At 71.1% G+C, this 54,861-nt stretch carries 66 protein-coding genes, 1 tRNA gene and 1 riboswitch (1 of these 68 only partly in view); of the genes, 63 read left to right on the top strand and 4 right to left on the bottom strand.

Translation table 11 applies throughout. From position 1 onward, the window contains the following. The first annotated feature begins 80 nt into the window (after window positions 1-80). The 53 genes from rpmG (at window position 81) to truA (ending at window position 40,888) form a co-directional block, all read left to right on the top strand. On the top strand, window positions 81-248 hold the full coding sequence (gene rpmG, locus ABT023_RS05605) for a 50S ribosomal protein L33 (RefSeq protein WP_092378713.1): 168 nt from the start codon (window positions 81-83) through the stop codon (window positions 246-248). Between the two features lie 118 nt (window positions 249-366). Further along, window positions 367-813, top strand: a complete 447-nt coding sequence (locus ABT023_RS05600) for an FAS1-like dehydratase domain-containing protein (protein WP_350882006.1) — start codon at window positions 367-369, stop codon at window positions 811-813. A 1-nt stretch (window position 814) separates the two neighbouring features. Continuing rightward, the gene (locus tag ABT023_RS05595) at window positions 815-1,207 is read left to right on the top strand and encodes a MaoC family dehydratase (protein WP_350882004.1); all 393 of its coding nucleotides are present in this window, start codon (window positions 815-817) and stop codon (window positions 1,205-1,207) included. Between the two features lie 127 nt (window positions 1,208-1,334). After that, window positions 1,335-1,407 (top strand) — tRNA-Trp (locus tag ABT023_RS05590). A gap of 211 nt (window positions 1,408-1,618) precedes the next feature. Beyond that, complete coding sequence (gene secE, locus ABT023_RS05585) at window positions 1,619-2,011, top strand: preprotein translocase subunit SecE (protein WP_350882002.1); 393 nt, start codon at window positions 1,619-1,621, stop codon at window positions 2,009-2,011. Between the two features lie 39 nt (window positions 2,012-2,050). Beyond that, window positions 2,051-2,773, top strand: a complete 723-nt coding sequence (gene nusG, locus ABT023_RS05580) for a transcription termination/antitermination protein NusG (protein WP_350882000.1) — start codon at window positions 2,051-2,053, stop codon at window positions 2,771-2,773. 183 nt (window positions 2,774-2,956) lie between these two features. Beyond that, window positions 2,957-3,391: a 50S ribosomal protein L11 gene (rplK, locus tag ABT023_RS05575; RefSeq protein WP_350881998.1), complete on the top strand. Its 435-nt coding sequence runs from the start codon at window positions 2,957-2,959 to the stop codon at window positions 3,389-3,391. Between the two features lie 81 nt (window positions 3,392-3,472). Continuing rightward, window positions 3,473-4,189, top strand: a complete 717-nt coding sequence (gene rplA / locus ABT023_RS05570; protein WP_350881996.1) for a 50S ribosomal protein L1 — start codon at window positions 3,473-3,475, stop codon at window positions 4,187-4,189. 78 nt (window positions 4,190-4,267) lie between these two features. After that, window positions 4,268-5,320: an ATP-binding cassette domain-containing protein gene (locus tag ABT023_RS05565; RefSeq protein WP_350881994.1), complete on the top strand. Its 1,053-nt coding sequence runs from the start codon at window positions 4,268-4,270 to the stop codon at window positions 5,318-5,320. Then, on the top strand, window positions 5,317-6,006 hold the full coding sequence (locus tag ABT023_RS05560) for a hypothetical protein (protein WP_350881992.1): 690 nt from the start codon (window positions 5,317-5,319) through the stop codon (window positions 6,004-6,006). The genes ABT023_RS05565 and ABT023_RS05560 overlap by 4 nt, the downstream gene beginning before the upstream one ends. 401 nt (window positions 6,007-6,407) lie before the next feature. Beyond that, window positions 6,408-6,953: a 50S ribosomal protein L10 gene (gene rplJ / locus ABT023_RS05555; RefSeq protein WP_350881990.1), complete on the top strand. Its 546-nt coding sequence runs from the start codon at window positions 6,408-6,410 to the stop codon at window positions 6,951-6,953. Window positions 6,954-7,006: 53 nt separating this feature from the next. Continuing rightward, on the top strand, window positions 7,007-7,390 hold the full coding sequence (gene rplL / locus ABT023_RS05550) for a 50S ribosomal protein L7/L12 (RefSeq protein ID WP_350881989.1): 384 nt from the start codon (window positions 7,007-7,009) through the stop codon (window positions 7,388-7,390). Window positions 7,391-7,970: 580 nt separating this feature from the next. Then, on the top strand, window positions 7,971-11,402 hold the full coding sequence (gene rpoB, locus ABT023_RS05545) for a DNA-directed RNA polymerase subunit beta (RefSeq protein ID WP_350881987.1): 3,432 nt from the start codon (window positions 7,971-7,973) through the stop codon (window positions 11,400-11,402). 81 nt (window positions 11,403-11,483) lie between these two features. Continuing rightward, complete coding sequence (locus ABT023_RS05540; protein ID WP_350881985.1) at window positions 11,484-15,371, top strand: DNA-directed RNA polymerase subunit beta'; 3,888 nt, start codon at window positions 11,484-11,486, stop codon at window positions 15,369-15,371. Between the two features lie 192 nt (window positions 15,372-15,563). Beyond that, complete coding sequence (locus ABT023_RS05535; RefSeq protein WP_350881983.1) at window positions 15,564-15,932, top strand: hypothetical protein; 369 nt, start codon at window positions 15,564-15,566, stop codon at window positions 15,930-15,932. A gap of 647 nt (window positions 15,933-16,579) precedes the next feature. Further along, the gene (locus tag ABT023_RS05530) at window positions 16,580-16,948 is read left to right on the top strand and encodes a hypothetical protein (protein ID WP_350882116.1); all 369 of its coding nucleotides are present in this window, start codon (window positions 16,580-16,582) and stop codon (window positions 16,946-16,948) included. Between the two features lie 579 nt (window positions 16,949-17,527). Then, complete coding sequence (gene rpsL, locus ABT023_RS05525; RefSeq protein ID WP_320066535.1) at window positions 17,528-17,902, top strand: 30S ribosomal protein S12; 375 nt, start codon at window positions 17,528-17,530, stop codon at window positions 17,900-17,902. A 1-nt stretch (window position 17,903) separates the two neighbouring features. Further along, a complete protein-coding gene (gene rpsG, locus ABT023_RS05520) occupies window positions 17,904-18,374 on the top strand; it encodes a 30S ribosomal protein S7 (RefSeq protein ID WP_161685923.1) in 471 nt (156 codons plus the stop codon). Between the two features lie 77 nt (window positions 18,375-18,451). Further along, window positions 18,452-20,548 (top strand): elongation factor G, encoded by a 2,097-nt coding sequence (fusA, locus tag ABT023_RS05515; protein WP_350881980.1) that lies wholly within the window; start codon window positions 18,452-18,454, stop codon window positions 20,546-20,548. Window positions 20,549-20,770: 222 nt separating this feature from the next. Continuing rightward, window positions 20,771-21,964, top strand: a complete 1,194-nt coding sequence (gene tuf, locus ABT023_RS05510) for an elongation factor Tu (protein ID WP_350881978.1) — start codon at window positions 20,771-20,773, stop codon at window positions 21,962-21,964. A 354-nt stretch (window positions 21,965-22,318) separates the two neighbouring features. Then, complete coding sequence (rpsJ, locus tag ABT023_RS05505; RefSeq protein ID WP_007073037.1) at window positions 22,319-22,627, top strand: 30S ribosomal protein S10; 309 nt, start codon at window positions 22,319-22,321, stop codon at window positions 22,625-22,627. Between the two features lie 11 nt (window positions 22,628-22,638). After that, on the top strand, window positions 22,639-23,304 hold the full coding sequence (rplC, locus tag ABT023_RS05500) for a 50S ribosomal protein L3 (RefSeq protein ID WP_350881976.1): 666 nt from the start codon (window positions 22,639-22,641) through the stop codon (window positions 23,302-23,304). Then, window positions 23,301-23,951, top strand: a complete 651-nt coding sequence (gene rplD, locus ABT023_RS05495; protein WP_350881974.1) for a 50S ribosomal protein L4 — start codon at window positions 23,301-23,303, stop codon at window positions 23,949-23,951. Before rplC ends, rplD begins: the two co-directional genes overlap by 4 nt. Further along, window positions 23,948-24,250 carry a 50S ribosomal protein L23 gene (rplW, locus tag ABT023_RS05490; protein WP_161685913.1) on the top strand — a complete coding sequence of 101 codons (303 nt, stop codon included), beginning with the start codon at window positions 23,948-23,950 and terminating at the stop codon, window positions 24,248-24,250. Before rplD ends, rplW begins: the two co-directional genes overlap by 4 nt. 12 nt (window positions 24,251-24,262) lie before the next feature. Next, window positions 24,263-25,102, top strand: coding sequence for a 50S ribosomal protein L2 (gene rplB, locus ABT023_RS05485; RefSeq protein WP_350881972.1), 840 nt, complete (start codon window positions 24,263-24,265; stop codon window positions 25,100-25,102). A 12-nt stretch (window positions 25,103-25,114) separates the two neighbouring features. After that, window positions 25,115-25,396 carry a 30S ribosomal protein S19 gene (rpsS, locus tag ABT023_RS05480; protein WP_007073032.1) on the top strand — a complete coding sequence of 94 codons (282 nt, stop codon included), beginning with the start codon at window positions 25,115-25,117 and terminating at the stop codon, window positions 25,394-25,396. Window positions 25,397-25,436: 40 nt separating this feature from the next. Further along, window positions 25,437-25,895, top strand: coding sequence for a 50S ribosomal protein L22 (gene rplV / locus ABT023_RS05475; protein ID WP_161685907.1), 459 nt, complete (start codon window positions 25,437-25,439; stop codon window positions 25,893-25,895). Continuing rightward, a complete protein-coding gene (rpsC, locus tag ABT023_RS05470) occupies window positions 25,895-26,761 on the top strand; it encodes a 30S ribosomal protein S3 (RefSeq protein ID WP_350881970.1) in 867 nt (288 codons plus the stop codon). Before rplV ends, rpsC begins: the two co-directional genes overlap by 1 nt. Window positions 26,762-26,764: 3 nt before the next feature. Continuing rightward, window positions 26,765-27,190, top strand: a complete 426-nt coding sequence (rplP, locus tag ABT023_RS05465) for a 50S ribosomal protein L16 (RefSeq protein WP_229400536.1) — start codon at window positions 26,765-26,767, stop codon at window positions 27,188-27,190. Then, entirely contained in the window at window positions 27,190-27,426 is a 237-nt protein-coding gene (gene rpmC, locus ABT023_RS05460) for a 50S ribosomal protein L29 (RefSeq protein ID WP_320066523.1), read from the top strand. Before rplP ends, rpmC begins: the two co-directional genes overlap by 1 nt. Next, the gene (rpsQ, locus tag ABT023_RS05455) at window positions 27,423-27,701 is read left to right on the top strand and encodes a 30S ribosomal protein S17 (RefSeq protein WP_350881967.1); all 279 of its coding nucleotides are present in this window, start codon (window positions 27,423-27,425) and stop codon (window positions 27,699-27,701) included. The genes rpmC and rpsQ overlap by 4 nt, the downstream gene beginning before the upstream one ends. 97 nt (window positions 27,702-27,798) lie before the next feature. Beyond that, on the top strand, window positions 27,799-28,167 hold the full coding sequence (gene rplN, locus ABT023_RS05450; RefSeq protein WP_007465279.1) for a 50S ribosomal protein L14: 369 nt from the start codon (window positions 27,799-27,801) through the stop codon (window positions 28,165-28,167). Next, a complete protein-coding gene (rplX, locus tag ABT023_RS05445; protein WP_207892590.1) occupies window positions 28,164-28,484 on the top strand; it encodes a 50S ribosomal protein L24 in 321 nt (106 codons plus the stop codon). The genes rplN and rplX overlap by 4 nt, the downstream gene beginning before the upstream one ends. Further along, entirely contained in the window at window positions 28,484-29,053 is a 570-nt protein-coding gene (rplE, locus tag ABT023_RS05440; RefSeq protein WP_350881964.1) for a 50S ribosomal protein L5, read from the top strand. Before rplX ends, rplE begins: the two co-directional genes overlap by 1 nt. A 1-nt stretch (window position 29,054) precedes the next feature. Beyond that, complete coding sequence (locus tag ABT023_RS05435) at window positions 29,055-29,240, top strand: type Z 30S ribosomal protein S14 (protein WP_161685895.1); 186 nt, start codon at window positions 29,055-29,057, stop codon at window positions 29,238-29,240. Between the two features lie 117 nt (window positions 29,241-29,357). Further along, on the top strand, window positions 29,358-29,765 hold the full coding sequence (gene rpsH, locus ABT023_RS05430; RefSeq protein ID WP_091242005.1) for a 30S ribosomal protein S8: 408 nt from the start codon (window positions 29,358-29,360) through the stop codon (window positions 29,763-29,765). A gap of 16 nt (window positions 29,766-29,781) precedes the next feature. Next, window positions 29,782-30,324 (top strand): 50S ribosomal protein L6, encoded by a 543-nt coding sequence (rplF, locus tag ABT023_RS05425; RefSeq protein ID WP_350881962.1) that lies wholly within the window; start codon window positions 29,782-29,784, stop codon window positions 30,322-30,324. Then, on the top strand, window positions 30,321-30,710 hold the full coding sequence (gene rplR / locus ABT023_RS05420) for a 50S ribosomal protein L18 (protein WP_161685888.1): 390 nt from the start codon (window positions 30,321-30,323) through the stop codon (window positions 30,708-30,710). Before rplF ends, rplR begins: the two co-directional genes overlap by 4 nt. A gap of 33 nt (window positions 30,711-30,743) precedes the next feature. Beyond that, window positions 30,744-31,358 carry a 30S ribosomal protein S5 gene (gene rpsE / locus ABT023_RS05415; RefSeq protein WP_161685886.1) on the top strand — a complete coding sequence of 205 codons (615 nt, stop codon included), beginning with the start codon at window positions 30,744-30,746 and terminating at the stop codon, window positions 31,356-31,358. Beyond that, window positions 31,358-31,540, top strand: a complete 183-nt coding sequence (rpmD, locus tag ABT023_RS05410; RefSeq protein WP_088982062.1) for a 50S ribosomal protein L30 — start codon at window positions 31,358-31,360, stop codon at window positions 31,538-31,540. Before rpsE ends, rpmD begins: the two co-directional genes overlap by 1 nt. Next, a complete protein-coding gene (gene rplO, locus ABT023_RS05405) occupies window positions 31,540-31,983 on the top strand; it encodes a 50S ribosomal protein L15 (RefSeq protein WP_350881959.1) in 444 nt (147 codons plus the stop codon). Before rpmD ends, rplO begins: the two co-directional genes overlap by 1 nt. A gap of 236 nt (window positions 31,984-32,219) precedes the next feature. Continuing rightward, a complete protein-coding gene (gene secY, locus ABT023_RS05400) occupies window positions 32,220-33,548 on the top strand; it encodes a preprotein translocase subunit SecY (protein ID WP_350881957.1) in 1,329 nt (442 codons plus the stop codon). Beyond that, entirely contained in the window at window positions 33,549-34,202 is a 654-nt protein-coding gene (locus ABT023_RS05395; protein ID WP_350881955.1) for an adenylate kinase, read from the top strand. A gap of 89 nt (window positions 34,203-34,291) precedes the next feature. Further along, the gene (map, locus tag ABT023_RS05390) at window positions 34,292-35,143 is read left to right on the top strand and encodes a type I methionyl aminopeptidase (protein ID WP_350881953.1); all 852 of its coding nucleotides are present in this window, start codon (window positions 34,292-34,294) and stop codon (window positions 35,141-35,143) included. Window positions 35,144-35,336: 193 nt separating this feature from the next. Then, entirely contained in the window at window positions 35,337-35,912 is a 576-nt protein-coding gene (locus ABT023_RS05385) for a DUF1707 SHOCT-like domain-containing protein (protein ID WP_350881951.1), read from the top strand. A 228-nt stretch (window positions 35,913-36,140) separates the two neighbouring features. After that, a complete protein-coding gene (gene infA, locus ABT023_RS05380; protein WP_007073013.1) occupies window positions 36,141-36,362 on the top strand; it encodes a translation initiation factor IF-1 in 222 nt (73 codons plus the stop codon). Window positions 36,363-36,457: 95 nt separating this feature from the next. Next, on the top strand, window positions 36,458-36,571 hold the full coding sequence (rpmJ, locus tag ABT023_RS05375) for a 50S ribosomal protein L36 (RefSeq protein WP_043965539.1): 114 nt from the start codon (window positions 36,458-36,460) through the stop codon (window positions 36,569-36,571). 258 nt (window positions 36,572-36,829) lie between these two features. Then, window positions 36,830-37,210, top strand: a complete 381-nt coding sequence (gene rpsM / locus ABT023_RS05370; protein WP_089012515.1) for a 30S ribosomal protein S13 — start codon at window positions 36,830-36,832, stop codon at window positions 37,208-37,210. Between the two features lie 18 nt (window positions 37,211-37,228). Continuing rightward, a complete protein-coding gene (rpsK, locus tag ABT023_RS05365) occupies window positions 37,229-37,636 on the top strand; it encodes a 30S ribosomal protein S11 (RefSeq protein ID WP_161685873.1) in 408 nt (135 codons plus the stop codon). A gap of 13 nt (window positions 37,637-37,649) precedes the next feature. After that, complete coding sequence (gene rpsD / locus ABT023_RS05360) at window positions 37,650-38,276, top strand: 30S ribosomal protein S4 (protein ID WP_350881949.1); 627 nt, start codon at window positions 37,650-37,652, stop codon at window positions 38,274-38,276. Between the two features lie 98 nt (window positions 38,277-38,374). Continuing rightward, window positions 38,375-39,397: a DNA-directed RNA polymerase subunit alpha gene (locus tag ABT023_RS05355; RefSeq protein WP_161685869.1), complete on the top strand. Its 1,023-nt coding sequence runs from the start codon at window positions 38,375-38,377 to the stop codon at window positions 39,395-39,397. Between the two features lie 34 nt (window positions 39,398-39,431). After that, a complete protein-coding gene (gene rplQ / locus ABT023_RS05350) occupies window positions 39,432-39,989 on the top strand; it encodes a 50S ribosomal protein L17 (protein ID WP_350881947.1) in 558 nt (185 codons plus the stop codon). A 68-nt stretch (window positions 39,990-40,057) separates the two neighbouring features. Next, entirely contained in the window at window positions 40,058-40,888 is an 831-nt protein-coding gene (gene truA / locus ABT023_RS05345; RefSeq protein ID WP_350881946.1) for a tRNA pseudouridine(38-40) synthase TruA, read from the top strand. A 25-nt stretch (window positions 40,889-40,913) separates the two neighbouring features. On the opposite strand, the gene ABT023_RS05340 is transcribed toward truA, so the two are convergent. Continuing rightward, complete coding sequence (locus ABT023_RS05340) at window positions 40,914-41,957, bottom strand: hypothetical protein (protein ID WP_350881944.1); 1,044 nt, start codon at window positions 41,955-41,957, stop codon at window positions 40,914-40,916. A gap of 121 nt (window positions 41,958-42,078) precedes the next feature. On the opposite strand from ABT023_RS05340, the gene ABT023_RS05335 reads away from it, so the two are divergent. The 10 genes from ABT023_RS05335 (at window position 42,079) to thiD (ending at window position 50,831) form a co-directional block, all read left to right on the top strand. Beyond that, complete coding sequence (locus ABT023_RS05335) at window positions 42,079-42,684, top strand: class I SAM-dependent methyltransferase (RefSeq protein WP_350882114.1); 606 nt, start codon at window positions 42,079-42,081, stop codon at window positions 42,682-42,684. A gap of 41 nt (window positions 42,685-42,725) precedes the next feature. Further along, window positions 42,726-44,405: an ABC-F family ATP-binding cassette domain-containing protein gene (locus ABT023_RS05330; RefSeq protein ID WP_350881942.1), complete on the top strand. Its 1,680-nt coding sequence runs from the start codon at window positions 42,726-42,728 to the stop codon at window positions 44,403-44,405. After that, a complete protein-coding gene (locus tag ABT023_RS05325; protein ID WP_350881940.1) occupies window positions 44,402-45,199 on the top strand; it encodes a nucleotidyltransferase domain-containing protein in 798 nt (265 codons plus the stop codon). The genes ABT023_RS05330 and ABT023_RS05325 overlap by 4 nt, the downstream gene beginning before the upstream one ends. A 142-nt stretch (window positions 45,200-45,341) precedes the next feature. Next, entirely contained in the window at window positions 45,342-46,304 is a 963-nt protein-coding gene (locus ABT023_RS05320; protein WP_350881938.1) for an aldo/keto reductase, read from the top strand. 73 nt (window positions 46,305-46,377) lie between these two features. Beyond that, window positions 46,378-46,489: riboswitch (TPP riboswitch) on the top strand. Beyond that, window positions 46,484-47,110: a thiamine phosphate synthase gene (locus ABT023_RS05315; RefSeq protein ID WP_350881936.1), complete on the top strand. Its 627-nt coding sequence runs from the start codon at window positions 46,484-46,486 to the stop codon at window positions 47,108-47,110. Its footprint overlaps the riboswitch before it by 6 nt. Beyond that, window positions 47,104-48,207: a glycine oxidase ThiO gene (gene thiO / locus ABT023_RS05310; RefSeq protein WP_350881934.1), complete on the top strand. Its 1,104-nt coding sequence runs from the start codon at window positions 47,104-47,106 to the stop codon at window positions 48,205-48,207. The genes ABT023_RS05315 and thiO overlap by 7 nt, the downstream gene beginning before the upstream one ends. Window positions 48,208-48,317: 110 nt before the next feature. Then, window positions 48,318-48,518 (top strand): sulfur carrier protein ThiS, encoded by a 201-nt coding sequence (thiS, locus tag ABT023_RS05305; protein ID WP_350881932.1) that lies wholly within the window; start codon window positions 48,318-48,320, stop codon window positions 48,516-48,518. A 5-nt stretch (window positions 48,519-48,523) separates the two neighbouring features. Continuing rightward, window positions 48,524-49,339 carry a thiazole synthase gene (locus tag ABT023_RS05300; RefSeq protein WP_350881930.1) on the top strand — a complete coding sequence of 272 codons (816 nt, stop codon included), beginning with the start codon at window positions 48,524-48,526 and terminating at the stop codon, window positions 49,337-49,339. A gap of 83 nt (window positions 49,340-49,422) precedes the next feature. After that, window positions 49,423-50,037 (top strand): thiamine phosphate synthase, encoded by a 615-nt coding sequence (locus tag ABT023_RS05295; protein WP_502890598.1) that lies wholly within the window; start codon window positions 49,423-49,425, stop codon window positions 50,035-50,037. Between the two features lie 5 nt (window positions 50,038-50,042). Continuing rightward, the gene (gene thiD, locus ABT023_RS05290) at window positions 50,043-50,831 is read left to right on the top strand and encodes a bifunctional hydroxymethylpyrimidine kinase/phosphomethylpyrimidine kinase (RefSeq protein ID WP_350881926.1); all 789 of its coding nucleotides are present in this window, start codon (window positions 50,043-50,045) and stop codon (window positions 50,829-50,831) included. Between the two features lie 138 nt (window positions 50,832-50,969). On the opposite strand, the gene ABT023_RS05285 is transcribed toward thiD, so the two are convergent. From ABT023_RS05285 to ABT023_RS05275, 3 genes are all read right to left on the bottom strand, one after another. Then, window positions 50,970-53,297, bottom strand: coding sequence for a hypothetical protein (locus tag ABT023_RS05285; protein WP_350881924.1), 2,328 nt, complete (start codon window positions 53,295-53,297; stop codon window positions 50,970-50,972). Between the two features lie 233 nt (window positions 53,298-53,530). Further along, entirely contained in the window at window positions 53,531-54,208 is a 678-nt protein-coding gene (locus ABT023_RS05280) for an LLM class flavin-dependent oxidoreductase (RefSeq protein ID WP_350881922.1), read from the bottom strand. 2 nt (window positions 54,209-54,210) lie between these two features. Further along, window positions 54,211-54,861, bottom strand: the 3' portion of a protein-coding gene (locus ABT023_RS05275; protein WP_350881920.1) for an ABC transporter ATP-binding protein. It continues 186 nt past the right edge of the window; only the last 651 of its 837 coding nucleotides appear in the window; its start codon lies off the right edge, out of view; its stop codon occupies window positions 54,211-54,213.

The raw sequence follows: 54,861 nt of genomic DNA, 5'->3' as shown, positions 1-54,861 counted from the left end.
CCCACTTTGCATGTCCGCGCCCCCAGCACATAGGCTGAGGCGTTGTAGTTGTTGACCGTTAGCGAGGAAGGCACTCCGCCGTGGCGAAGGCTACCGATGTCCGGCCGAAGATCACTTTGGCGTGTGTGGAGTGCAAGGAGCGCAACTACATCACGCGCAAGAACCGCCGCAACGACCCGGACCGCATCGAGCTGAAGAAGTTCTGCCCCCGGGACGGCCGGCACACGGCCCACCGCGAGACCCGCTGACCCACCGCCGGCGCGAGCCGGCCGCACGACACCCGATCGCCGATCCGGAACGGATGCGCGGCTTCTGCCGCACGTCCGTCCCGGGTCGGCTTTCGTGCTTTCCGTGTAGGTTCTCGGCATGCCCTTGGACCAGTCCTTCGTCGGCCGGACCTATCCGCCGACCGCCCCCTACCAGGTGGGCCGAGAGAAGATCCGCGAGTTCGCCACGGCGATCGGCGCCACCGACCCCGCGTACCACGATCCCGAGGCCGCCCGGGCGCTCGGTCACCCGGACGTGGTCGCCCCGCCGACCTTCCCCGTGGTCCTGACGATGGCCGCCAGCCGGCAGATCATCGACGACCCGGCGATCGGCGTCGACTACAGCCGGGTGGTCCACGGCGACCAGCGGTTCGCCTACACCCGCCCGGTGGTGGCAGGTGACGAACTGGTCTGTGCGAACACGATCGAGGACATCAGCAGCCGGGGCGGGCACGACTTCCTGACCACCCGCACCGACGTCAGCACGGCCGCCGGCGAGCCGGTGGTCGCCGTCTGGTCCAAGCTCGTCGTACGCGGGGAGGCCTGACGTGGAACTGCCCACCAAGACCTTCCGGGTCACCCGGGCCGACCTGGTCCGCTACGCGGGCGCCTCCGGCGACTTCAACCCGATTCACTGGAGCGACCGGTTCGCCACCGGCGTCGGCCTGCCCGGGGTGATCGCGCACGGGATGTTCACCATGGCGCTGGTCGGCCGGGCGGTGACCGAGTGGGCCGGCGCGCCCGACGCGGTGATCGACTACGGGGTCCGGTTTACCCGTCCGGTGGTCGTTCCCGACGATGACGACGGCACCGAGGTCGAGGTGACCGCCAAGGTCAAGGACACCCCAGAAGAGGGCCTGACCAGGCTCGACATCATCGCGACGTGCCGCGGCGAGAAGGTGCTCTCGCAGGCCCGGGCGGTGATCCGGACACCCCGCTGAGGGGGTTCCGCCACGCGAGGAGGTGGACCAGTTGGGAAAGTGGCCTCGCTACCCGTACACTGGTCCGCCGTGGGGTAAGTGACCTCGCCCGGTGCTGCACGACCGGGTCGGGGGAGCGTTGCCGCACAGGGGTGTAGCTCAATTGGCAGAGCAGCGGTCTCCAAAACCGCAGGCTGCAGGTTCAAGTCCTGTCACCCCTGCGCCTCAGGCCTGACCGTTCCCGTGGGTCGCGCCGCCAACCGGCGGCGTCCGGCCCGTGGTGGTGGCATCGGCGGGGTGGTTCCGAGGCATCGGGCCCATCCGTCGATCCGCCGGCCGCGGCCCGTCGCGGGACGGTTGGTCCGGCCGGCGTGACCAGCGCCGCGTACGCCGCACCGGCGTGCGACCCCGATTCCCGCGACGGAGGGCGAAGTGGCCGAGAACAAGCGGCGCAGCGAGGACGCCGGCGACGACGACCGTCTGAACGACGACGTCGTCGACGACGTGGCCGCCGACGACGCCACCGACGCGGACGAGCCGGTCTCCCGTGGCGGCACGGCGACCCGGGCGCGGGCCAAGGCTGAGTCGGCCGACGAGAGGAAGACCCGCAAGGACACCGAGCGGGTGGGGCTGTTCGCCCGCATCGCGCGGTTCTTCCGCGAGGTCGTGGCCGAGCTGCGTAAGGTCATCTGGCCTACCCGCAAGGAGCTGCTGACCTACACCGCCGTGGTCGTCACCTTCGTTGCGGTGATGCTGACGATCGTGGCCGGCTTGGACTACGCCTTCGCGAAGGGCGTGCTGTGGGTCTTCGGCAACCCCAGCTGACCGGCTGACTCAAGCCGATAGTGACGGAAGTGAGCGAGCGTGCCTGAGTACGACGAGACCGCCGAGACCACGGACGAGCAGTCCGCGGTGGCGACGGCGGCCAACGATGAGTCGGTCGAGGCCGCCAGCGAGCCGGACTTTCCGACCACCGAGCCCGCACCGGAAGAGGACTTCGACCCGGTCGCGGAGCTGCGTCAGAAGCTGCGCTACGCGCCGGGCGACTGGTACGTGGTGCACTCGTACGCCGGCTACGAGAACAAGGTCAAGACCAACCTCGAGACCCGGATCACCTCCCTCGACATGGAGGACTACATCTACCAGGTCGAGGTGCCGACCCGGGAAGAGATCGAGGTCAAGAACGGCAAGCGGTCCCAGATCCAGGCCAAGGTGTTCCCCGGCTACATCCTGGTCCGGATGGAGCTGACCGCGGAGTCCTACTCCTGCGTGCGTAACACCCCCGGGGTCACCGGGTTCGTGGGGGCGACCGACCGGGCCGACCGGCCGGCGCCGCTGAGCCTCGATGAGGTGCTCAAGTGGCTCGCCCCGGCGGTCGAGACCGGGCAGAAGAAGGCCAAGACCGAGATCAAGGTGCTGGACTTCGAGGTGGGCGACTCCGTCACCGTCACCGACGGCGCGTTCGCCTCGCTGCCGGCGACGATCAGCGAGATCAACGCCGACCAGCAGAAGCTCAAGGTGCTGGTGTCGATCTTCGGCCGGGAGACCCCGGTCGAGCTGAACTTCAACCAGGTCACCAAGATCTGACGTTCCGGTCGCCGGCGGTGGGGCAGCAGCCCGCCGCCGGCGTATCCGTTCCGCCCCCTCGCCGGACCTCGGCGTAGGGGGCGGCGGAGCGTTGCGCTACTCTAGAACGTCGGCCGTCGCATCGCGCTGACCGTGCGCGCCCCCGGCCGGCACCTTTCCCAGTTCCAAGCCCCAGGAAGAGACATGCCTCCGAAGAAGAAGAAGCTCGTCAAGACGTTCACGCTTCAGCTGAAGGCGGGCCAGGCCACGCCGGCGCCGCCGGTCGGCCCCGCGCTCGGCCAGCACGGCGTGAACATCATGGAGTTCTGCAAGACCTACAACGCGCAGACCGAGTCCCAGCGGGGCGACATCGTCCCCGCCGAGATCAGCGTGTACGAGGACCGCACCTTCACTTTCGTGCTGAAGACCCCGCCCGCCGCCCGGCTGCTGATCAAGGCTGCCGGCGTCGAGAAGGGTTCCGGCGTGCCGCAGAGCCAGAAGGTCGGCTCCGTCACCCGGGCGCAGCTGCGCGAGATCGCCGAGAAGAAGATGGCCGACCTCAACGCCAACGACGTCGACCAGGCTCAGAAGATCATCGCCGGCACCGCCCGGTCGATGGGCATCACCGTCTCCGACTGACCTCGGTCACCGCTTCCCCGTCATTTCGTGGGAGGGTGCGCGATCACCGCGGCCCGCCATAGACCACAGGAGTAGCAAGAAATGCAGCGCAGCAAGACCTACCGCAAGGCCGCCGAGGTCATCGACCGGTCGAAGCTCTACACCCCGGCCGAGGCTGTCAAGATCGCCAAGGACACCACCAACGCCAAGTTCGACGCCACGGTCGAGGTCGCCATGCGCCTCGGCGTCGACCCCCGCAAGGCGGACCAGATGGTCCGTGGCGTGGTCAACCTGCCGCACGGCACCGGCAAGACCGCCCGCGTGATCGTCTTCGCCTCCGGCGCGAAGGCCGAGGAGGCCGCCGCCGCCGGTGCGGACGAGGTGGGCACCGACGAGCTGGTCGCCCGGATCCAGGGTGGTTGGCTCGACTTCGACGCGGCGATCGCCACCCCGGACCAGATGGCCAAGATCGGCCGGATCGCGCGGATCCTGGGCCCGCGCGGCCTCATGCCGAACCCGAAGACCGGCACGGTGACTATGGACGTCACCAAGGCCGTCTCGGACATCAAGGGCGGCAAGATCACCTTCCGGGTGGACAAGCACTCCAACCTCCACCTGATCATCGGCAAGGCCTCGTTCTCCGAGTCCCAGCTGGTCGACAACTACGCCGCCGTCCTCGACGAGGTGCTGCGGGCCAAGCCGTCGGCGTCGAAGGGCAAGTACCTCAAGAAGGTCACCCTCACCACCACGATGGGCCCGGGCGTCCCGGTCGACCCGAACCTGGTCAAGAACCTCCAGGAGGGCGTGACCGAGGCCTGAGCACCGCTGCCTCGACGGGGCCCCGCCACGACTCGTGGCGGGGCCCTTTCCGTCTCTCCGGTGTGGCAGGCTCGCGGCATGCGGTGGGAGGGTGTGTGGCTGCGGTACCACCGGCGCGGCCCGTGGGTGCTGCGGGAGACCAGCCTGCGGCTCGACCCGGGCGAGGCCGCCGTGGTGCTCGGCCGCAACGGCGCCGGCAAGTCCACTCTGCTCCAGTTGGCGGCCGGGGTGCTCAGGCCGACCCGGGGCGGGATCGTCGACCGCCCGCGGCACGTCGGCTGGGTGCCGGAGCGGTTCCCTGTCGACCAGCCGTTCACCGTGAGGCGTTACCTGGCCGGGATGGCCCGGGTGGCCGGACTGGGTGGGGGCGAGGCGGACCTGGCGGTCGACCGGTGGACCGAGCGGCTGAGCCTGGCGCGGTTCCGCGGCGTGCGCCTTCCCGAGCTGTCCAAGGGCACGGCCCAGAAGGTGGGCCTGGCCCAGGCGATGCTGCGCCGGCCCGATCTGCTCATCCTCGACGAGCCGTGGGAGGGCCTTGACGCTGCCGCCCGGGAACTGGTCCCCGGGCTGATCGGCGAGGTTCTGGCGGCCGGCGGGTCGGTGCTGGTGAGCGACCATCGGGGCGAGACGGCACGGCTGCCGGGCGCCGCCCGCTGGGCCGTCGCCGCCGGCACCGTCACCGTGCAGCCGCCGGCCGACGCGCCGGCCGACGCGCTCGTCGTGGTCGAGGTCGCGGTACCGGCCGCACGGCTGGCCGGCACCGTCGCCCGTTTGCGCGCCGACGGCCACCACGTCCTACGGGTACGCTCCGACGCCGTCCCGCCCGACGCCCTCGCCAGGACGCCGACCGCCCTCGTCGCCGGGGAACCGGTCGCGACGGTTGCCGAAGAGCCGACCGCCCTCGTCGCCGGGGAACCGGTCGCACCGGTTGCCGGCGAGCCGACCGCCCTCGCCGCCGGTGGCACGCCCGCCTGCGCCGCCGGGGAGCCGGGCGCCGCTGCCGTCGGGGAGCCGGCGGCTCCCGTCGCCGGCGCGCCGGCCGCACCCGTCGCGCCCCCGATCAGCGGTCCGCCGGGCCCTGTCGACGAGGACGTGCCGGCCTCCGGGCCGGCAGGGCGGGTGAGCCGGTGAGCGCGCTGGTCCGGCTGAGGCTGGCCGGCTTCCTGCGTACCGGACGGGCGGTCGCGCCCCTGCTGGCCGGCCTGCTCGCCCTCGGCGTCCTCTACGGCGGCGGGCGGGCCCAGCCGGGCGAGGCGTACGGCGTCTCGGCGGTGGTGCTGTTCCCGGTGCTGGCCTGGCAGACCAAGATCCTGCTCGACGTCGAGCCGGACGTGCAGCGGCGGCTGGCGCTGGTGCTCGCCGGGGCGGCCCGGGAGCGGGCCGCCGGGCTGCTCGCGGCGGTCGTGGCCGGGCTGGGTACGGTCGCCGCCGGCCTGGTCTACCCGTGGCTGGTGGGCGGGGTGACCAGCCAGGTGCCGCCGGGCGGCCGGTCGCTGGCCGCCGGTGTCGCCCTCGGCGTCTGGGCGCACCTGCTCGCCCTGCCGGCAGCCGTGGCGCTCGGCGCGCTGGCCAGCCGGGCCGTCACGGGCAGCGCCGGGTACGGCGTCGCGGTGCTGGCGCTCGGCGTGGTCGGCACGCTGGTCCTGGGTCTCTCCGACTCGGTGGTCCCGTGGTTGGCGCCGCCGGTGATGTCCACCGCCCGGGCCGCCGCCGCCGGACCGTCCGGTGCCACCCTGGCCCTGCTCAGCGGGTGGGGGGTCGCCTGGAGCGCGACGGCACTGGCCGCGTACGCCTGGCGCCGCCGGGTCCGCGTCTGATCGCGACCGTCCGGGCTACCGCACGTTGCGCCCTACCGGTCCGCTGAGGGCCCCGGTGCGCGGCGAACGGGGTCGATCACCGGCGGGGGAGTGACCGGGCGCACCCGAGGGCGATTTGGCGGTCAGGGGCGTGTCGCGTAGCCTTGGGGCGAAGTAACACCCAGAGACCGCTGGTCACCGTGCCCCGGCACGGTCGAAGGTCCCGCTTCGACGGGCGACCCGCGCAGGGCGGCAAGCGAAACTTGGCCGTGTTCCCGTGGTCCGCCGACTGCGGTGCGACCGGCCGACCCTCGCCCCGTGCGCCCTGCGCCGGGGCGTTTCTCGTTGTCGTGGCCCTCCGGTATCGCGGAAGCCTGCCGGCTTCCCGGTGGACCAGCCTGGAGCAACGAGAGAGGAGGGACATGGCGGACAAGCCGATCCGGGCCGACAAGGCCACGGCCGTCGTCGAGCTGACCGAGAACTTCCGCAACGCGGGCGCTACGGTGCTGACCGAGTACCGTGGTCTGACGGTTTCCCAGCTCACCCAGCTGCGGCGCTCGCTCGGCAAGGAGACCACCTACACGGTCGCGAAGAACACGCTGGCGAAGCGTGCCGCGACCGACGCGGGCATCTCCGGGCTCGACGAGCTGTTCACCGGTCCTACCGCGCTGACTTTCGTTTCGGGCGACGTCGTCGAGGCGGCGAAGGGGCTTCGCGACTTCGCGAAGGCCAACCCGAAGCTTGTCATCAAGGGCGGCGTCTTCGAGGGCAAGGCCATTTCCGCGGCCGAGGTCACGAAGCTTGCCGACCTGGAGTCCCGCGAGGTGCTGCTGGCCAAGCTGGCCGGCGCGATGAAGGGCAACCTGAGCAAGGCCGCGGCCCTGTTCCAGGCCCCGCTGTCGAAGACCGCTCGTGTCGCGGCAGCCCTGCAGGACAAGCGCGAGAAGGAGGGCGCCGAGGCGGCCTGAGGCCCCGCGGCGCACCCACGTTCTTAGTCAAACATTAGGAAAGGACGCCAGATATGGCGAAGCTCAGCACCGACGAGCTGCTTGACGCGTTCAAGGAGATGACGCTGATCGAGCTCTCCGAGTTCGTGAAGCAGTTCGAGACGACCTTCGAGGTCACCGCCGCGGCTCCGGTCGCCGTCGCCGCCGGGGGCGCTGCCCCGGCCGCCGCCGAGGCCGAGCCGGAGAAGGACGAGTTCGACGTCGTCCTCGACGCCGACGGTGGCAAGAAGATCCAGGTCATCAAGGTCGTGCGTGAGCTGACCGGCCTGGGCCTCAAGGAGGCCAAGGACCTTGTCGAGGCCGCGCCGAAGGCGGTCCTGGAGAAGGTCAACAAGGAGACCGCCGACAAGGCCAAGGCCAAGCTCGAGGGCGAGGGCGCCAAGGTCACCCTCAAGTAATTGGGGCTGACCGGGCGCGGACCCGGCTCAGGTTCACGTGAGCCGGGGCGTACTCCGACACGGCGGGCGACGATCTCGAATTCGGATCGTCGCCCGCCGTGTTCGTGCTGGGACCGCCAGCAACGTTCTGAGCAGGGCGCGGACGCCCGGCGCCCGGCGGTACGGCCGGAGTGAGGGTCGTCCGTGGGTGGGAAACACGTGTCGCGGGCGAGACCGGCCCTTGACGCGGCCCCGGGCCGCCAGGCACGCTGACACCTGCAAGACCTTCCGCGCTTGCAACGGCCACCTCTTGGGTATTGGCAGCGGCGGCACCACCGGCCGCCGCACCCGAGCGGATCCGTAGGTCCGCCGCGTTCCGAGCGGCCCGGTCGTCCCTCTTTCGGGGGACGCCGAGGCGCGTTCCGCGACGACCTGCGGCCTGGGCTGGACAGCGGTTAGCCTCTCGGCTACACTGCTAGTTTGCGCTGCCTTCCGACTTGACCCCTGCGCAGAAATGTCCGATTGCGGGTATTTCTGGTGGGGATATTGGAGTGCACGCGTACCAGCCGTTCTGCAGCACCGGTCCTCGGAAGGACGCATCTTGGCAGCTTCCCGCCCTGCGAAGACCAGTCGTACGTCGAGCGCTTTCGCTCCCCGCCGAGTCTCTTTCGGCAGGATCACCGAACACCTCGAGGTCCCCAACCTCCTCGCCATTCAGAACGAGTCCTTCGACTGGCTCGTCGGCAACGAGGGTTGGCAGGGCCGGTCGGCGGACGACCCGCACGCACGCTCGGGTCTCGCGGAAATCCTCGAAGAGATCAGTCCTATTGAGGACTTCTCCGGCACCATGTCGCTCTCCTTCTCGGCGCCGCGCTTCGACGAGGTCAAGGCCTCGATCGAGGAGTGCAAGGAGAAGGACCTGACCTACTGCGCCCCGCTGTTCGTGACCGCGGAGTTCACCAACAACACCACCGGCGAGATCAAGAGCCAGACGGTGTTCATGGGTGACTTCCCGATGATGACGCCGAAGGGCACCTTCATCATCAACGGCACCGAGCGCGTCGTGGTCAGCCAGCTCGTCCGCTCGCCGGGCGTGTACTTCTCGAAAGAGCCGGACAAGACCTCCGACCGCGACCTCTCCAGCGTCAAGGTCATCCCGAGTCGGGGTGCCTGGCTGGAGTTCGACATCGACAAGCGCGACACGGTCGGCGTCCGCATCGACCGCAAGCGCCGGCAGGCCGTCACGGTCCTGCTCAAGGCCATCGGTTGGTCCGCCGAGCGGATCCGCGAGAAGTTCGGCTGGTCCGAGCTGCTGATGACCACGCTCGAGAAGGACCACATCGCCGGCGCCGACGAGGCGTTGCTCGACATCTACCGGAAGCTCCGCCCTGGCGAGCCGCCGACCCGTGAGAACGCCCAGACCCTGCTCGACAACCTCTTCTTCAACCCGAAGCGGTACGACGTCGCCAAGGTCGGTCGGTACAAGTTCAACAAGAAGCTCGAAGTGGGCGTGCCGATCACCACCGGCACCCTGACCGAGGACGACATCGTCGCCACCGTGGAGTACCTCTGCCGGCTGCACGCCGGCGAGGACGGCTACGAGGCCGACGACATCGACCACTTCGGCAACCGGCGCCTGCGCACCGTGGGCGAGCTGATCCAGAACCAGGTCCGGGTCGGTCTGTCCCGGATGGAGCGGGTCGTCCGCGAGCGGATGACCACCCAGGACGTCGAGGCGATCACGCCGCAGACCCTGATCAACATCCGCCCCGTCGTGGCGGCGATCAAGGAGTTCTTCGGCACGTCGCAGCTGTCCCAGTTCATGGACCAGACCAACCCGCTGGCGGGCCTGACCCACCGGCGCCGGCTGAGCGCGCTCGGCCCGGGTGGTCTGTCCCGGGAGCGGGCCGGCTTCGAGGTCCGCGACGTGCACCCGTCCCACTACGGCCGGATGTGCCCGATCGAGACGCCGGAAGGCCCGAACATCGGCCTGATCGGCGCGCTCTCCACCTTCGCCCGGGTCAACCCGTTCGGCTTCATCGAGACGCCGTACCGGAAGGTCGTCGAGGGTCGGGTCACCGACCAGATCGACTACCTGACCGCGGACGAGGAGGACCGGTTCGTCAAGGCGCAGGCCAACGCACCGCTGCGGGCCGACGGCACGTTCGCCGAGGACCGGGTCCTGTGCCGCCGTAAGGGTGGCGAGACCGAGGACGTGATCCCCGGCGCCGTCGACTACATGGACGTGTCGCCACGGCAGATGACCTCGGTCGCGACCGCGATGATCCCGTTCCTCGAGCACGACGACGCCAACCGGGCACTGATGGGCGCGAACATGCAGCGCCAGGCGGTGCCGCTGGTCAAGGCCGAGTCGCCGTTGGTCGGCACCGGCATGGAGTACCGCGCCGCCGTCGACGCCGGTGACGTGGTCGTGGCCGAGGTCGGCGGTGTCATCGAGGACCTCTGCGCCGACTACATCACCATCCACCAGGACGACGGCCACCGCCGGACGTACCTGCTGCACAAGTTCCGCCGCTCCAACGCCGGCTCCTGCGTCAACCAGAAGCCGGTCGTCTTCGAGGGCGACCGCGTCGAGGCCGGTCAGGTCATCGCCGACGGTCCGTGCACCGACGAGGGCGAGATGGCGCTCGGGCGCAACCTGCTGGTGGCGTTCATGTGCTGGGAGGGCCACAACTACGAGGACGCGATCATCCTGTCGCAGCGCCTCGTGCAGCAGGACGTGCTCACCTCGATCCACATCGAGGAGCACGAGGTCGACGCCCGGGACACCAAGCTCGGCCCGGAGGAGATCACCCGCGACATCCCGAACGTCAGCGAGGAGATGCTCGCCGACCTCGACGAGCGCGGCATCATCCGGATCGGCGCCGAGGTCGTTCCCGGCGACATCCTGGTCGGCAAGGTCACGCCCAAGGGCGAGACCGAGCTGACCCCGGAGGAGCGGCTGCTCCGCGCGATCTTCGGCGAGAAGGCGCGCGAGGTCCGGGACACCTCGCTGAAGGTGCCGCACGGTGAGACCGGCACGGTCATCGGCGTGCGTACCTTCTCCCGCGAGGACGGCGACGAGCTGCCGCCGGGCGTCAACGAGCTGGTCCGGGTCTACGTCGCCCAGAAGCGGAAGATCCAGGACGGCGACAAGCTCGCCGGCCGGCACGGCAACAAGGGCGTCATCTCGAAGATCCTGCCGATCGAGGACATGCCGTTCCTGGAGGACGGCACCCCGGTCGACATCGTGCTGAACCCGCTGGGTGTTCCGTCCCGGATGAACATCGGCCAGGTGCTGGAGACGCACCTCGGCTGGGTGGCCAAGACGGGTTGGAGCGTCGACGGCGACGACACCGAGTGGAAGCGCCAGCTGCGCTCCATCGAGGCGCACGAGTCCGAGCCGGACACCAACGTGGCCACGCCGGTCTTCGACGGCGCCCGCGAGGAGGAGATCTCCGGTCTGCTCTCGTCGACCCTGCCCAACCGGGACGGCAAGCAGCTGATCGGCTCCACCGGCAAGGCGCAGCTGTACGACGGCCGCTCGGGCGAGCCGCTGCCGGACCCGATCGCGGTCGGTTACATCTACATCCTGAAGCTCAACCACCTGGTCGACGACAAGATCCACGCCCGGTCGACCGGCCCGTACTCGATGATCACGCAGCAGCCGCTGGGTGGTAAGGCGCAGTTCGGTGGCCAGCGCTTCGGTGAGATGGAGTGCTGGGCGATGCAGGCGTACGGCGCCGCGTACGCCCTGCAGGAGCTGCTCACGATCAAGTCCGACGACGTCCTGGGCCGGGTCAAGGTCTACGAGGCGATCGTCAAGGGCGAGAACATCCCGGAGCCGGGCATTCCGGAGTCGTTCAAGGTGTTGCTCAAGGAGCTGCAGTCGCTGTGCCTCAACGTTGAGGTGCTCTCCAGCGACGGTGTGGCCCTGGAGATGCGCGAGACCGACGACGAGGTGTTCCGGGCCGCGGAGGAGCTGGGCATCGACCTGTCCCGGCGCGAGCCGAGCTCGGTCGAAGAGGTCTGAGGTGAGCGGTCGGGAGCCGGCTCGCCGGCTCCCGACCCCACCCAATAGCTAAGCAGTACAGACGACGACATAGGGGACATAGTGCTCGACGTCAACTTCTTCGACGAGCTGCGCATCGGTCTCGCCACCGCCGACGACATCCGTCAGTGGTCGCACGGCGAGGTCAAGAAGCCTGAGACGATCAACTACCGCACCCTCAAGCCGGAAAAGGACGGGCTCTTCTGCGAGAAGATCTTCGGCCCGCAGCGGGACTGGGAGTGCTACTGCGGTAAGTACAAGCGGGTCCGGTTCAAGGGCATCATCTGCGAGCGCTGCGGCGTCGAGGTGACCCGCTCCAAGGTCCGCCGGGAGCGGATGGGTCACATCGAGCTGGCCGCTCCGGTGACCCACATCTGGTACTTCAAGGGCGTGCCGAGCCGGCTGGGTTACCTGCTGGACCTCGCCCCGAAGGACCTCGAAAAGATCATCTACTTCGCCTCGTACGTGATCACGAGCGTGGACGCCGAGTCGCGTCACCGCGACCTCTCGACCATCGAGAACGAGATCCTGGCCGAGAAGCGGCAGGCCGAGAACAGCCGTGACTCGGAGATCGAGAAGCGGGCCGCCAAGCTCGAGGCCGACCTGGCCGAGCTGGAGGCCGAGGGCGCGAAGGCGGACGTCCGGCGCAAGGTCAAGGAGGGCGGAGAGCGCGAGATGCGCCAGATCCGCGACCGGGCCCAGCGCGAGATCGACCGCCTGGACGAGGTGCTCGACACCTTCCGCAAGCTGGACTCGAAGCAACTGGTCACCGACGAGCTGCTCTACCGGGAGCTGCGCGACCGGTTCGGCGAGTACTTCACCGGCGCGATGGGTGCCGAGGCCATCAAGGCGCTGGTTCAGAACATGGACCTCTCCACCGAGGCCGAGAGCCTGCGCGAGACCATCCGCTCCGGCAAGGGTCAGCGGAAGATCCGGGCGCTCAAGCGGCTCAAGGTCGTGGCGGCGTTCCTGAACACCCGCAACTCGCCGCTCGGCATGGTGCTGGACTGCGTCCCGGTCATCCCGCCGGACCTGCGCCCGATGGTGCAGCTCGACGGTGGCCGCTTCGCGACCTCCGACCTGAACGACCTGTACCGCCGCGTGATCAACCGGAACAACCGCCTCAAGCGGCTGATCGACCTCGGCGCGCCCGAGATCATCGTCAACAACGAGAAGCGGATGCTCCAGGAGGCCGTCGACGCGCTGTTCGACAACGGCCGCCGCGGCCGGCCGGTCACCGGCCCGGGCAACCGCCCGCTCAAGTCGCTGTCCGACATGCTCAAGGGCAAGCAGGGCCGGTTCCGGCAGAACCTGCTCGGCAAGCGCGTCGACTACTCCGGCCGTTCGGTCATCGTGGTCGGCCCGAAGCTGAAGCTGCACCAGTGCGGTCTGCCCAAGCAGATGGCGCTGGAGCTGTTCAAGCCGTTCGTGATGAAGCGGCTGGTGGACCTCAACCACGCGCAGAACATCAAGTCCGCCAAGCGGATGGTCGAGCGGCAGCGGCCGGTCGTGTGGGACGTGCTGGAAGAGGTCATCGGCGAGCACCCGGTGCTGCTGAACCGCGCGCCGACCCTGCACCGACTGGGCATCCAGGCCTTCGAGCCGCAGCTCGTCGAGGGCAAGGCGATCCAGATCCACCCGCTGGTCTGCACCGCGTTCAACGCCGACTTCGACGGTGACCAGATGGCGGTGCACGTGCCGCTGTCCGCCGAGGCTCAGGCCGAGGCTCGGATCCTGATGCTGTCGTCGAACAACATCCTCAAGCCGGCCGACGGCAAGCCGGTCACGATGCCCACCCAGGACATGGTCATCGGCCTGTACCACCTCACCCACCTCAGGGCCGGTGAGAAGGGCGAGGGCCGGCCGTTCAGCTCGGACGCCGAGGCCCGGATGGCCTTCGACGCCAGCGAGCTGCACCTGCAGGCGCCGGTGAAGATCCGCCTGCGCGGGCTGGTCGGGGTCGACAACGGCGCCGGCGCCGAGCCGTGGGTCGCGCCGGAGGGCTGGGTCGAGGGTGACCCGCTCACCGTCGAGACCACCCTGGGCCGGGTGCTGTTCAACGAGACGTTGCCGCAGGGCTACCGCTTCGTGAACTACGAGATCCGCAAGGGGCAGCTCTCCGCGATCGTCAACGACCTGGCCGAGCGCTTCCCGAAGGTGGCGCTGGCCGCCACCCTGGACGGCCTCAAGGAGGCCGGTTTCCACTGGGCCACCTGGTCCGGCGTGACGATCGGCATGGAGGACGTCATCGCTCCGCCGCGCAAGCGGGAGATCCTGGAGAAGTACGAGAAGGAAGCCGACCGGATCGACAAGCAGTACCAGCGGGGTCTGATGACCGCCGAGGAGCGTCGCGGCGAGCTCATCGAGATCTGGACCAAGGCGACCAACGAGGTCGCCAAGGAGATGGACACCGCGCTGCCGCAGGAGAACCCCCTGTGGAAGATGATCCACTCGGGTGCCCGCGGTAACCTGCTCCAGCTCCGTCAGATCGCCGCGATCCGTGGTCTGGTGGCCAACCCGAAGGGCGAGATCATCCCCCGGCCGATCAAGGCCAGCTACCGGGAGGGTCTGTCCGTGCTGGAGTACTTCATCTCCACGCACGGTGCCCGCAAGGGTCTCGCCGACACCGCGCTGCGGACCGCCGACTCGGGTTACCTGACCCGTCGTCTGGTGGACGTGTCGCAGGACGTCATCATCCGCGAGGAGGACTGCGGCACCGACCGGGCCATCCCGATGCAGATCGGCGAGCGGCGCGACGGCAAGCTGTACGTCCACGAGCACGCCGAGACCAGCGTGCACGCCCGGACCCTGGCGGACGACATCAAGGGGCCGGACGGCAACGTCGTCGCCGAGCGCGGCCAGGACGTCAACTCCATCGGGGTCGACCGAATCGTCGCCGCCGGGGTGGAGACGGTGCGGGTGCGCAGCGTGCTCACCTGCGAGTCGAAGCTGGGCGTCTGCGGTGCGTGCTACGGCCGCTCGCTGCCGACCGGCAAGACCGTGGACGTCGGCGAGGCGGTCGGCATCATCGCCGCCCAGTCGATCGGTGAGCCCGGTACGCAGCTGACGATGCGTACGTTCCACACCGGTGGTGTCGCGGGTGAGGACATCACCCAGGGTCTGCCCCGCGTCCAGGAGATCTTCGAGGCCCGGGTCCCGAAGGGCAAGGCGCCGATCGCCGACACCCCGGGCCGGATCCGGATCGAGGACGGCGAGCGGTCGCGGAAGATCATCGTTGTGCCGGACGACGGCAGCGAGGAGATCGTCTACGACAAGATCTCCAAGCGGGTCCGGCTGCGGGCCCACGACGGCGACCACGTCGAGGTCGGCGAGAAGCTCACCGAGGGCACCATCGACCCGCACGAGCTGCTGCGCATCCTCGGCCCGCGCGCGGTCCAGGTCCACCTGACCCAGGAGGTCCAGCAGGTCTACCGCTCGCAGGGTGTGCTCATCCACGACAAGCACATCGAGATCATCATCCGCCAGATGCTGAAGCGGGTGACGGTCATCGACTCCGGCTCGACCGAGTTCCTGCCGGGTGTGCTGGTCGACCGGGCGCTGTTCGAGTCGGAGAACCGCCGGCTCGTCTCCGAGGGCGGCGAGCCCGCCGCCGGTCGCCCGGTGCTGATGGGTATCACCAAGGCCTCGCTGGCCACGGACTCCTGGCTGTCGGCGGCCTCCTTCCAGGAGACCACCCGGGTACTGACCGACGCGGCGATCAACTCGCGCAGCGACTCGCTGGTCGGCCTCAAGGAGAACGTGATCATCGGTAAGCTCATCCCGGCAGGTACGGGCATCAGCAAGTACCGCAACGTCCGGGTCGAGCCGACCGAGGAGGCCAAGGCCAAGGTCTACTCGATGACCGGCTACCCGGAGACCGACTACGGCTTCGGGCCGGCCAGCGGGCAGGCTGTGCCGCTGGACGACTTCGACTTCGGGTCGTACCGCTAGGCAGTAGGAACGACGAGGCCCCCGGCAGCCGCCGGGGGCCTCGTCGCATCTCGGTTCGGCCAGAACCGATGAAAGAGATCTCCCGACCGGGTGCTGTGCGTGCCGAACCCCGTCCGGCGGTGGGCGGCTCCGACGGGGAAGAGGGTGGCGGGGGCGGGTCGCCGACCGGGCCGGAGGGGCATGATGGTGGGCATGACGACCGCACCCGGGCAGGTGCCCGTCGCGCAGCCGGGGCCGCGCCATCCGCTCGATCCTGACCCGGTGCGGTCCAGCAAGGCCCGCGCGGTCTTCGCTCTCGGCCTGATGGGCGCGCTCACCGGGCTCTTCGTCGGTGGGGTGGTGCCGGCCACGCTCGCCCTCGTGCTGGCCCGTCAGGCCCGGCGGGAGGCGTACGCCTCGGGGGGTTTCCTCACCGGTGGGGCCTGGCTGCGGCGGGGGGAGCGGCTGGCCTGGGCGGGGTTGGTCCTGGTCGCGACGACCGTCGTGGTGGCGGTGGTGATCGGGCTGGTCCGGCTGGCCGGGCAGCCGTTCGGGCACGACTACGCGCCGAACGTGGACTGACCGTCCCGGGGGATGCGTCCCCGCCCACCCACGAGGGCTGGGGCGGCGGCGGTAGCCTGACCGGTGTCCGTCGCGCGGCGGTGGACAGCGACCGGCGACTGGAGGCCCTCGTGACGGAACCGGCGCGGCCCTCGGGCGATCCGGCGGAGCGACCCGCCGCGCCCCCGGATCCGGCCGGGCCCCCCGCATCGCCGGGGGAGAGCCCGTGGGCCAGGCCGGCTGCCGACGCGGACGCCGGGCCCCGCATCGCCCCGGAGGCCGCCTCCGTGGAGTACGCGCCGCCGCCGGTCTCCCCACCGCCCCCACCGACCGGGAACGCGGGATCTCCTCCGGGCCCGTTCCCGCCGGGCGGTCCCGCGTCGCCGGGCGGTCCCGCGTCGCCGGGCGGTCCCGCGTCGCACCCGGGCACCGCGTCACAGGTCGGCTGGGCGTCGCCGGCGGGTCCGTCCGGCGGTGCGCGTCCGGCCGGCCCGTACCCGACGCAGGCGGCCTGGTCCGGGCAACCGGCAGGGGCTCACCCCGCAGCGGGACCGGTGGGGTATCCGGGCCAGCAGGCGGGCCCCGGCTGGGGCGGGCCGGGCACCGGCTGGGGGCGGGTGCCTCCGCCGCCGCGGGAGGCCCCCCGGCCGCCGAAGCGGGTCGACCCGGTGCCCGGCACCCCGTTCGGCGTGGTGCACCTCGACGTCCCCCCGGTCACCTCCGGGCTCGCGGTCGGCTCGTTGGTGGCCGGGATCGCCTCGGCCCTGGTCGCGCTCCTGGTGATCTGTCTGGGGGCGACCGCGGCCTCGCAGGGGGTCTGGGCCGCCGGTGTGTTCGCGTTCCTCGCGGTGCTGGCCGGGGCGGCGGCCGTGGTGGCCGGTCTGCTCAGCACGCGACAGATCCGACGACCCGCGCCGCCGCCCGCGGTGCGGTTCACCGGCCGGGGCCTGGCCCTGGCGGGGATCAGTTGCGGCGCTTCGGGCCTGGTGCTCAGCCTGCTCGGTCTGGGCCTGGCGCTGATCACCGGTCTCGGCTGAGCCGGTGGTCCGCCGGGCCCGGTGATCGACGGCGTCGGGCGGCCGGCCCGAGGCGTTCGGTCCTGCCGGGCCGCTGAGGTGGCGGGGACGGACGGCGCCTGCCGGTCGGGGCCCTGCGCGGGGGCGACCGGGTCGTCTCCGGCGGAAGCCGTTACACTTGTTTCCGTAGGTGCCCATCGCGGATGGGCAGGCACGACGGTTCGGCCGGCAGGGCGGTGACGCTGATCTCCGGGACCTCTCCGTTTTGACCTGTGCGGCTGTGATAGGTACTCTTTCCCCTTGCGCCCGGGCCTGCCCGGGCGACTCGTGCGTGCGCTGGACCCGGGCCACCTGGTGATCATGCGGCGACACGACACAGCTAAAGACCCGGCGCGGGTGATCGCGAGCCGGTGACAGAGAATCCGGTGCGCGCGCGAGCGGCGGCACCGGGACCGTGAGCTGGGCGACACGCCCGACCGCGGGTGCCGGGACCTCCGCAAGGTGGCCCTGGCCGGAATGTAGGAGAGCCTTCCCATCAGGGGCGGTTACGAGTAGACGGCGCGGCCGCCGGATGGCGGCCGAAGGGAGCGGAGAAACCCGGTGCCCACGATTCAGCAGCTGGTCCGAAAGGGCCGCAAGGCCAAGACGACCAAGACCAAGACCCCGGCGCTGAAGGGTTCCCCTCAGCGGCGCGGTGTGTGCACCCGCGTGTACACCACCACCCCCAAGAAGCCGAACTCGGCGCTCCGTAAGGTCGCTCGCGTCAAGCTCAGCAGCCAGATCGAGGTGACCGCCTACATCCCGGGCGTGGGTCACAACCTGCAGGAGCACTCGATCGTGCTCGTTCGCGGCGGCCGGGTGAAGGACCTCCCCGGCGTGCGTTACAAGATCGTTCGCGGTTCGCTGGACACCCAGGGTGTCCGCAACCGCAAGCAGGCGCGCAGCCGTTACGGCGCGAAGAAGGAGAAGAGCTGAGATGCCGCGCAAGGGACCCGCTCCGCGGAAGCCGCTGGTCGCTGACCCGGTGTACAACTCGCCGTTGGTCACCCAGCTGGTGAACAAGATCCTTATGCGTGGCAAGCGTCAGCTCGCCGAGCGTATCGTGTACGCCGCCCTGGAGGGCTGCCGCGAGAAGTCCGGCACTGACCCGGTCGTCACCCTCAAGCGGGCGATGGACAACGTCAAGCCGACCCTCGAGGTGCGCAGCCGTCGCGTCGGTGGCGCCACCTACCAGGTGCCGGTCGAGGTCCGCCCGACCCGCGCGACCACCCTCGGTCTGCGCTGGCTGGTGACGTACTCCAAGGCCCGGCGCGAGAAGACCATGGTCGAGCGGCTCATGAACGAGCTGCTGGACGCGAGCAACGGTCTGGGCGCCGCCGTGAAGCGCCGCGAGGACACGCACAAGATGGCCGAGTCGAACAAGGCCTTCGCGCACTACCGCTGGTAACACACATGGTTCCGGCGCCTCTCGGGGCGCCGGAACCGCCACCAGTTGTGTCGAGACGACGATAAGTAGGGATTGAAGTGGCCGCCGCAGACGCGCTCGCCAACGTACGCAACATCGGCATCATGGCTCACATCGATGCCGGTAAGACCACCACCACCGAGCGGATCCTCTTCTACACCGGTATCACGTACAAGATCGGTGAGGTCCACGAGGGCGCTGCCGTCATGGACTGGATGGAGCAGGAGCAGGAGCGTGGTATCACCATCACCTCCGCTGCCACCAAGTGTGAGTGGAAGGGCCACACGATCCAGATCATCGACACGCCCGGCCACGTCGACTTCACGGTCGAGGTTGAGCGGTCGCTGCGGGTGCTGGACGGTGCGGTCGCGGTCTACGACGGTGTGGCCGGCGTGGAGCCGCAGACGGAGAACGTCTGGCGTCAGGCCGACAAGTACGACGTCCCGCGGATGTGCTTCGTCAACAAGCTCGACCGGACCGGCGCCGACTTCTTCCGCTGCGTGCAGATGATGATCGACCGGCTCAACGCCACCCCGCTGGTGCTCCAGATCCCGATCGGCGCCGAGAGCAACTTCATCGGCGTCGTCGACCTGATCGGCATGCGCGCCCTCACCTGGCGCGGGGAGACCCAGAAGGGTGAGGACTACGCGATCGAGGAGATCCCGGCCGACCTCGCCGACTCCGCCGCGGAGTGGCGCGAGAAGCTGATGGAGACCCTGGCCGACGTCGACGACGCGGTGATGGAGAAGTACCTGGAGGGCGAGGAGATCTCCGTCGAGGAGATCAAGGCCGCCATCCGCCGCGCCACCATCGGTGGCAAGGCCAACCCGGTGCTCACCGGTACCGCCTTCAAGAACAAGGGCATCCAGCCCATGCTCGACGCGGTCGTGGACTTCCTGCCGTCGCCGCTGGACGTTCCGGCGATCGAGGGCACGGCGACGGACGGCGAGACGCCGATGCAGCGGAAGCCGTCGAAGGCGGAGCCGTTCGCCGGCCTGGCCTTCAAGATCCAGACCGACAAGCACCTCGGCAAGCTCACCTACGTCCGGGTCTACTCCGGCACGGTCGAGACCGGCAACCAGGTGGTCAACTCCACCAAGGACCGCAAGGAGCGGATCGGCAAGATCTACCAGATGCACGCCAACAAGCGGGAAGAGCGCGGCTCGGCCCAGGCTGGCGACATCATCGCGGTGCAGGGTCTGAAGCAGACCACCACCGGTGACACCCTGTGTGACCCGGCGAACCCGGTCATCCTGGAGTCGATGACCTTCCCGGAGCCGGTCATCGAGGTCGCCATCGAGCCGAAGACCAAGGCCGACCAGGAGAAGCTCAGCACCGCCATCCAGCGGCTGGCGGAGGAGGACCCGACCTTCCGCGTCAAGCTGGACGAGGAGACCGGTCAGACGGTCATCTCCGGCATGGGCGAGCTGCACCTGGACATCCTGGTCGACCGGATGCGCCGCGAGTTCAACGTCGAGGCGAACATCGGCAAGCCGCAGGTGGCGTACCGCGAGACCATCCGCCGCAAGGTGGACAAGATCGAGTACACCCACAAGAAGCAGACCGGTGGTTCCGGCCAGTACGCCCGGGTCATCGTCAGCGTGGAGCCGCTGCCGCTGGACAACGACTCCCCGACGTACGAGTTCGCCAACGCCGTGACCGGTGGCCGTATCCCCCGGGAGTTCATCCCGTCGGTGGACGCGGGCGCCCAGGACGCGCTGCAGTACGGCATCCTGGCCGGCTTCCCGCTGGTCGGTGTCAAGCTGACGCTGCTCGACGGCCAGTACCACGAGGTCGACTCCTCGGAAATGGCGTTCAAGATCGCCGGCTCGATGGTGATGAAGGAGGCGGCCCGCAAGGCCGACCCCGCACTGCTCGAGCCGATGATGGCCGTTGAGGTCACCACTCCTGAGGAGAACATGGGTGACGTCATCGGCGACCTCAACTCCCGCCGCGGCATCATCCAGGCGATGGAGGAGCGCAGCGGCGCCCGCATCGTGAAGGCCCTGGTGCCGTTGTCGGAGATGTTCGGCTACGTCGGCGACCTGCGGTCGAAGACCCAGGGCCGGGCTAGCTACAGCATGCAGTTCGACTCCTACGCCGAGGTTCCGCAGAGCGTGGCGAAGGAGATCATCGCCAAGGCCACGGGTGAGTGACGCTCACCCGAGCTGACCGGATGAACCGGGGCTGGTCGCGGGAGGGTATCCCCGCCGGCGGCCACCTCGGTCGGGTTGCGTGAGACCGGGCCTGTAGGCTTCATCGCCGCAGAACCCACCAAAGCTCTCCGGCCGCGAGGCCGGAAAGGCTGTCGACAGAGTCCTAAGCGCCGACCTGGCGCGCCGGGGCGAACGAACCAAGAAGTCCACAGGAGGACACCAGTGGCGAAGGCTAAGTTCGAGCGGACTAAGCCGCACGTCAACATCGGCACCATTGGTCACATCGACCACGGTAAGACGACGCTGACGGCGGCCATCACCAAGGTCCTGCACGACCAGTACCCCGACCTGAACCCCTACACGCCGTTCGACCAGATCGACAAGGCGCCGGAGGAGAAGGCCCGCGGTATCACGATCTCGATCGCGCACGTCGAGTACCAGACCGAGTCTCGGCACTACGCGCACGTCGACTGCCCCGGGCACGCCGACTACATCAAGAACATGATCACCGGTGCCGCCCAGATGGACGGCGCGATCCTGGTGGTCGCGGCGACCGACGGCCCGATGCCGCAGACCCGCGAGCACGTGCTGCTGGCCCGTCAGGTCGGCGTGCCGTACATCGTCGTGGCGCTGAACAAGAGCGACATGGTCGACGACGAGGAGCTCCTGGAGCTCGTCGAGCTCGAGGTCCGTGAGCTGCTCTCGTCGCAGGAGTACCCGGGTGACGACCTGCCGGTCGTCCAGGTCTCCGCGCTGAAGGCGCTCGAGGGCGACCCGGTCTGGACCGAGAAGCTGCTCGAGCTGATGAACGCGGTCGACACCGCGATCCCGCAGCCGGAGCGCGAGGTCGACAAGCCGTTCCTGATGCCGGTCGAGGACGTCTTCACGATCACCGGTCGTGGCACCGTCGTCACCGGTCGCGTCGAGCGTGGCGTTCTCCTGCCGAACGAGGATGTCGAGCTCGTCGGTATCAAGGAGAAGGGCTTCAAGACCAAGGTCACCGCGATCGAGATGTTCCGGAAGACCCTGGACGACGCCCGCGCAGGCGAGAACGTCGGCCTGCTGCTGCGTGGCACCAAGCGCGACGAGGTCGAGCGCGGCATGGTCGTGGTGAAGCCGGGCTCGAACACCCCGCACACCGAGTTCGAGGCGACGGTCTACATCCTCTCCAAGGAGGAGGGCGGCCGGCACACCCCGTTCTTCCAGAACTACCGTCCGCAGTTCTACTTCCGGACCACGGACGTCACCGGCGTCGTCACGCTGCCCGAGGGCACCGAGATGGTCATGCCGGGCGACAACACCACGATGACCGTGAACCTGATCCAGCCCATCGCGATGGAGGACAACCTCAAGTTCGCGATCCGGGAGGGTGGCCGTACGGTCGGCGCTGGTCGCGTCACCAAGATCATCAAGTGAGCTGGGTAACCCCGATTAGCGTTGCCGCCGGTAGTGGGGCATACTAGTCAGGTTGCGTAACGACAGTTCGTCGCCCGCGTCCGGCGCTCGCTGGACCTCCGGGTCGTTGGACAGTCGCGCGTAGGGTGGTTGGCCTGTCCCTGGCGGCCAACCACCCTCGCACGGCGTTCAGGTCGCGGTGACGCGATCGGCGCCATGACCCACCGCGCGGTCAGCAGAGCTCCGGAGACCCGGGGCGGAGCCTGGTCCGAGGGCGCGACACGCCCGACCGCGGGGGTCGGCGGAAGTGGGCCTGTGCCAGCCGGTGCAGGTGCCCGCAACACAGCGGCATCGAGAGAAGGAACAGAAGCCACCATGGCGGGACAGAAGATCCGCATCCGGCTCAAGGCCTATGACCACGAGGTCGTCGACTCCTCGGCGCGGAAGATCGTCGAGACGGTGACGCGTACCGGGGCGCAGGTCGCTGGCCCGGTGCCGCTGCCCACGGAGATCAACCGTTTCTGCGTCATCCGCTCGCCGCACAAGTACAAGGACTCGCGCGAGCACTTCGAGATGCGCACTCACAAGCGGCTGATCGACATCATCGACCCGACTCCGAAGACGGTCGACTCGCTCATGCGCCTCGACCTGCCGGCTGGCGTCGACATCGAGATCAAGCTGTAGGGACCGGACAAATGGACAGGCAAGTCAAGGGGATCCTGGGCGCAAAGCTCGGCATGACCCAGGTCTGGGACAACAACCGTGTTGTCCCGGTGACCGTGGTTCAGGCCGGCCCGTGCGTCATCAGCCAGGTTCGTAGCGCGGAGAAGGACGGTTACGCCGCAGTCCAGCTCGCCTACGGCACGATCGACCCGCGCAAGGTGAAGAAGCCGGTCAGCGGGCACTACGCGAAGGCGGACGTGGCGCCGCGCCGACACATCGTCGAGCTGCGCACCGCGGACGCCGCGGACTACTCGCTGGGCCAGGAGGTCACGGTCGAGGAGTTCCCGGTCGGCGTCAGCATCGACGTCACCGGCAGGACCAAGGGCAAGGGCTACGCCGGCCCGATGAAGCGGCACGGCTTCCACGGCCTGCGCGCCAGCCACGGTGTCGAGCGCAAGCACCGCTCACCGGGCTCGATCGGCGCGTGCGCCACCCCGGGTCGCGTCTTCAAGGGCACCCGGATGGCCGGCCGGATGGGTGGCGTGCGCTACACCGTCCAGAACCTGACCGTCCAGGCGGTCGACACCGAGAACAACCTCCTGCTCGTTCGTGGGGCCATTCCCGGTCCCAAGGGCGCGCTGGTCCTGGTCCGCAGCGCGGCCAAGACCAAGGTGAAGAAGGGCGGTGTGGCCAAGTGACCACCGTTGACGTCCTCAACGTCGAAGGCGCCAAGAGCAGCTCCGTCGAGCTGCCGGGCGACATCTTCGACGTCCAGGCCAACCTCGCGCTGATGCACCAGGTCGTGGTGGCCCAGCTCGCGGCAGCCCGCCAGGGCACGCACAAGGCCAAGACCCGCGGCGAGGTCGCCGGCGGCGGCAAGAAGCCGTACAAGCAGAAGGGCACCGGTCGGGCCCGTCAGGGTTCGATCCGCGCGCCGCAGTTCGCCGGCGGTGGCGTGGTCCACGGTCCGGTGCCGCGTGACTACAGCCAGCGGACCCCGAAGAAGATGAAGGCCGCCGCCCTGCGTGGCGCTCTCTCCGACCGGGCGCGCGCCGGCCAGGTGCACGTCGTCGAGGCGTTCGTCTCGGGCGAGAAGCCGTCGACCAAGGCCGCCCTGGCCACGCTGGGCAAGCTGACCGAGGCCACCCGGGTCCTGGTCGTGCTGAGCAGCACCGACGAGCTGAACTGGGTGTCGCTGCGCAATGAGCCGCGGGTGCACCTGATCGAGGCCGGCCAGCTCAACACGTACGACGTGCTGGTGGCCGACGACGTGGTCTTCACCAAGGACGCCCTGGACGAGTTCCTGGGTGTTCCCGCCGAGACCACCGAGGAGGGTGGCAAGTGAGCACGATCGCCGATCCGCGGGACATCATCGTCGCGCCGGTCGTCTCGGAGAAGAGCTACAGCGAGCTGAACCGGAACTGGTACACCTTCCTGGTGCGCCCGGACGCGAACAAGACCGAGATCAAGATCGCTATCCAGCAGATCTTCAACGTCCGCGTCCTGACGGTCAACACGCTCAACCGTGAGGGCAAGCGCAAGCGCACGAAGACCGGTTTCGGTCAGCGCAAGGCCACCAAGCGGGCGATCGTGAAGCTGGCTGACGGTGACCGTATCGAGGCCTTCGGCGGCCCGGTCAGCTGAGGGGTGTAGACAATGGCTATCCGTAAATACAAGCCGACGACGCCGGGCCGGCGTGGCTCGAGCGTCGCCGACTTCGCCGAGATCACCCGGTCGAAGCCCGAGAAGTCGCTGCTGGCGCCGCTGCCGAAGAAGGGTGGGCGTAACGTCCACGGCCGGATCACCACCCGGCACCACGGCGGCGGTCACAAGCGCCAGTACCGTCTGATCGACTTCAAGCGGGTCGACAAGGACGGCATCCCGGCGAAGGTCGCGCACATCGAGTACGACCCGAACCGCACCGCGCGCATCGCGCTGCTGCACTACGCCGACGGCGAGAAGCGCTACATCATCGCGCCGAAGGACCTGAAGCAGGGCGACGCGGTCGAGTCCGGGCCGGGCGCCGACATCAAGCCGGGTAACAACCTGCCGCTGCGCAACATCCCGGTCGGTACCACCATTCACAACGTGGAGCTGCGTCCGGGCGGCGGCGCCAAGCTGGCCCGCTCGGCCGGCGTCGGCGTCCAGCTGCTCGGCCGGGAGGGCGTGTACGCCACCCTGCGTCTGCCGTCCGGTGAGATCCGGCGGGTCGACGTGCGGTGCCGCGCCAGCGTCGGCGAGATCGGCAACGCCGACCAGTCGAACATCAACTGGGGCAAGGCCGGCCGCATGCGGTGGAAGGGCAAGCGCCCGACCGTCCGAGGCGTCGCCATGAACCCGGTCGACCACCCGCACGGTGGTGGTGAGGGTAAGACCTCAGGTGGCCGTCACCCGGTCAACCCGCAGGGTAAGCCCGAGGGCCGCACCCGTCGCAAGGGCCAGCCGAGTGACCGGCTGATCGTTCGCCGCCGCTACGCCACGCGTAAGCGCGGCTGAGGGAGATAAGACATGCCTCGCAGCCTGAAGAAGGGCCCGTTCGTCGACGACCACCTGCTCAAGAAGGTGGAGACGCAGAACGACAAGGGCTCGAAGAACGTCATCAAGACCTGGTCGCGGCGCTCGACGATCATCCCCGAGATGCTCGGCCACACGATCGCCGTGCATGACGGACGCAAGCACGTCCCGGTGTTCGTTACCGAGGCGATGGTCGGGCACAAGCTCGGCGAGTTCGCGCTGACCCGCACGTTCAAGGGTCACGAGAAGGACGACCGGAAGAGCCGCCGGCGCTGACGCCGCGGGCATACGGATAGAGGAACAAGGGGTTACAGCGATGCCAGGAAAGGGCGACGCTCCGGTGCTTCCGGGCGCGCGGGCGATTGCGCGGCACGTGCGCATCTCGCCGATGAAGGCGCGCCGGGTGGTCAACCTCGTCCGCGGCCTGCCCGCGAAGGAGGCGCTCACGGTGCTGCAGTTCGCGCCGCAGGCTGCGAGCGAGCAGGTGTACAAGGTGCTCGCGAGCGCGATCGCGAACGCGGAGAACAACGAGCGGCTGGACCCCGATGCGCTGCTCGTCAGCGAGGCGTTCGTCGATGAGGGCCCGACGATGAAGCGGTTCCGGCCGCGGGCGCAGGGCCGGGCGTACCGGATCCGCAAGCGGACCTGTCACATCACTGTGGCGGTCGAGGCGGTCGCGCCGGCTGCGCCGAAGAAGTCCGCGGCGAAGAAGGTCGCCCCGGCGAAGCAGGCCGAGGCCGCTGAGACGGAGAGCAAGACGGAGGGCGCCGAGTAATGGGTCAGAAGGTTCACCCCACTGGGTTCCGGCTCGGCATCTCGACCGACTGGAAGTCCCGCTGGTTCGCGGACAAGCTCTACAAGGACTACATCGGCGAAGATGTCAAGATTCGCCGGATGATGTCCAAGGGCCTCGAGCGCGCCGGCATCTCCAAGGTCGACATCGAGCGCACCCGGGACCGGGTCCGCGTCGACATCCACACCGCCCGGCCGGGCATCGTCATCGGCCGGAAGGGTGCGGAGGCCGACCGGATCCGCGGCGAGCTGGAGAAGCTCACCAGCAAGCAGGTACAGCTGAACATCATCGAGGTGAAGAACCCCGAGTCGGACGCGCAACTGGTCGCCCAGGGCGTCGCCGAGCAGCTCTCCAGCCGGGTCAGCTTCCGTCGGGCGATGCGCAAGGCGATGCAGTCGGCGATGAAGAACCCGGTGTGCAAGGGCATCCGGGTCCAGGTCTCGGGTCGCCTCGGCGGCGCCGAGATGAGCCGGACCGAGTTCTACCGCGAGGGTCGCGTCCCGCTGCACACGCTGCGGGCCAACATCGAGTACGGCTTCTTCGAGGCCCGTACCACCTTCGGCCGTATCGGCGTGAAGGTCTGGATCTACAAGGGTGACGCGGTGCCGGGTCGGGAGACCCCGGCCGAGGCGCCGTCGCGCCCGCGTCGTGAGCGTGCCGACCGCCCCGAGCGTCCGCGCCGTGGTCGGTCCGGTTCGTCCGGCACGACCGCCGGTGGCACCGAGGCCGGCCGGGCTGCCGCGACCACCATCGCGCAGCAGGCTGAGACGCCGAGCGGCGAGCCGATCGACAGCGCTGCTGTCGCCTCGGTCGCTTCGACTCCGGCAGAAACGCAGCAGGAGGGCTGACAGATGCTGATGCCGCGCAAGCCCCCGAAGGGCTTCCGCAAGCCGCACCACCCGGACCGCAGTGGCGCGTCCAAGGGTGGCAACCGCGTGGTGTTCGGCGAGTTCGGGATCCAGGCTCTCGAGCCGGCGTACGTGACCAACCGGCAGATCGAGTCGGCGCGTATCGCGATGACCCGCCACATCAAGCGTGGCGGTAAGGTCTGGATCTCGATCTTCCCGGACCAGGCCCTGACCAAGAAGCCTGCCGAGACCCGGATGGGTTCCGGCAAGGGCTCGCCCGAGTGGTGGGTCGCCAACGTCAAGCCGGGGCGGATCCTCTTCGAGATGTCCTTCCCCAACGAGCAGATCGCGCGAGAAGCGATGCGTCGCGCGATCCACAAGCTCCCGATGAAGTGCCGCATTGTTACGCGCGAAGTGGGTGAATCCTGATGGCAGCGGGCGTTAAGGCCTCCGAGCTGCGTGAGCACTCCGACGAGGAGCTGGTCACGAAGCTGCGCGAGGCCAAGGCGGAGCTGTTCAACCTCCGCGTGCAGGGCGCAACCGGGCAGCTGGACAACAACCGGCGGTTGCAGGTCATCCGTCGGGAGATCGCCCGGATCTACACGATCATGCGTGAGCGCGAGTTGGGTCTCTCCGCCGCGCCGACTGAGGTGACTGCATCATGAGCGAGAACACCAACACCGCCGAGGCGCGGGCCCGCCGCAAGGTGCGCGAGGGCCTCGTGGTGAGCGACAAGATGGACAAGACCGTCGTGGTCGAGGTCGAGGACCGGGTCAGGCACGCGCTGTACGGCAAGATCATGCGCCGTACCAGCAAGCTGAAGGTGCACGACGAGCAGAACGCCGCCGGCATCGGCGATCGGGTTCTGATCATGGAGACCCGGCCGCTGTCCGCCACGAAGCGTTGGCGGATCGTGGAGATCCAGGAAAAGGCCAAGTAGCGAAGGCTCGATCTCGCCCGGCTTCAGTCGGGCGCGGGTTCCGCCAGGCTCCGGCCGCGGCAGGCGGCCGGAGAACCGGCAGACATAGGAGATAGACGTGATTCAGCAGGAGTCGCGACTGCGCGTCGCCGACAACACGGGTGCCCGGGAGATCCTGTGCATCCGGGTTCTCGGGGGCTCCGGTCGGCGCTACGCGAGCATCGGCGACGTCATCGTGGCCACGGTCAAGGACGCGATCCCGGGTGCCGGTGTGAAGAAGGGCGACGTCGTCAAGGCCGTCGTCGTCCGCACCGCCAAGGAGCGGCGGCGGCCGGACGGCTCGTACATCCGCTTCGACGAGAACGCCGCCGTCATCATCAAGGACGGCGGGGACCCGCGCGGCACCCGTATCTTCGGCCCGGTGGGCCGGGAGCTGCGGGACAAGCGGTTCATGAAGATTATTTCCCTCGCGCCGGAGGTGTTGTGACCGTGAAGGTCAAGAAGGGCGACACGGTCGTCGTCATCGCCGGCAAGGACAAGGGTGCCAAGGGCAAGGTCATCGCGTCCTACCCGCGGCAGGACAAGGTCCTGGTCGAGGGCGTGAACCGGGTCAAGAAGCACACCCGTATCAGCACCACCCAGCGTGGCGCCAAGACCGGTGGCATCGTCACCCAGGAAGCCCCGATCCACGTCTCCAACGTGCAGGTCCTGGATTCCGAGGGGAACCCGACCCGCGTCGGGTACCGCTTCGACGACAACGGCCAGAAGGTCCGCATCGCGCGTAGCACCGGTAAGGACCTGTGATGACCACGGCTACCGAAGCCAAGACCATGCCGCGCCTCAAGGAGCGGTACCGCAACGAGATCGTGGCCAAGCTGCAGGAGCAGCACAGCTTCGGCAACCCCATGCAGGTGCCGCGGCTGGTCAAGATCGTCGTCAACATGGGTGTCGGCGAGGCCGCCCGGGACGCCAAGCTGATCGATGGCGCCGTCCGGGACCTGGCCACCATCACCGGCCAGAAGCCGCAGGTGCGGCGGGCGACCAAGTCCATCGCGCAGTTCAAGCTCCGCGAGGGCATGCCGATCGGCGCGAAGGTCACCCTGCGCGGCGACCGGATGTGGGAGTTCCTGGACCGCCTGCTGTCCATCGCGTTGCCTCGTATCCGCGACTTCCGCGGTCTGGACGGGCGCAAGCTCGACGGGCACGGCAACTACACGTTCGGTCTGACCGAGCAGTCGGTGTTCCACGAGATCGACCAGGACAAGATCGATCGCCAGCGGGGCATGGACATCACGGTGGTCACGACCGCCACGACCGACGACGAGGGCCGGGCGCTGCTCAAGCTCCTGGGCTTCCCGTTCAAGGAGAACTGAGATGGCCAAGAAGGCGCTGATCCTCAAGGCGGCCGCGAAGCCGAAGTTCTCGGTTCGCGCGTACACCCGCTGCCAGCGGTGTGGGCGTCCCAAGGCGGTCTACCGCAAGTTCGGGCTCTGCCGGATCTGCATCCGGGAGATGGCCCACCGCGGTGAGCTGCCGGGCGTGTCCAAGGCCTCCTGGTAAGGGCGACCGCGCCCCGGCTGCCGGCCGGGGCCCCTTGCACCGATCATGTATTGCTCTTCGCCGTAGGCCCGGGGCTCACCGCCCCGGGAACCCCGGCGAGAAAGGCTGACGAAATCCATGACGATGACCGACCCGATCGCAGACATGCTCACGCGTCTGCGTAACGCCAACCAGGCGTACCACGACCGGGTGACGATGCCCTACTCCAAGATCAAGGCGAACATCGCCGAGGTCTTGAAGGCCGAGGGTTACATCGCCACCTGGTCGGTCGAGGAGCCCGAGGAGGGCGCCGTCGGCAAGCGACTGGTCGTCGAGCTGAAGTACGGCCAGAGCCGCGAGCGGAGCCTGGCCGGCATCAAGCGCGTGTCCAAGCCCGGTCTCCGGGTGTACGCCAAGTCGGACGGGCTCCCGCGGGTGCTCGGCGGGCTGGGCGTGGCGATCATTTCGACGTCCCAGGGGCTGCTCACCGACCGGCAGGCCCGCAAGCGGAGCGTTGGCGGGGAAGTCCTCGCCTTCGTCTGGTAACGGGAGACAGGTAGAAATGTCGCGTATTGGACGTAAGTCGATCCCGGTGCCTGCCGGCGTCGACATCACGATCGACGGCCAGACCGTCAAGGTCAAGGGCCCGAAGGGCGAGCTGTCGCACACGCTCGCCGAGCCCATCACGGCGGAGCGCGCCGAGGACGGCCAGTTGCACGTCAACCGGCCCAACGACGAGCGCAAGGCCAAGGCGCTGCACGGCCTGAGCCGTACGCTGGTCGCCAACATGATCGTCGGTGTGACCGAGGGCTACCGTAAGAGCCTGGAGATCGCCGGCACCGGTTACCGGGTCACGGCCAAGGGCAAGGACCTGGAGTTCGCGCTCGGGTTCTCGCACCCGGTGCTGGTCCCCGCGCCGGACGGCATCACCTTCACGGTGGAGAAGCCGACGGTGTTCCACGTGGCCGGCATCGACAAGCAGCAGGTCGGCGAGGTCGCCGCCAACATCCGGAAGATCCGCCCGCCGGAGCCCTACAAGGGCAAGGGCGTGAAGTACCAGGGCGAGGTCATCCGCCGCAAGGCTGGAAAGGCAGGTAAGAAGTGAGCGCCACGCTGCTCAAGCGCCGCCGCGGCGTTGCCGCCAAGCGCGCCGTCGGCCGTGCGCGTCGACACTTCCGGGTCCGCAAGAACGTCAGCGGCACCACCGAGCGTCCCCGTCTGGTCGTCACCCGGTCGCTGCGCCACGTCGTCGCCCAGATCGTGGACGACACCAAGGGTCACACCCTGGCGTCGGCCTCGACCCTGGACGCCTCGCTGCGCGGCACCGAGGGCGACAAGAGCGCCCTGGCCGGCAAGGTCGGCACCCTGCTCGCCGAGCGGGCCAAGGCTGCCGGCATCTCGAAGGTCGTCTTCGACCGCGGTGGCAACCGGTACGCGGGGCGGGTCGCCGCGCTTGCCGACGCCGCCCGCGAAGCCGGGCTCGAGTTCTAGAAACCCCGTCACGAGAGATAAGGAAGGCTGCTGATGCCAGGTCAACAGCGCCGTGGCGGCGGGTCCGGTGGCAACGAGGGTGGTCGCCGCGACAACCGCCGTGAGGGCGGCCGCGGAAACGCGCCCGTCGAGAAGACCCCGCACCTCGAGCGGGTCGTCGCGATCAACCGCGTCGCCAAGGTCGTGAAGGGTGGTCGTCGCTTCAGCTTCACCGCCCTGGTGATCGTGGGCGACGGCGACGGCACCGTCGGCGTGGGCTACGGAAAGGCCAAGGAGGTGCCCGCGGCGATCGCCAAGGGCGTCGAGGAGGCCAAGAAGCACTTCTTCAAGGTGCCGCGGATCGGTAAGTCGATCCCGCACCCGATCACGGGTGAGGCCGCCGCCGGCGTGGTGCTGCTCAAGCCGGCCTCGGCCGGTACGGGCGTCATCGCCGGTGGCCCGGTGCGTGCCGTGCTGGAGTGTGCCGGCATCCACGACGTGCTCTCCAAGAGCCTCGGGTCGTCGAACCCGATCAACATCGTGCACGCCACGGTGGCGGCGCTGAAGGGGCTGGAGTCCCCGGAGGCTGTCGCGGCCCGTCGTGGCCTGCCGGTCGAGGACGTCGCGCCGGCCGCCATGCTGGCGTCCCGGGCGGGGGTGGCGTCCTGATGGCTCGCCTGAAGGTCACCCAGGTCCGGTCCGGGATCGGGACCAAGCACAACCAGCGTGAGTCGCTGCGTTCGCTCGGTCTCAAGCGGATCAACGACGTGGTGGTCAAGGAGGACCGGCCGGAGATCCGGGGCATGATCTTCGCGGTCAACCACCTCGTGAAGGTCGAGGAGGTCGAGTAATGACGATCAAGGTCCACCACCTGCGCCCGGCGCCCGGGGCCAAGACCGCGAAGACCCGCGTGGGTCGCGGTGAGGGCTCCAAGGGCAAGACCGCCGGTCGCGGCACCAAGGGCTCCAAGGCCCGCAAGAACATCTCGGCGGCGTTCGAGGGTGGGCAGATGCCCATCCACATGCGCCTGCCGAAGATGAAGGGCTTCAAGAACAAGTTCAAGGTGGTCTTCCAGGTGGTCAACCTGGACAGGCTCGCCGAGCTGTTCCCGAACGGCGGCCAGGTCGGCCCGCTGGAGCTGGTCGAGGCCGGCGCGGTCCGCAAGGGCCAGCCGGTCAAGGTCCTCGGCACCGGCGACCTGAGCGGCGTGTCCATCCAGGTGTCGGCGCACGCGTTCAGCGCGTCGGCCAAGGAGAAGATCACCGCCGCCGGTGGCTCCGTCACCGAGCTGTAGGGCAGAACCCGTGGCGCCCGCCCAGTTGTCCGTGACTGGGCGGGCGCCACGGTCTACCCCGAACGCGTGCACCGGGTAATATCGGATTCGGTTTATGTAGCCGGGCACACCTGCCCGGACCGGGATCGGGCTGTTAGAGTCCCATCCCAGCTATGGATATCGGGCACTCGCCCGGCACCCACCCCGACCCGCCAGGGACCACCACCGGCGGCCCGCCTCGCGCAGGAGGAAGAAAGTTGCTGTCCGCCTTTCTCAGTGCGTTCCGTACGCCTGACCTGCGCAAGAAGCTGCTGTTCACGGTAGGCATCATTGCGGTCTACCGGCTCGGCGCGACGCTGCCCAGCCCGGGTGTCTCGTACGGCAACGTGCAGAAGTGTCTCGACAGCATCCAGGGGGACACCACCGGGGTGCTGAACCTGCTCGACCTCTTCTCCGGCGGGGCGCTGCTTCAGCTCTCGGTCTTCGCGCTGGGGATCATGCCCTACATCACCGCGTCGATCATCCTGCAGCTGCTCACCGTGGTCATCCCGCGGTTGGAGCAGCTCCGCAAGGAGGGTCAGGCCGGCCAGGCGAAGATCACCCAGTACACCCGCTACCTCACCCTCGGCCTGGGCATCCTCCAGTCGTCGGCGTTCGTGGCGCTGGCCCGCTCCGGGCAGCTCTTCCAGAACAAGTGCGACCAGTTCCCGATCGTCCCCGAGGGCACCGGCATCCCGGACTGGCTGACGCTGACCATCCTGGTCATGACGATGACCGCCGGCACGGGCATGGTGATGTGGCTCGGCGAGCTGATCACCGACCGGGGCGTCGGCAACGGCATGTCGGTGCTGATCTTCACCTCGATCGCGGCGCGTCTTCCCGCCGAGGGTTGGAAGATCAAGACTCAGCAGGGCTGGGGCAAGTTCTTCCTGGTGCTCGCGCTGGTCCTGGTGGTCATCACCGCCGTCACCTTCATCGAGCAGGCACAGCGCCGGATCCCGGTGCAGTACGCCAAGCGGATGATCGGCCGGCGGATGTACGGCGGCACCTCGACCTACATCCCGCTGAAGGTCAACCAGGCGGGTGTCATCCCGGTCATCTTCGCCTCGTCGCTGCTCTACCTGCCGCAGCTGGCGCTCCAGTTCTTCGACCCGAACAACCCGGGCAAGACCCAGGCCTGGATCCAGAACAACGTGGTCAACCCGTCGAGCCCGGCGCACATCGTGATCTACTTCATGCTGATCATCTTCTTCACGTACTTCTACGTCTCGATCACGTTCAACCCGACCGAGGTCGCGGACAACATGAAGAAGTACGGCGGCTTCGTGCCGGGCATCCGCCCCGGCAAGCCGACCGCCGACTACCTCGACTTCATCCTCAGCCGGATCACCCTGCCGGGCGCGCTCTACCTGGGTATCGTCGCGGTCCTGCCGAACTTCTTCTTCATCTGGCTGAACAACCAGCAGTTCCAGAACTTCCCGTTCGGCGGCACCGCTGTGCTCATCATGGTCGGCGTCGGTCTGGAGACCGTGAAGCAGATCGAGAGCCAACTCATGCAGCGGAACTACGAAGGGTTCCTGCGGTAGATGCGACTCGTTCTGGTTGGCCCGCCGGGCGCGGGCAAGGGCACACAGGCGGAGTACATCGCCGCTCACCTCTCGGTTCCCAAGATCTCGACCGGTGACATCTTCCGGGCGAACGTCTCCCAGGGCACGCCCCTGGGCATCGAGGCCAAGCGGTACATGGACGCCGGCAAGCTGGTCCCGGACGAGGTGACCATCAACATGGTCCGGGACCGGCTCGCCGAGCCGGACGCCAGCGAGGGCTTCCTGCTCGACGGCTTCCCGCGCACCACGCCGCAGGCCGCCGCGCTGGACAAGCTGCTCGCCGACCTCGGCACCGCGCTGGATCTGGTGCTGGAGCTGGTCGTCGACGACGACGAGGTGATCCGGCGGCTCTCCGGCCGGCGTACCTGCCGGGGCTGCGGGAAGATCTGGCACGTCGAGTTCGACGCGACGACCCGGGACGACATCTGCGACCGCTGCGGCGCGGAGCTGTTCCAGCGCGACGACGACAAGCCGGAGACCATCGCCGCCCGGCTGCGGGAGTACGCCGACAAGACCGCGCCGCTGGTGGACTACTACGGCGCCCAGGGCAAGCTGGTGGGCATCGACGCCACCGGCCCGGTGGAGGACGTCACCGTCCGCGCCATCGACGCCCTCCGCTCGTACGGCGGCTGACGACCGCCGGGGCTCCGGCGGATAGAGTGCGATCAGCGGGGTACGTGTGACGTGCCCCGCTGATCCGCGCGACGAAAGGTAACGGCTCCATGCGTCGTCCCCAGCTGGACATCCAGCTGAAGACCCCCGACCAGATCGAGATGATGCGCGCCGCCGGGCTGGTGGTCGCCGAGGCGCTGCGTCGGATGCGGGAGGCGGTCGCTCCCGGGGTCAGCACCGCCGACCTGGACGCGATCGCCGAGTCGACGATCCGGGAGGCCGGCGCGGTTCCGTCGTTCAAGGGCTACCACGGCTTCCCCGCCTCGATCTGCTCGTCGGTCAACGAGCAGGTGGTGCATGCCATCCCGTCGCCCGCGCAGGTGCTCCGGGACGGCGACCTGATCTCGATCGACTGCGGCGCGGTGCTGAACGGCTGGCACGGCGACGCGGCGATCACCGCCGGCGTGGGGGAGGTCGACCCCGCACTGCTGAAGATGGCCGCGGTGGCCGAGGACTCGATGTGGGCGGGGATCGCCGCCGCGGCGCGGGGGGCGGCCAGCGGCAAGGGCCGCCTGACCGACATCTCGCACGCGGTGGAGAGCGCGGTCCGCAAGGGCGGCCGGTACGGCATCGTCGACGGGTACGGCGGGCACGGCATCGGCACCGAGATGCACCAGGACCCGCACGTGCTCAACCACGGCCGGCCCGGCAAGGGCCCCCGGCTGGTGCCGGGCATGGCGCTGGCCATCGAGCCAATGATCACCAAGGGCTCGCCGCGCACGGCCGAGCTGGCCGACGGCTGGACGGTCGTCACCCGGGACGGCTCGATGGCGGTGCACGTCGAGCACACGATGGCGCTGCTGCCTGACGGGGTGTGGGTGCTGACGGCGTTCGACGGGGGCCGGGAGCGCCTCGGCGACCTGGTCACCTCCCGCCAGCCCGCGGACTCACCGACCCGCTGAGCCCGCGCCGCGTCCCGCCAACGTCCGCGCGCCCGGACCACGGGCCCGCTGCGGTCCTCACCGCCCCGCCTGAGGCCCGCGCTGTGGCCTCTTGAGGGCTCCCGAGGTGCCGGAACACCGGCATGCGGTGCCGGCCCGGTGCCGGCCCGACGCGAGGAGCCGGTGGTGGCCGGACGGTGGCATGCTTGCCGGCATGGAGGGACGCGACGGGATGCGGGCCGCCGACGCGGACCGGCAGGTGGTTGCGGACCAACTGCGGGTGGCCGTCGACGAGGGCCGGCTCGACCTGCACGAGTACGACGAGCGGTTGCAGCGGGCGTACGCCTCGCGTACGTACGGCGAACTGGACGCGCTGGTGACCGATCTACCGGTGCCGGCCGCCCCGGCAGTGTCGGAACTCGCAACGGTGCCGGGCGCGGCCCCGCCGGCGGCGGACCGGGCCCGGTCGTCGGTGACCGCCCGGTGGCTCGCCGAGGTCTGGCTGCCGTACCTGCGGGTGGTCGCGATCGTGGTGACCGTCTGGGCGGTGACCTCGATCCTCGCCACCGACCTGGGCTACTTCTGGCCCGCCTGGGTGGCCGGGCCGTGGGGGGTGGGGCTCCTGGTGCGCACGGTCGTCGGTCTCACCGCCGGGGAGCCGCGGCGGTGGGCGGCGGAGCAGGAGCGGCGGCGTGAACACCGGCTCGCGAAGCGGGCGCGCAAGCGGGCGCGGAAGTTGGCTGCCGCCGAGGAGGAACGTCGGCGGGGCGGGGCCGACGCCGAGGTCTGAATGGCCCGTTCTGTCCGGTCCGACGCACCGATTCGTGCCCGGTTTGGCGGCGGCCCGCAAGCGGGCGTAGACTTTCTGATCGGCGCACAGCGTCCACTCCGGCATGCCCATCCTGCGCTTCGGTGGGAGTCGGAGCCGCGGCTGGCGCGGGTCCCGTAACAGCGTTTCGGGGCCCGTGTAAGACGTTGTGGGCCGTCCGGAGCAACCGACGTCAGGACAGCGGAGGACATGCCGAAAAAAGACGGAGCCATCGAGATCGAGGGTCGGGTCATCGAGCCCCTGCCGAACGCCATGTTCCGGGTGGAGCTCGCGAACGGTCACAAGGTGCTGGCTCACATCAGCGGCAAGATGCGGCAGCACTACATCCGCATCCTGCCGGAGGACCGGGTCGTCGTCGAACTCTCGCCGTACGACCTGACCCGCGGGCGCATCGTCTACCGCTACAAGTAAGCGACCTGACGGCGGCCGGGTAGTCCCCGTGTCCGTCTTCGACGTCCGGCGTCGCGCGTGTCGCGTCTCCGGGCCAGATGGGAAGTAAGGCAACCGTGAAGGTCAAGCCGAGCGTCAAGAGGATCTGCAACAAGTGCCGGGTGATCCGTCGGCACGGCCGGGTCATGGTCATCTGCAGCGACCCGCGTCACAAGCAGCGCCAGGGCTGAACCAGTCCGATCGACCGTGACCTACTGGTCACGGCCAGTCGAACCGGTCCGGGCCGCAGGTCCAGCCAAACATCATCAGCTCGTCCCAGCCGCGAGCGGTACGCGTAGCGCGTACCCCTGCGTGGTTGACCCCCGGTCGGAGGCCGGGGCCCGCTCGGGCAGCGGTCGATCCTCCCGGCGCCACGGCGCCGGGGCCGACCGGAGCGGGGTGGGGCGGGTGCAGACCTCCGCAGAACACCACAAGGAGTACGCCCGCACATGGCACGTCTAGCCGGCGTGGATCTCCCCCGCGAAAAGCGGATGGAGATCGCGCTCACCTACATCTTCGGCGTGGGTCGTACCCGCGCCCTGGAGACGCTCGCCGCCACCGGCATCTCGCCGGACAAGCGCGCTCGGGACCTCACGGACGAGGAGCTGGTCCAGCTCCGCAACCACATCGAGGGCAACTACAAGGTTGAAGGCGACCTGCGCCGCGAGGTCGCCGCTGACATCCGCCGCAAGGTCGAGATCGGCTGCTACGCCGGCATCCGGCACCGCCGGGGTCTGCCCGTGCGTGGCCAGCGGACCAAGACCAACGCGCGGACCCGCAAGGGCCCGAAGCGGACCGTCGCCGGCAAGAAGAAGCCCGGCAAGAAGTAACTAGGAGCGCACAGACTTATGCCACCGAAGGCTCGTGCCGGAGCCGCCGTCAAGAAGGTCCGGCGCAAGGAACGCAAGAACGTCGCCCACGGGCAGGCGCACATCAAGAGCACCTTCAACAACACCATCGTGTCCATCACGGACCCGACCGGTGCGGTCATCTCCTGGGCCTCCGCCGGCCAGGTCGGTTTCAAGGGCTCGCGCAAGTCGACCCCGTTCGCCGCACAGTTGGCCGCCGAGGCCGCCGCGCGTCGGGCGATGGAGCACGGCATGCGCAAGGTCGACGTGTTCGTCAAGGGCCCCGGCTCCGGCCGGGAGACCGCGATCCGTTCGCTGCAGGCCGTCGGGCTGGAGGTCGGGCAGATCGCCGACGTCACCCCGCAGCCGCACAACGGATGCCGTCAGCCGAAGCGTCGCCGGGTCTGAGAGGTAGAGAGAGATGGCTCGTTACACCGGTGCTGACTGCCGCCGTTGCCGGCGGGAGAAGATGAAGCTGTTCCTCAAGGGCAGCAAGTGCGATGGCCCGAAGTGCCCGTTCGAGTCCCGGCCGTTCCCGCCCGGGCAGCACGGCCGAGGCCGCACCAAGGAGACGGAGTACCTGCTCCAGCTCCGCGAGAAGCAGAAGGCCCGCCGCGTCTACGGCGTGCTGGAGAAGCAGTTCCGCGGTTACTACGAGGAGGCCGTGGGCAAGCAGGCCAAGACCGGTGAGGTCCTCCTGCAGATCCTCGAGTCGCGGCTGGACAACGTCGTTTACCGGGCCGGCTTCGCGCACTCGCGTGACATGGCCCGTCAGCTGGTCAAGCACGGCCACTTCACGGTGAACGGCAAGAAGGTCGACATCCCGTCGTTCCGGGTGAAGGAGCACGACATCATCGAGGTTCGGGCCAAGAGCAAGGAGCTCACCCCGTTCATCGTGGCGCAGGCTCAGGCCGGCTCGAAGACGGTCCCGGCGTGGCTGGAGGCCATCCCGAGCCAGATGAAGGTTCTCGTGCACTCGCTCCCGGCCCGCCAGGTGATCGACACCCAGGTCCAGGAGCAGCTGATCGTCGAGCTCTACTCCAAGTAGTCGGGCTCGTTGCGGTGGTCCGCCCCGCGGGGCGGACCACCGGAACAGTTTGTGTCGCGGACGTCAAATAGCGGGCGTCCCGGAAGAGAAGAGAAGACATGCTCATCAGCCAGCGACCGTCTCTTTCCGAAGAGTCGATCAACGAGACCCGGTCCCGGTTCACCATCGAGCCGCTGGAGCCGGGCTTCGGCTACACCCTGGGCAACTCGCTGCGGCGTACGCTGCTGTCGTCCATCCCGGGTGCGGCGATCACCTCCATCAAGATCGACGGCGTGCTGCACGAGTTCACCACGATCCCCGGCGTCAAGGAGGACGTGGTCGAGCTCGTCATGAACATCAAGGAGCTGTGCGTCAGCTCCGAGCACGACGAGCCGGTCAGCATGTACCTGCGTAAGCAGGGCCCGGGCGACGTGACGGCGGGCGACATCCAGCCCCCGGCCGGCGTCTCGGTGCACAACCCGGACCTGAAGCTCGCCACCCTCAACGGCAAGGGCCGGCTCGACATGGAGCTGACCGTCGAGCGGGGTCGCGGCTACGTGACCGCGGCGCAGAACAAGCAGTCCGGCGCCGAGATCGGCCGCATCCCGGTCGACTCGATCTACTCGCCGGTGCTGAAGGTGACGTACCGCGTCGAGGCGACCCGGGTCGAGCAGCGGACCGACTTCGACCGGCTGATCATCGACGTCGAGACCAAGCCGTCGATGGGCCCGCGTACCGCGCTGGCCTCCGCCGGTTCGACGCTGGTGGAGCTCTTCGGGCTGGCCCGGGAGCTGGACGAGACCGCCGAGGGCATCGACATCGGGCCGTCCCCGCAGGACGCGCAGCTGGCGGCGGACCTGGCCCTGCCGATCGAGGAGCTGGACCTCACCGTCCGTTCCTACAACTGCCTCAAGCGCGAGGGCATCAACTCCGTCGGTGAGCTCATCGGGCGCACCGAGGCCGACCTCCTCGACATCCGCAACTTCGGCCAGAAGTCGATCGACGAGGTCAAGATGAAGCTGGCCGGGATGGGTCTGGGGCTGAAGGACTCGGCCCCGAACTTCGACCCGGCGAACGTCGTGGACGCCTTCGGTGAGGCCGACTACGACACCGACGACTACCGCGAGACCGAGCAGCTCTAGTCCCCGCTGCCGCCACACCTGAGGAGCACCAAGCATGCCCACGCCCACCAAGGGCCCCCGCCTCGGCGGCAGCCCCGCGCACGAGCGGCTGATGCTGGCCAACCTGGCCACCGCGCTGTTCCAGCACGGCAAGATCAAGACCACCGAGACGAAGGCCCGGCGGTTGCGTCCGCTGGCCGAGCAGCTCATCACCAAGGCCAAGCGGGGCGACCTCGCCGCGCGGCGGCGGGTGCTGGGCGTCGTCAAGGACAAGGACGTGGTCTACTCCCTGTTCGACCAGATCGCGCCCCGGTACGCCAACCGCAACGGTGGCTACACCCGGATCGTGAAGACCGGCCCGCGCAAGGGTGACAACGCTCCGATGGTGGTCATCGAGCTGGTCGAGGAGCTTCAGGTCGCCGAGCCCAAGGCGAACAAGAAGACCGCCGCTCGCAAGGCCGCGCAGCAGGACAAGGTCGAGGCGCTCGCCCCCGCGGAGGAGACCCCGCAGGCGAAGTCCGACGACCAGGACGCCGAGGCGCCGGTGTCGGCGTCCGGCGACACCGACGCCGCCCGCGAGGACAGCGACGAGGCCACCGAGAACAAGGCCTGATCAACGGCACCTTCGGGCCCGGCACCCCCACGGGGATGCCGGGCCCGACCCATGAGGAGGTACGCGAGGTGGACGAGCGAACCCGGCTGCGGCTGGACGTCTCGTACGACGGCACGGACTTCTCCGGCTGGGCGGCCCAGCCGACCCGGCGGACGGTGGCCGGCGTACTCGTGCAGACCCTGGACCTGGTCCTCGGGGCGGGCGTGGCGACCGGGCTGACCGTGGCCGGGCGGACGGACGCCGGGGTGCACGCCGCCGGCCAGGTGTGCCACCTCGATCTGCCCGCCGCCGCGTGGCGCGAGTGGGAGGGCTCGTTGCTGCGCCGGCTGGCCCGGCTGCTCCCCACCGACGTGCGGGTGCGGGCGATGACCGAGGTGCCGGCCGACTTCGACGCCCGGTTCTCGGCGACCTTCCGCCGCTACGAGTACCGGGTGACCGACGCGCCGTTCGGGGCCGAGCCGCTGCGCCGGCACGAGGTGCTGGCCTGGCCGCGGTCGCTCGACCCGGGCCTGCTCAACGCCGCGGCGGCGGGGCTGGTGGGGGAGCACGACTTCGCCGCGTACTGCCGGCGCAAGGAGAACGCCACCACGCTGCGCGAGGTGACCCGGCTGGACTGGCGGCGCGACCCGGACGGAATCCTGGTCGCCACCGTCCAGGCCGACGCGTTCTGCCAGGCGATGGTCCGCAGCCTGGTCGGGGCGATGCTGGTCGCGGGGGACGGCCGGCGCCCGGTGGACTGGCCGGTCGGCCTGCTGACCCGGCGGGACCGGTCCAGCGAGGTGACGGTGGCCCCGGCGCACGGGCTGACCCTGGTCGCCGTCGGCTATCCCGACGACCCGGCCGAGTACGCCCGCCGCTCCGACCTCACCCGCCGGCTTCGCGTCCCCACGCAGGACTGAGGGCGACGGGTTCCCGGGCGGCCGGTCAGTCGGTTCCGCCGGGGGCGGCCGTGGCCTGGCCGGTCGAGCCGCCGGTCGCGCGGCGCTCCAGCACCTTCTTGTCCAGGTGCAGCTCGATCAGGTCGTACAGGACCTCGCGGACCTTCGGGTCGCCGGCCTTCACGGGCTTGCCGTCGGCCCGGACCACCAGGCAGTACGCGAGGTAGTGGCCGCGTACCTGCCAGCCGACCCGGGAGGGCGCCTCGGTGAGCGCCTCGGTGTCGTCGCCGGCCGGCATGCCGCGGAGCCGGCCCTCCCGCCCGTCGAGCAGCTCCCGCAGGCGGTCCCGGACGCGCTGGGCGGTGGCCAGGTCGGTCAGGTTGAACAGCCCTGCGGTGAGCAGGTACTCCTCGTCGGGGGAGCGCAGGGTGGCGCGGACCACCTGGTTGCAGCCGAGCCGGACGAGCAGGTCGGCCACCTCGTCGGTGGCGGCGGTCGGGCAGCTCGCGCTGGACTGGGTCTTGAGCACCGCGTACGGCTCCTCGCCGTCGCCGATGGCCAGCTTCCGGCCGGCGAAGACCTCCTTGGCGGTCAGCGGCGCCGGGTCGGTGTCCCGGGAGTCGATGTCCTGCCGTTCGGTGCGTGACGGCGACGGGGCGGCGGCCGGCAGGCTCGGGGTGACCTCCGGTTGCGAGATCCCGTCGGGCAGCAGGGCGGCGCCGGCCAGCCCGCAGAGGGCGAGGAGCACCAGGACCGCCGCGCCGCCGACCAGCACCTGCCAGAGCCGGCTGCCGCTTCGGCCGGGTTCCGGGGCCCGCCGGTTCCGGGGCAGGTCCAGTGGCTGGGTGGTGGCGGGAGCCCGGGTGGCCGGCGGGGGGAACGGGGGCGCGCCGCGGGGCGGGACCGGGCCCGGCAGGGTGGGCGGCGCGACCCGGGTGACCCGGGCGGTCCGGGGCAGGGACGGCGTCGGGAAGCGGGACGGGGAGGGGCCGGCATGTGGGGGGCTGGCGTCGCCGATCGTCGACAGTTCCGAGCCGGGCCGAGGGCGTCCCTCGAATGTGTCCTCATCGGATTCGTACCGGTACACCATGCCGCCCAGAGTAGGGCTTATTGTCCCTTTAGGGGGTAATAACGCGATATCGCGGTGCCGGGTCGTCGCCACCGCCCACCGCGCCACCGGCGGTCCGCCCGGCGGTGCGAGAATGCCGGACGTGACCGGCGACCACTACTTCAGCGCTGAACCCGGAACCGACGCCCGTCCCCGGGAGGTCGAGTTCACCGCCGTCGGGCGCGAATACACCCTGACGTCGGCCGGTGGGGTCTTCTCCGCCGCCCGCCTCGACCCGGGCACGGCGGTGCTGCTCCGCAAGGCGGACCTGCCGTCGCCGGACGTCGCCGGCCCGCTGCTCGACCTCGGCTGCGGCTTCGGCCCGATCACCTGCGTGCTGGCCGACAGCGCCCCGGCGGCCACCGTCTGGGCGGTCGACGTCAACGAGCGGGCCCGGGCGCTCACCACCGCCAACGCCGAGCGGGTCGGGGCCGCGGACCGGGTCCGGGTCGTCGCCCCGGACGACGTGCCGACCGAGTTGGCCTTCGCCCAGATCTGGTCCAACCCGCCCATCCGGATCGGCAAGGAGGGCCTGCACGAGCTGCTGCTGCGCTGGCTGCCCCGGCTCGCCCCGGACGGCGTGGCCTGGCTGGTGGTCGCCCGCCACCTCGGCGGCGACTCCCTGCACCGCTGGCTGGTCGACCAGGGCTGGCAGGTGGGGCGGCACGCCAGCCAGAAGGGCTTCCGGGTGCTGCGGGTCACCCGGTAATCGAGTGTCGCCCGGCCCACCCGCTCGGGCAGGATGCCGACGTGGGATACGTGGACGTGGCGGGGGTCGGGCACATCCTGCCCGACGGTCGGGAACTCTTCACCGACGTGTCGTTCCGGGTCGGTGAGGGTGCCAAGGTCGCCCTGGTCGGCCCGAACGGCGCGGGGAAGACGACGCTGCTGCGGATGGTCGCCGGCGACCTGCCGGTGCGCACCGGCGCGGTCTCCCGCTCCGGGGGCCTTGGCGTGATGCGCCAGTTCATCGGCATGATCGGCGACGACTCCACCCTCGCCGACCTGGCACTGTCGCTCGCCCCGCCGGCGCTGCGCGACGCCGGCCGCAAACTCGCCGAGACCGAGGCGGCCATGCGGGGGGCCGAGACCCGCGGCAAGTTCAGCACCGCCGCGGGCAGGGCCCAGCTCGCGTACGCGGATGCGCTCGCCGCCTGGGGCGAGACCGGCGGGTACGACGCCGAGGTGCTGTTCGACACCGTCGCCGTCATCGTGCTCGACCTGCCCTGGGACGCCGCCCGGGACCGTCCGGTGCGGACCCTCTCCGGCGGCCAGCAGAAGCGCTTCGCCCTCGAACTGCTGCTGCGCGGCCCCGACGAGGTGCTGCTGCTCGACGAGCCCGACAACTTCCTCGACGTGCCCGGCAAGCGGTGGCTGGAGGACCGGCTGCGCGAGTCGACGAAGTCGGTGCTCTACGTCTCGCACGACCGGGAGTTGCTGGCCCGCACCGCCGGCCGGGTGGTCGCCGTGGAGGGCGGCAGCGCCTGGGTGCACCCGGGCGGCTTCGCGAGCTGGCACGAGGCCAGGGTGGCCCGGCACGCCCGCCTCGACGAGCTGCGCCGCCGCTGGGACGAGGAACACCAGAAGCTGCGCGAGCTGATGCTGATGTACAAGCAGAAGGCGGCGTACAACGACGGGCTGGCCTCGCGGTACCAGGCCGCGCAGACCCGGCTGCGCAAGTTCGAGGAGGCCGGGCCGCCGCCCGTGCCCCCGAAGGACCAGGACATCCGGATGAAGCTGACCGGCGGGCGGACCGGCAAGCGCGCGGTGGTCGCCGAGCAGCTTGAGCTGGACGGCCTGACCTACCCCTTCGACCTGGAGATCTGGTACGGCGACCGGGTCGCGGTCCTCGGCGCGAACGGCACCGGCAAGTCGCACTTCCTGCGGCTGCTGGCCCGGGGCGGCACCGACCCGGAGCCGGCCAACGGCCCGGTCGACGGGGCCGCCGCGCTCGCCCCGGTGGCGCACGGCGGGACGGTCCGGCTCGGCGCCCGGGTCCGCCCCGGCCACTTCTCCCAGACCCACGACCGCCCAGAGCTGGTGGACCGCACGCTCGTCGACATCCTCTGGCGCGGCGACGAGCACCGGGCGGGGATGGACCGGCACGCGGCGATGGCGGCGCTGAGCCGGTACGAGCTGGCCGGGCAGGGCGATCAACGGTTCGGCACCCTCTCCGGCGGCCAGCAGGCCCGCTTCCTGGTGCTGCTGCTGGAGCTGTCCGGGGCGACGCTGCTGCTGCTCGACGAGCCCACCGACAACCTGGACCTGGCCAGCGCGGAGGCGCTGGAGGCGGGCCTGAGCGCGTTCGCCGGGACGGTGGTCGCGGTGACCCACGACAGGTGGTTCACCCGGTCCTTCGACAGGTTCGTGCTGTTCCGGGGCGACGGCGAGGTGGTGCAGACGTCGGAGCCGGTCTGGGACGTCGGATGAACGGCGACGAGCTGGTCGACCGGCTCTGCGGGGTGGACGGGGTGGTCGCGGTGGCCCTCGGCGGCAGCCGGGCCCGGGGCGAACACCGGCCCGACTCCGACTGGGACGTGGGCCTCTACTACCGGGGTGGCCTGGACGTGCCGGCGCTGCGCGCCATCGCCGCCTCGGTAACCGGGGCGGAGGTGGAACTGACCGCGCCGGGCGGCTGGGGGCCGTGGGTGGACGGCGGCGGCTGGCTGCGCGTCGGCGGGGTGGCGGTGGACTGGATCTACCGTGACCTCGACCGGGTGGGCCGGGTCTGGGCCGACTGCGGGGCCGGCCGGTACACCGTCGAGGCGCAGGCCGGTCACCCGCTGGGCTTCTACTCGCACGCCTATGCCGGCGAGGTGGCGCTGTGCCGGGTGCTCGGCGACCCGACCGGGGAGCTGACCGCGCTGCGGGCGGAGACCGGGTGCTACCCGCCGGCGCTGTCCGCCGCCCTGCTGGCCAGCGGCTGGGAGGCCGGGTTCCTGCTCGACGCAGCCGCCAAGGGCGCGGCGGCGGGGGACGGCGGTTACGTGGCCGGCTGCCTGTTCAGGGCGGTCGGCGTGGTCGTCCAGGCGCTGCACGGCCGGGCCGGGCGGTGGCTGGTGAACGAGAAGGGCATGATCGCCTCTGCCGGCAGGCTGCCGGACGCCCCGGTGGACTTCACCCGCCGGGCGCAGGGGCTGCTCGGCGCGGTCGGCCGCACCCCGGCCGAGCTGGCCGCCACCGTCGCCGACGCGCACCGGCTGGTCGCCGAGGCGCTCCGCTGATCCGCCACTCGGCGGGCCGTGCCCGGTCCGCCCTGCCGGGCGGCGGGTCGGCGCCCGGGGTGGACCCGCCGGTGTCGGGGCGGGTGGGCTGCGCCGGGGCCGTGGGGCGTCCGGCCGGTGGCCGCGTCGGGACGGGCATAGGGTGGATCTCGTGACTGAGATGACGTATCGACGGCTGGGCGACTCCGGGCTCGTGGTGTCCGTGGTCGGCGTCGGCTGCAACAACTTCGGCCGTAAGCTCGACCTCGACGGCACCCGGGCGGTGGTCGACGCCGCCCTCGACGCCGGCATCAACCTCTTCGACACCGCCGACATCTACGGCGACGAGCCGGGTGGCTCCGAGGAGCTGCTCGGCCAGGCCCTCAAGGGCCGCCGGGACGACGTGGTGGTGGCCACCAAGTTCGGCATGGACATGCAGGGGCGCAACGGCCCGGACCACGGCGCCCGAGGCGCCCGGCGGTACATCGCCCGGGCGGTGGAGGCGTCGCTGCGCCGGCTCGACACCGACCACATCGACCTGTACCAGATGCACGAGCCGGACCCGGGCACCCCGATCGACGAGACCCTCGCCGCCCTGGACGACCTGGTCCGCGCCGGCAAGGTGCGCTACCTCGGCAACTCCAACTTCGCCGGCTGGCAGATCGCCGACGCCGACTGGGTCGCCTCCTCCAACGGGCGGGCCCGGTTCATCAGCGCGCAGAACCACTACTCGCTGCTGGAGCGGGGCGTCGAGGCCGAGGTCATCGGGGCCTGCGAGCGGTTCGGCCTGGGCATGCTGCCGTTCTTCCCGCTGGCCAACGGGCTGCTCACCGGCAAGTACAAGCGCGGCGAGGCGGCACCCGCCGGCAGCCGGCTCGCCGGGGGCGGCCGGTACGCCGAACGCCTGGCCGCCGCGCGGTGGGACGTCATCGAGGCGCTGGAGGCGTACGCGGCCGAGCGGGGGCTGTCCCTGCTCCAGGTGGCCATCGGCGGGCTGGCCGCCCGGCCGGCGGTGACCTCGGTGATCGCCGGAGCCACCTCGCCGGAGCAGGTGCGGTCCAACGCGGAGGCCGGCACCTGGCAGCCGACCGACGACGACCTCGAAGCGCTCGACGCCATCCTCTGAGCCGGGCGGCCGTGGTCCAGCCCACTTGGCCCACCCCCTTGGCGGAGCAGCCCAATCGTCGTACGGTGACACGCAAGTGACCCACGGGAGCCCGGTGTGTACCGGGCTGAGAGGGGGGCTGATAGCCCCCGACCGTCGAACCTGATCCGGGTAATGCCGGCGCAGGGAGGAGAATTGCCGTGCCGTCCCTCGGGCGACTGCATCTGATCACCGACACCCGGCCGGGCCGGGACCCGCTCGCCGTGCTGCGCGCCGCCCTCGCGGTGGCCCGCGCCGAGCTGGTCGTCCAGGTCCGCGTCACCGACGACGCCACCGACCGCGCGGCGTACGACCTGGCCCGGCGGGTGGTCGTGGCGTGCGCGCCCTACGGGGCGACGTGCCTGGTCAACGACCGGCTGCACGTGGCGCTCGCGGTCGGCGCGGCCGGTGGGCACGTCGGCGCGGACGACCTGCCCGTGGCGGCGGCCCGCCGGGTCCTCGGCCCGGTCGCGACGCTCGGCGCGACCGCCCGGTCCCCGGGCGCCGCTGCCGACGCGGTGGCCGCCGGGGCCAGCTACCTGGGCGTCGGCCCGTGCCACGCCACTGACACCAAGAACGGCCTGCCGGACCCGATCGGCCCCGCCGGGGTGCGTGCGGTCGCCACCGCCGTGGCCGTGCCGGTGATCGCCATCGGCGGGGTGACCGCCGCGACGGTCCCGGCGCTGCGCGCCGCCGGGGCGTACGGGGTGGCGGTGGTCGGGGCGCTCTCCGCCGCCGCCGACCCGGGCCGGGCCGCCGCCGAACTGCTCGGGGCGCTGACGTGCTGACGGCCACCGGGCAGGGGCCCGTCGACGTGGCGGTGGTGGGTGCCGGGCCGGTCGGGCTGGCGGTCGCCTGGCGGTGCGCGGCGCGCGGGCTGCGGGTCGAGGTGCACGACCCGGCCCCCGGGTCGGGCGCGTCGTACGTCGCAGCCGGGATGCTGTCACCGGTCGCCGAGGCGTACTTCGGCGAGCACGAGCTGACCGGGCTGCTCGCCGCCTCCGCCGCCCGCTGGCCCGGGTTCGCCACCGAGCTGGCCGAGGCCGCCGGGACCGGGTTCGGGTACCGCACCGAGGGCACCCTCGTCGTCGGGTTGACCAGCGACGACCTGGCCGAGGCGCGGCGGTTGTGGACGTACCAGCGCGGGCTGGGATTGCCGATCACCCCGCTGCGCCCCTCGGAGCTGCGCGACCGCGAGCCGGCGCTCGCCCCGCGGGTGCGCGGCGGCGCGGTCGCCCCCGGTGACCACCAGGTCGACCCCCGGCGGCTGGTCGCCGCGTTGCGGATCGCCGCCGAGCGGGCCGGCGCGACCCTGGTCGCCGGCCCGGTGCGGGAGCTGTCCGACCTGGACGCCCGGGTGACCGTCGTCGCCGCCGGCTGCGGCGCCGCCGCCCTCACCGGGCTGCCGGTACGGCCGGTGAAGGGGCAGATCCTGCGGCTCCGCGCGCTCGGCGGCGGCCCGCCGGGCTTCCGGCACGTCATCCGGGGGTACGCCGACGGCGAGTCCGTCTACCTGGTGCCCCGGGACGGCGGCGAGGTGGTGGTCGGCGCGACCGTCGAGGAGCGCGCCGACACCCGGGTCACCGCCGGGGCGGCGCTGCGGCTGCTGCGCGCCGCCGTCGACCTGGTTCCCGAACTGACCGAGTACGACCTGGCGGAGGCGTCCGCCGGGCTGCGCCCCGGCACCCCGGACAACGCGCCGATCATCGGGCCGCTGCCCGGCCGGCCCGGGGTGCTCGCCGCCACTGGGCACCACCGGCACGGCATCGTGCTCACCCCGGTCACCGCCGACCTCGTCGCCGAGCTGGTGGTCACCGGGGAGGCGGACCCGCTGCTCGCCCCCTTCACCCCCGAGCGGTTCGCCGGCCACCGCCGGCACGGCTGACCGGGTCCCGACGCGACCGACCGCGTCCCGACGCCACCCGCGTCCGGTGCCACTGACCACGTCCGGCACGACAGGTCGCTGCCGGGTCGCCTTCGAGGAGGAGCACGCACATGGAACTGACGGTGAACGGCGCCGGGCGGACGCTGCCCCCCGGTGCGACCGTGGCAGACCTGATCGTCCTGGTCACCGGGCAGCGCGGCGGCCTCGCCGTCGCCGTCAACGGCGAGGTGGTGCCGCGCGCCGGCTGGCCGGCGACCGCGCTGCGCGACGGCGACCGGGTCGAGGTGCTCAGCGCCGCCCAGGGCGGGTGAGCGGGATGCCCGTCGCACCGGCGCACCCCGACCGGGCCACCCCCGAGCCGGCGCCCCTCGCCCTGGGCGGCGAGACGTTCGCGTCGCGGCTGATCCTCGGCACCGGCGGCGCGGCCAGCCTGCACGCGCTGGAACAGGCGATCCGGGCCTCCGGCACCGAGCTGGTCACCCTCGCACTGCGCCGCGTCGACACCGCCCCCGGAACCGCCGGCGGGCTGCTCGACCTGCTGGAGCGGTGCGGGGTGAAGCTGCTGCCGAACACGGCCGGCTGCCACACGGCCGGCGAGGCGGTCAAGGTCGCCCACCTGGCCCGCGAGGCGTTCGGCACCGACTGGGTGAAGCTGGAGGTGATCGGCGACGAGCGCACCCTGCTGCCCGACGGGGTGGAACTGCTGCGCGCTGCCGAGGAGTTGGTGTCCGACGGGTTCACCGTGCTGCCGTACACGTCGGACGACCCGGTCCTGGCCCGGCGGCTGGCCGACGTAGGCTGCGCCGCGGTGATGCCGGCCGGCGCGCCGATCGGCTCCGGCCTGGGCATCAACAACCCGCACCACATCCGGCTGATCCGGCAGGGCGTCGACGTGCCGGTGATCCTCGACGCCGGGATCGGCACCGCCTCCGACGCGGCGCTGGCCATGGAATTGGGCTGCGACGCGGTGCTGCTGGCCAGCGCCGTCACCCGGGCCGCCGACCCGTTGGCGATGGCCACCGCCATGCGGTACGCGGTCCGCGCCGGCCACCTCGCCGCCGGTGCGGGCCGCATCCCCCGCCGCTTCCACGCCCTGGCCTCCACCCCCGACGAGGGAAGGCCGGACCTGTGACCCGCACCGGTACCGCCGATCCTGGTCGCGGTCGGCCCCCGGCGGGTCCACCTTCCACCAGAGTCGCCCGGGTCCCGGCGGGCATTGTCGTGCTCACCGATCGGTGGCAGGCGCGGCGGGGGCTGGTCGACGTCGTGGGCGCCGCCGTGGCCGGGGGAGTGCGGTGGGTGGTGCTGCGCGAGAAGGACCTGCCCCGCGCCGAGCGGGCCGCCCTCGCCGCCGACCTGCGCCCGATCCTCGCCGGGGCGGGCGGCACCCTGGTCGTCGCCGGCCCCGACCCCCTCGGTGGGGACGCCGTCCACCTGCCGGCCGTCGGCCCGTACCTGCCGCCGCGCCTCGGCCTCGTCGGCCGCTCCTGCCACGACGCGGCCGAACTGGCGAGACTGACCACCGAGGACTACGCCACCGTCTCGCCCGTGTATCCGAGCAGGTCGAAGCCGGGGTACGGCCCACCGCTGCGCCCCGCCCGGCTCGGCGAGCTGATCCGGCTCAGCCCCGTGCCGGTCCTCGCCCTCGGCGGCGTCGAGACCCCGGCCCAGGCCAGCGCCTGCGTCGAGGCGGGCGCCGTCGGGGTGGCGGTCCTCGGCGCGATCATGCGGGCCGACGATCCCGCCGAGGCAGCCGCCGCGCTGGCCATTCCCTTCGAGACGCCGCGAACCGGGCACGACCACGCGGCGGCCACCGGAAGGCGCGGGTGACCGGCGTGACGCCGACGACCGTGCTGACCATCGCCGGCTCCGACTCCGGCGGGGGTGCCGGCATCCAGGCCGACCTCAAGGTCTTCGCGGCCCTCGGCGCGTACGGCACCAGCGTGCTCACCGCCGTCACCGCGCAGAACACCCGGGGCGTGGACGCCGTCCTGCCGCTGCCGCCGCGCACGGTCACCGAGCAGCTCGACAGCGTGCTCGGCGACTTCCGCGTCCGGGCGGTGAAGACCGGGATGCTCGGCACCCAGACCGTCGCCGACGCGGTCGCCGGGGCGGCCCGGGCGGGTCGGCTGCCGCACCTCGTCGTCGATCCGGTGCTGGTCGCCACCAGCGGGCACCGGCTCGGCGTGGTCGGGGCGGTCGAGCGGCTGCTGCCGTACGCGGAGGTGGCGACGCCGAACTGCGCGGAGGCCGCGGCCCTCACCGGAGGTCCGGTGACCACGGTCGAGGAGATGGTCGCCGCCGCCCGGGCGCTCGTCGCCGGCGGCCCGGCGCACGTGGTGGTCACCGGCGGCGACGTGGACGCCGGCGGCGACGCGGTCGACGTGCTGCACGGGGGCGGGGCGACCGTCCTGCTGCGCGCGCCCCGGGTGCCGACCCGGCACAGCCACGGCACCGGCTGCTCGTTCTCGGCGGCGATCGCCGTCCGGCTGGCGCTGGGCGATCCGGTGCCGGTGGCCGTCGCAGCCGCCAAGGAGTACGTCACCCGCGCGCTGACCGGCGCGCGGGACTGGGAACTGGGCGCGGGGCACGGCCCGCTGGACCACTTCGGCTGGTCCGGATGACCACCAGGGAGGCTGTCATGCAGGCATGACGCGGCCTGATCCGTCCGCCCGGGCAGACGTCGGAACGGGGCGGCCGGGCGGACAGCCGGCGTGGCGGGGCCGGTGGGCGGGACCCCACCGCGCCGGGGGTCCTCGCCGTCAGTCCCGGTGGTGGCGACCGGAGGAACGCAGCGACCGTTGGCCGGTGCCCTCCGGCCCGCCGTCCTTCTCCGGCACGGGACGGGCCAGGCCGGTGACCCAGTCGACGTACTCCTCGTCCTGTGCGGGCAGCGGCTGTTGTTCCCGGCGGTCGTCCTGCTCGGTCGCGGGTGCCGCGTCGTCGGCGGTCCGGGCCCGGTTGCGCCGGAACAGGGCGCGCCGGAGGCGGGACCGGCTGGTGGCCGGGTCCTCGGGCACAGCACCGGCCGCCACCGGGCTCGTGCCGCCCGGCCCGGCGTCGACCGATTCGGCGTCGTCCGGTCCGGGGCCGGTCCGGTCGCCGTCGACCGGTCCGGGGTGGGTGGCCGGTCCGACGCCGTCTCGTCCGCCGTCGGCCCGGCCCAGCTCGCTCGGTCCGGGCTCGGCCGGCCGGGGGGCCGGGGGCTGCTGCCCGGCCGCGCCCCGGCTGTCGGTCGTTGTGGGGCCGGCCCGCCGGACGGCGTTGCCGAACGCGTCCCAGCTCGTCACCCGGCCCAGATCGGGAAGGGGCCGGCGGGGACGCGGGTCGGGGTCGACGGGGTCCGGCCGGCTGTCCGGCGCGGCCGGGGGCGACGGGTCGCGCGGGCCGTCGTCGCCCGTCCGGGTCGGCTCCGGCGGAGCGGGCTGCACCACGTCGTCGAACGTGGGTGCCTCGAAGAATGTGGGCTCGGCTCGCCGCCGGACCGGGGTGGCCGCCGGCGTGACGGTGACGCCCGTGCCGGGGCGGCTCGCGCCCGCAGCGTCGGCGGCGCTCCGATCCGTCACGTCGGCCGGTTCGGTGTCGGTCGGGCCGGGAACCTCGGCCGGTTCGGTGTCGGTCGGGCCGGGAACCTCGGCCGGTTCGGTGTCGATCGGGCCGGGAACCTCGGCCGGCGGGGGCGTCTCGGCGGTCGGCACCTGCCGCCCGGCGCCGGCCCTCGGTCTGCGGACCCGCTTCGGCCGGGGTGCCTCGGCGGCCGTCACCCCCGCGTCCTCGTCGGCGGGGCGGGAGGTGTCGGTGGCGGGGAGAGCGCCGGCGATGGGGGAGGCATCGGTGGCGGGGGGCGTGGCGTCGGCAGCGCGGGAAGCTTCGGCGGGGACGTGCGGGTCGGCGGGGCGGGACGGGGCGCCCGGCGCGGCAGGCATCGGGCGGGCGGCCTCGGCGGCCATCGGCCACTCCCAGTGCGCCGGGGTGATTCCGGCCGGCGTGCCCGTCGCGGAACGGTCCCGGGTGCCGCCGGAGCGGTCCTCCGACAGCGGGTCGCCGACGGTCGCGGGGACCCGACGGGCCGAGGCGGTGTCCGAGGTGGGCGGGCCGACGGGGTCGGCGCCGTCCGCGTCGCCGGTGGCCGGCACGGTCGGGCCGATCGGCAGCGGCCGGAGGATGTCCGTGGGCTCGATCGCCGGGTCGCCGACGGCCCCGCCCGGCGTCGCGGGCCGGTCGGCGGGGCGGCCGGAAGTGACGAGCGGCCAGCGGGCCAGGGTCGCGGCGGCGGAGCCGAGCGCGCCGGTGGCGACCGCGATCAGGGCGCCGTGGTAGGGGGCGAGCTGGTACCGGTCGACGGAGTCCCCCGGGCCGGCGGCCAGGTAGGCGAAGGCGACCAGCACGGGGCCCGCCGCGCCGGACGCGCCGCCGATCAGCGGCGGATGGCCCCGCCGGCGGGCCAGCGCGCCCGAGGCCGCGCCGGCGAGCAGGGCCACCAGCGGCAACAGCAGCATGGCCAGCCGCTGTGCCGCGGCGGCGTCGAGCCAGCCCGGCTCGAACACCCCCAGCCGCACGGTCGGCAGCGGGCCGGTGCCGACCAGGGCCGGCAGGGACGAGAGCAGGGCGACCAGCCACACCACGCCGGCCACCATCGCCAGGTTCCAGCCCACCGGGGGGCGGAGCAGCACGGCGAGCGCCGCCCCGGCACCGGCCACCGCGCCGAGGACGGCGCAGATGCCGACCGCCCAGACCGGGTCGACGCCGCTCAGTTCGGTGGCGCGGGCCGGCTGCATGCACAGCGGGGCCACGACGGTCGCGCCCAGCGCCGCCGCGCCGGCCACCCCGAGCCGTCCCGTCATGGTGGACATGAGGGGTTCGGCACGGGCGACACGCTCGACCACCACGGCCCCGACCACGGCGGCGACCGTCGCGAACCAGCTCACCCAGACCAACTGGGCCGGCCACCGGTTGACGGTGGCGTCGGTGAAGTCGCCGACGAGCCGGACGATGCCGAACCCGTACGCGATGCCGAGCTGACCGGCCCCGGCCAGCACGCTCACCCCGAGCGCGGTGAGCAGCAGCTTGCCCCACGTCCGAAAGGCCATGTCGGGCACGTTACGGCCCGGTGCCCCCGATCGCCACCTTGGCGCAGCGCGGCGCGGCGACGCGCCCGACCTGCGACTACTCCAGCTCGACCGGCCGGGCCAGGTACGTCGTGTCTCCGACAGCGGTGAGCGTGTCGACGGGTCCCGGGCCCGTGGTGGACCACCCCACCGGGCGGCTCGTCGGCGTCGGACGTCGTCCACCCGGCTCGGTCCCGTCGATCACGTCGGTCCGCCTAGAGTTGCGGGAGCACCTCGGCGGCGATGAGCTCCAGGTGGGCCAGGTCGGCCAGGTCGGCCAGTCGCAGGTGTACCCGGGCGGCCCCGACCGCGGCGAACTCGCCGATCCGGTCGACGAGTTGGGCGGGGGAGCCGATCACCGGGTCCTCCGGCGGCAGGGCGCTCATGCGGTGCAGCGGCGCGGCCCGCTCCCGCACCTCGGCGTCGGTGCCCCCGATGGCCACCACGATCCCGGCGGAGAGCACCAGCGGCGCCCGCCCCGAGTCCGTACGGCCGTGGCGGTCGCACGCCTCGATCACCCGGTCGTACGAGGCGGCCGTCTCGGCGACGCTCTTGAACGGCATGTTGAACTCGTCGGCGTACCGGGCGGCCAGCTCCGGGGTGCGCCTGGGGCCGCGCCCGCCGACGATCACCGGCGGGCCGGGCTGCTGCACCGGCTTGGGCAGGGCGGGCGCGTCGACCAGCCGGTAGTGGTCGCCGAGGAAGCTGTAGGTTGCGGCGAGGGTGAGCCAGGCGTCGGTGGGGCCGGGTAGCCCGGGTTCGGCACCCATGGCCTGGTAGTGGTCGGCCCGCAGGAAGCCCTCGAAGCCGGCCGCCTCGAGCGTCCGGGCGAAGCGGAGCTGGTCGTCGTAGCCGGCGCCCCGGTGTGGCTCGGTGAAGACGGCCACCCGCACGGTCAGCGTGCCTCCGCGCCGGCCCGTACCGGGGGCTGCCGGTGGGCGCCGGGGCCGAGCGGCGCCGGCGCAGGCCCGACAGGTGCGTCACGTTCCATCAGCAGTTCGTGCAGCTCGGCGCTGACCCGGGCCACGTCGGCCAGGTGGGCGTTGCGGCCGAGGGTGCGGGGCCGCGGGATGTCCACCTCGACCACCGAGCGGATCCGGCCGGGGCGGGGGCTCAGCACGACCACCCGGTCGGCGAGCAGCACCGCCTCGTCGATCGAGTGGGTGACGAAGACGATGGTGGCTCCGCTGGTCATGTGCACCCGCTGGAGCTCGCCGGAGAGCTCCTCGCGGGTGAGCGCGTCGAGGGCGGAGAACGGCTCGTCCATCAGCATCACCCGGGGATCGCCGATGAGCGACCGGCACAGCGACACCCGCTGCTGCATGCCGCCGGACAGCTCGTGCGGCAGCCGTTTCTCGAACCCGGCCAGCCCGGCGAGGTCGAGCAGTTCCCGGGCGCGGGCGCGGTGCCTGGCCCGCTTCCAGCCGAAGATCTCCACCGGCAGCAGGACGTTGTCCAGCACCGAGCGCCACGGCAGCAGGGCGGGCCGCTGGAACAGCATGGCGATGTCCCGGCGGGGACGGGTGATCGGCGTACCGGCGACGGT

This window comes from Micromonospora sp. NPDC002296 (assembly GCF_040296145.1).
Lineage (GTDB): Bacteria > Actinomycetota > Actinomycetes > Mycobacteriales > Micromonosporaceae > Micromonospora.
Note: the sequence above shows the minus strand (reverse complement) of the source record. Positions and strands in the feature narration are given on the sequence as shown.

Bases quoted from the DNA above. Each gene is read 5' to 3' on its own strand.
- rplP (WP_229400536.1), top strand. From the start codon at position 26,765: ATGCTGATGCCGCGCAAGCCCCCGAAGGGCTTCCGCAAGCCGCACCAC.
- rplA (WP_350881996.1), top strand. From the start codon at position 3,473: ATGCAGCGCAGCAAGACCTACCGCAAGGCCGCCGAGGTCATCGACCGG.
- ABT023_RS05385 (WP_350881951.1), top strand. From the start codon at position 35,337: ATGGAGGGACGCGACGGGATGCGGGCCGCCGACGCGGACCGGCAGGTG.
- ABT023_RS05535 (WP_350881983.1), top strand. From the start codon at position 15,564: ATGACGACCGCACCCGGGCAGGTGCCCGTCGCGCAGCCGGGGCCGCGC.
- rplL (WP_350881989.1), top strand. From the start codon at position 7,007: ATGGCGAAGCTCAGCACCGACGAGCTGCTTGACGCGTTCAAGGAGATG.
- rpsM (WP_089012515.1), top strand. From the start codon at position 36,830: ATGGCACGTCTAGCCGGCGTGGATCTCCCCCGCGAAAAGCGGATGGAG.
- rplV (WP_161685907.1), top strand. From the start codon at position 25,437: ATGCCAGGAAAGGGCGACGCTCCGGTGCTTCCGGGCGCGCGGGCGATT.
- rplO (WP_350881959.1), top strand. From the start codon at position 31,540: ATGACGATCAAGGTCCACCACCTGCGCCCGGCGCCCGGGGCCAAGACC.
- rpsC (WP_350881970.1), top strand. From the start codon at position 25,895: ATGGGTCAGAAGGTTCACCCCACTGGGTTCCGGCTCGGCATCTCGACC.
- rpsS (WP_007073032.1), top strand. From the start codon at position 25,115: ATGCCTCGCAGCCTGAAGAAGGGCCCGTTCGTCGACGACCACCTGCTC.
- ABT023_RS05300 (WP_350881930.1), top strand. From the start codon at position 48,524: ATGCCCGTCGCACCGGCGCACCCCGACCGGGCCACCCCCGAGCCGGCG.
- ABT023_RS05395 (WP_350881955.1), top strand. From the start codon at position 33,549: ATGCGACTCGTTCTGGTTGGCCCGCCGGGCGCGGGCAAGGGCACACAG.
- map (WP_350881953.1), top strand. From the start codon at position 34,292: ATGCGTCGTCCCCAGCTGGACATCCAGCTGAAGACCCCCGACCAGATC.
- rpsQ (WP_350881967.1), top strand. From the start codon at position 27,423: ATGAGCGAGAACACCAACACCGCCGAGGCGCGGGCCCGCCGCAAGGTG.
- ABT023_RS05565 (WP_350881994.1), top strand. From the start codon at position 4,268: ATGCGGTGGGAGGGTGTGTGGCTGCGGTACCACCGGCGCGGCCCGTGG.
- ABT023_RS05325 (WP_350881940.1), top strand. From the start codon at position 44,402: ATGAACGGCGACGAGCTGGTCGACCGGCTCTGCGGGGTGGACGGGGTG.
- rpsD (WP_350881949.1), top strand. From the start codon at position 37,650: ATGGCTCGTTACACCGGTGCTGACTGCCGCCGTTGCCGGCGGGAGAAG.
- rpsK (WP_161685873.1), top strand. From the start codon at position 37,229: ATGCCACCGAAGGCTCGTGCCGGAGCCGCCGTCAAGAAGGTCCGGCGC.
- rpsG (WP_161685923.1), top strand. From the start codon at position 17,904: ATGCCGCGCAAGGGACCCGCTCCGCGGAAGCCGCTGGTCGCTGACCCG.
- rpmC (WP_320066523.1), top strand. From the start codon at position 27,190: ATGGCAGCGGGCGTTAAGGCCTCCGAGCTGCGTGAGCACTCCGACGAG.
- rplK (WP_350881998.1), top strand. From the start codon at position 2,957: ATGCCTCCGAAGAAGAAGAAGCTCGTCAAGACGTTCACGCTTCAGCTG.
- rplQ (WP_350881947.1), top strand. From the start codon at position 39,432: ATGCCCACGCCCACCAAGGGCCCCCGCCTCGGCGGCAGCCCCGCGCAC.
- ABT023_RS05600 (WP_350882006.1), top strand. From the start codon at position 367: ATGCCCTTGGACCAGTCCTTCGTCGGCCGGACCTATCCGCCGACCGCC.
- ABT023_RS05435 (WP_161685895.1), top strand. From the start codon at position 29,055: ATGGCCAAGAAGGCGCTGATCCTCAAGGCGGCCGCGAAGCCGAAGTTC.
- rpsH (WP_091242005.1), top strand. From the start codon at position 29,358: ATGACGATGACCGACCCGATCGCAGACATGCTCACGCGTCTGCGTAAC.
- ABT023_RS05285 (WP_350881924.1), bottom strand. From the start codon at position 53,297: ATGGCCTTTCGGACGTGGGGCAAGCTGCTGCTCACCGCGCTCGGGGTG.
- rpsE (WP_161685886.1), top strand. From the start codon at position 30,744: ATGCCAGGTCAACAGCGCCGTGGCGGCGGGTCCGGTGGCAACGAGGGT.
- ABT023_RS05355 (WP_161685869.1), top strand. From the start codon at position 38,375: ATGCTCATCAGCCAGCGACCGTCTCTTTCCGAAGAGTCGATCAACGAG.
- ABT023_RS05340 (WP_350881944.1), bottom strand. From the start codon at position 41,957: ATGGTGTACCGGTACGAATCCGATGAGGACACATTCGAGGGACGCCCT.
- rpsJ (WP_007073037.1), top strand. From the start codon at position 22,319: ATGGCGGGACAGAAGATCCGCATCCGGCTCAAGGCCTATGACCACGAG.
- thiS (WP_350881932.1), top strand. From the start codon at position 48,318: ATGGAACTGACGGTGAACGGCGCCGGGCGGACGCTGCCCCCCGGTGCG.
- rplF (WP_350881962.1), top strand. From the start codon at position 29,782: ATGTCGCGTATTGGACGTAAGTCGATCCCGGTGCCTGCCGGCGTCGAC.
- rpmD (WP_088982062.1), top strand. From the start codon at position 31,358: ATGGCTCGCCTGAAGGTCACCCAGGTCCGGTCCGGGATCGGGACCAAG.
- rplC (WP_350881976.1), top strand. From the start codon at position 22,639: ATGGACAGGCAAGTCAAGGGGATCCTGGGCGCAAAGCTCGGCATGACC.
- infA (WP_007073013.1), top strand. From the start codon at position 36,141: ATGCCGAAAAAAGACGGAGCCATCGAGATCGAGGGTCGGGTCATCGAG.
- rplB (WP_350881972.1), top strand. From the start codon at position 24,263: ATGGCTATCCGTAAATACAAGCCGACGACGCCGGGCCGGCGTGGCTCG.
- rplE (WP_350881964.1), top strand. From the start codon at position 28,484: ATGACCACGGCTACCGAAGCCAAGACCATGCCGCGCCTCAAGGAGCGG.
- rplJ (WP_350881990.1), top strand. From the start codon at position 6,408: ATGGCGGACAAGCCGATCCGGGCCGACAAGGCCACGGCCGTCGTCGAG.